Raw genomic sequence first — 56,865 nt, 5'->3', positions numbered from 1 at the left:
GCTTTACATACTTGATAAAATATCTGCAAAAAGGATGCATGTTCTTTATGACTAAGCAATAACGCATTCAAACCTATAATATCGGCTAACAGCGAATCCACTTCATGTGGCTGTTGCAATAGCGAAAGCATCAGTAGTAGCCACGACGACTCCTCCGCATTAAACGCTTTGGTAAACGAATACGACAACAATGTACTCACAAACAGTAGGTCAGCGGAGCGCAACATTTTGAGTTGCGTCAGGCGTCGTAAAAGCTGGCCAAACTCCAGGCGCGAACAGCTGGCGTCATTCGCGTCAATATCGGTTAATAGCGAACCCTCGATAAAATCCAGTACCACCAGTCGACGTTGATAGCCATAACTGGCTATCCAGTCAGAGTAAATCTCCACTTCATGTGATTCACTCTGGATAAATTGCCGATAGCTGGCGCGCAATAAGCCTGGTTTTAACGATAATGTTTTCCCAAAAAGCCGGGCCTTCAACGCACAATTAATCCCTGCCTTGAGGGTCTTCGGATCGGTTTGCTCTTCAACGTGCTTAAGTAACGACTCCAGCTTTTTCCGCACGATCTCTTCCAGGTCTTTACGACGAAGCAATTCGCGTAACACAAGGACTAAATCACTGGGGTCAGGAAATAAGCTACGCGCCTGACGTAAAAAATCTTCTAACGCGCCGCCATGTACGCTAATTAGCTTTAATATTTGCTTCGCCTTCGGTAAAGCCTCATCCTCCAGCACGCGTTCAAAACTGTTAGATAAATTACTGGATTTTTTTTCATAATCGCGACGGTTACGAAATTGCGCCAGCGCCGCTGACATTTCGTCCGTCGACTGGACAAATTTTTGTACTTCCGCCCCTGGAGACGAATCCTCTGCGGCCTGTTGTATTTCCGCCTGTTGCGCATCAGTATGCTGGGTCGCATCCTGATGAGATGTCTGCCGGGACAATATTCTGGAAAATGAAATACCAGAGGTTGAGCCAGGAATCATTTAATTACCTCCTGACCTCTATCCAGATAAACACGAACCCATTTCTGTAACTTATCGTCCCCACTCCAGGCACCGCTTTGCTTCAGAATATTGTTTACCGATTCGCTGGCATCCGGCGTTAACGGGTCGACAATTTCTTTTGGTTCAATCATGAATACACGAACAACATTACTTTTATTCTTACTGGAATAACGGAACAGGCTACCAATAAGCGGTAATTTGCCTAAAAACGGAATACTTTGGACAGTATCGGTATTTGCATCCCGTGTATAACCCCCGACCAGCAAACTTTTTCCGTGCGGCACTCTCGCAATAGTGCTAATTAACGTTCGCCCGACTTCGGGTAACGCATCTACGGAGGTGGTAGTATCGGATTGCGGCGTCTTATCGTTGCCATCTTCAATGTCCAGCGACATTTCTATCTGACCATCTGCGGAAAAACGGGGCAGCACTCGGATCATTGTTCCGTATGTTACATGCTCAAGCGCCACATTACGTTCCCCAATCAGCTTGGTGTAAAACGTTCTGTTGTTATCAAAAATAGCGGGAACATTTTCCTGAGTCAGTAATACCGGGCGTGAAACCACCGTCGCCTGTTTCTTCTCTTCTAACGCATTGACCGCGGCGATGAATCGACTGCCATCGAGGGTACTTATTGAAGACTGGTTTAATGACACGCCAAGTTTGTCCCCAATAGTTATGCTGCCGCTCCATGAAGTGCCCAAACGCTCCAGATCGCTTTTATTAAGATCGACAATCCACAGGGATAATTCTACGTGACGTTTGGCGACATCCAGCGCTTTAACCAGCATTTCGATAAAATGCACCTGCTCAGCCGTTCCCTTTACTAACAAACTGTTGGTATCCGGATAGGCCACGATTTTAATATTGCCCGCCGCGGCATTTTGCTTTAAAGCTTCCTGCAGACTCATGCCACCGGCATAATTTGCTGCTTTACCTTTTTCTCCATTCGCTGAAAACGCTGGCATCGCCGGGGGTTCGCTACTGACAATATTACCTAAGGGTTGCTCTTCTCCCTGCAATAACCTTTCAATGGCCGTAGCAATACCGGGAATAACCATTTTCTGATCGCGCAGATTGTAGGTACGATCGCCCACGAAGGTATTGTTCAGACGCATCACCCCTATTTTCTGGCGTCCCAGCTCAATACCATCGTTTTGCTTGTCCATCATGGTGGCGGCGTTGACCACCATATCAACATAGACGGGTGGCCCTGAAACATAGAATGTTCCTTTACGGTTATCGCCACGTAGCGGGTAATTTTTGTTATATAAACCTGAGCGTTTTAGAAAATTGTTGAACTCATTGAGTGAGACGTTGCGTAAAGAAACCACGGCATTGCGCATTTCACTGGCGTCATAAATATAGATAGCCTGCCCATCGAAATACCAAATCAGCCCCAGTTGTAGGGAAAGCTTCTCCAGTAATGCGTTAGGATCGTGAAACTCAAAGTTGCCCGTAATTTTTTTTCGTGCCGCCATTTTGCTAACAATGACAGGCTCCTTTAGCTGTAGCGCCATGGCATCGAAAAATGTCCGCAGGCTATCGTCTTTCGCAACAAACCCACTTCCCGTTACAGGTATTTTTTCACTAGAATAACCAGGTGTAACCAGAACAAGCGCGGCACATGCCAGCACTCTGGCCAAAAGAATATGTGTCTTCATTTGTCTGCCAATTGAATAATATTTGATAATTTCCGCGGCGAAACGCCGATCAGCTCTTTGATCTCACTAGAAAAATGTGAAGGCGATGAGTAACCATGATTAACGGCTAATTGGGTGATGTTCTCGTGGCCTTCTACACTATTCAGCAGCGATTGCGCCATACGCCAGTTTCGTAATTCACTCTTCGCTTTTCCGCCCAACGCTCTGCTGCACAAACGACGAAAATGGGTATAAGAAACGCCATAGTCTTCTCCCAGCATTCTCATCGTGTTGCCGCTGGTTGACTGAGCGAGTAAATAGCCAACCAACCAGTAACTCTCGCTTTTTCGTAACAGCGCCAGTACCTTATTGAAGGCCGGAGAAGGCGTAATAATTTGCTGCAAAAACCAGTACTCGCAGCGTTTACGATCTTGCCAAATAGCGCGAAACTCAGGACTCAGCAAAACCCATTTATCGGATTCAGCATATGTCGTGTCCACTAATCCTGCGCCATCGATAAATGCCAGTAATTTGCTGAGTACTTCAATTTTTAACGGTCGAAAAACCACGTCTCCTGATACTGGTGCGACAACGGCCTGCTCGCAAAAAAGCAGCGCGCCTTCCTGAATCAGGCAGTTTTCATTGTGTCGGCTTTCAGAAAATGACATATGCAGCTTTTGCGCGGAACACGTCTGTATAAACCATGCTTCCGGGCTGCGGATTTTCCGCTTCTCTCCTTCTTTAAGTACTTCCTGCGTATTTAGCATAGTTGTCAGCACCAGTTAAAAATCATTTTAATATGTAAACAATACCGGGAGCGGGTGGCAAAATCCTGATGCAATCATTATGAAACTGATGCCACCCGCTAATTAAATTAGCCAACTTGCACAGCACCCGCTGATTTAAAATAGAAAATAAGCTCATAGTATATAAATTCTGGCTTATTGTTCTGCAGCAGCAAAAATTCAGATATTGTCATCGGGATGGAGAATTAATTATTTATATCAGGAGTTTTTTTTGCTAGCATTCCTGAAACGCATTCGCCCCTTATCACTATTGTCAGATAACATTCTGACGGTTGTGTAAAAACATTGCGCCTCATTCTTCTGTAGTTGGAGTTAATATGAAAAAATTTTATAGCTGTCTTCCTGTCTTTTTACTGATCGGCTGTGCCCAGGTGCCCCTCCCTTCCTCCGTGAGCAAACCGGTACAGCAACCTGGCGCTCAGAAAGAGCAACTGGCCAACGCAAATAGTATTGATGAGTGTCAGTCTCTTCCGTATGTGCCGTCAGACCTTGCGAAGAATAAATCATTATCAAACCAGAACGCTGATAATTCCGCATCAAAAAATAGCGCAATCAGCTCAAGCATTTTTTGCGAAAAATATAAACAAACCAAAGAGCAGGCGCTCACCTTCTTCCAGGAACATCCACAATACATGCGTTCGAAAGAAGATGAAGAGCAACTCATGACCGAATTTAAAAAAGTTTTGCTTGAACCCGGAAGTAAGAATTTAAGCATATATCAGACGTTACTTGCTGCCCATGAAAGACTGCAAGCCTTATAAGGCCATATCACCGTTGGCTGAACTCATCATGATATAATTAAGACCATATTTTGCATTGCCACTTAATATCAATATAATTATTATAGCTATGGTCACTTTTACGGTTGGCCATTTGTCTCTTACGTTGCATTTATCAATATGCTTTTTGATACAGCAGCACCTCGCTGCTGCTTTTTTTATTTGTGATAAAGAACTGCCTCCCAAACTCGGGAAAATAGCCGAAACTTATACTGACAAACTATCGTCTCGTATATCGCGATAAACTGACATCCCCCTCTTGCCCCACATGTTGGCATTCTTACGATACCCCATCCACTTTTCGCGGATAACGTTCTTTTTACCCATGACAACGTATTGACTACCAGGCTAGTATAGCGGCAGAAACGTCCCGATGCCTGGAATGAATGGCAAACAGTCTATAAGGTGATTGAATGGATACGACAGAAGAACTAAACGGAACCTACTTCTACCACGGACAATTGAACCTGTCAGCAGGTGAGCTATTTGATGTAATTTTCCTTGAGCAATTTTGTGATGAACCTGGGATTGGCATTGAGTCAGGTGCTGCTATCCTCGCCGGGCAACCGTGGTTAAAAACCAGAACGAAACCGGGAGAGGCAATTAAAGGGACAAGTGTTATCTCCAGGTATGGGAGAATGCTTTTACGAAATGCACGAACTCCTTTTGGTATTAGAGTTCCTACACCCGTTGGTATAAGAATGCGAAAAACAAATAATCTTGCCGCAGTCATAGCACGATATGTTCCATGGTTAGGTTGGGTTGGTCTTGTGAATTCAATTTACCAGGTATCAAGGAGAACTCAGGCAAAATACAACCTAATAGCACGCCCTAAAGATCGTATACAATGGACATCCTTTTGATGGACACAATTCAGCAAGAGGTGTTAGCACTCTTCCGTGAAGAGATTCCCGGATATTTAGACAGCAATTGGAAAGAAATCCCTTTAGAACTTGATTCTGATTTATTTGAAGCTCCAGGCGATGACCTGCATGAAGCTTTGGATAAATTTGAAAAAAAATTTAATGTAGATTTATCACAAGTTAAATGGTCGTGTTATTTTCCCTGGGAGAATACTCCACTGCTTACACGATGGTTTAAATTAAAACGGGAAGATGTAGAACGAACTCGTACACCTTTAACAATCAGAATGTTTTCTGAGTCAGCGAAAGCTGGGAAATGGCTTTATGATTAGTGAAAAATATGTCGAATTAATCAGGAGTTAATTACTATGAATTTTGTTAATCGGTTAAAATTAAAAGTAGTAAATTTCATATGCTTTTCAAATTAAAATAATTTGTTGTATCTACCTTTCGACCACCAGTAACTTTGACGCCATCCGTTTAAAATTGACCATTTTGTTCTGGTGTATATCGCGAGTAGACATTTCTGAGTGTGTTTGACTATCCACTCTTTTTTAGCCTGCGTGTATGGCGGCGACAATGCTGTTACATAGGTACCAGTATATTACCAAATTGATTCTGCCAGATATCCCGCCTCACGTAGAGCATTCATAATTTTATTCGCTAATTCATACTGATATTCATACGAGGTATTCTCCATGGAAAATACCGTTAATTCATATTTATAATACAGCCAACCATCATTCTCATTTATCAACTTAGGATTACAGTCATAATTTCTTTCTATTGTAATCATTGTATTTTCGTATCTTAAATATAATAAGTTCACTTTTATTATGTCTGGAATCCCTTGGGATAAAAAATCAATTAACTCATATTTATCCAGATCAGACTCAACAACGATTGTGAATTCAGAGTTAACTTCTTCCATTATGGAACCTCAATATATGGGCCTCTATTAAACGGTGATGATTCTTTCATTACCGATACCTGTATTTTTGTTACATCATCCGGATGAAAGCGTAGGATATACATCCTCCCATATGCCACCTTCATCACCAGGGCCTAATGCACGCCGTTGAGCCTTTGTTGATTTTTAACCATCTGATCTTACCCAGCAATAGTGGACACGCAACTAAGTGAGTAAACGCTCAAGCAAGAGGTGACTCACATGACAAAACCAGCATCAACCACCAATAAGCCACGCAAGCAGCACACGCCTGAAAGCCCTGAAACTGGCGGAACGCATTGGGGTGGCCGCTGCCACCCGCGAGCTTAACCTGTATAAATCACAGATCTACAGCTGGCGAAACTCAGATCTCTTCTTCTGAACGTGAGCAGGAGATGTCCGCCGCTTAGGGTTGTGTCCATACTACGCGGGTAGGATCAATCAAGCAGTTACGGCAAAAAGAGAATCATGAATATATTTAGCAAACTCCCTGATGATACGTAATCAGTGAGATTAAAGTAATGCAATCGCGATAAACCGAAGTTAATCCCCTGTTTAAAGACAGTGAACGACCTTCTTGCCATGCCTGGACTATATCAGCCTCATATGTACGCCTTGAAAGCGTACATATATGTATTATAATTGTACATATTGTTCATAAACAGGAGGATGAAAACCATGCCTCAGATAGCTATAGAATCTAACGAAAGGCTGTCGTTGCGTGTATCGACGGATGCCAAAAAGTTGATAGTCCGCGCTGCGGCAATCCAGCAAACCAACCTGACGGATTTTGTGGTCAGTAACGTACTACCTGTCGCACAGAAGATTGTTGATGCCGCCGAACGGGTATATCTGACGGAGCGCGATACTCAAATGATCATGGAAATTTTAGATAACCCGCCAGCGCCGAATGAAAAGCTTCTTGCCGCTGCTTTCGCCCTGCCGGACATGAAGAAATGATGTTTACAGACTGGCATGAGGCCGCGATAGGGAAAACCCACAATCGAATGAATTTTGATTGTGGGGATGCCGATCTGAACCAATTCCTGCAACGCCATGCACGACAAAATCATGAGAAAGGGACAACGAAAACCTATGTTGCACTTGATAATTCGGATGTTACACGTATCCACGGCTTTTACTCAGTCAGTCCTGCATCACTGATATATGCACAGGTTCCCGGCGCAATCAGCAAAGGATTAGGGAGATACGATGTGCCAGTGTTTCGTCTGGGTCGTTTAGCCGTAGACAAATCTATGCAGGGGCAAGGGCTGGGAGCACAACTTTTGTTATCTGCCGGAAAGCGTTGCATACAGGCGGCTTTGCAGGTCGGTGGCGTAGCCCTGCTTATTGATGCCAAAAATAAACAGGTCTGCGACTGGTACAAAGGATTTGGCGCAGTACCATTAAACGATCAACCCCTTTCCTTGTTGCTGTCGTTTAAAACGCTTTATGCTGCTTTATCTGCATCTGGTAGGTTATGACAACATGAGGCTTTGTTGAATAATTCAGAATCGGCCAACGATAAGGATACAGGACTCCCACCGGAGCACTCGTTATACGAGCCTGACGCTGGTCGGCATTGCCAACAACGTCATCCGGTTCAGAGCTTTGACCATCGCCATCGCTTCACCCACCTGCGCGTCATAGTTCCGCAGGCTCAGATGGCCGCCCAGCAAGGTTTTGATACGGAACATCGCTGTTTCCACTACTGAACGACGGTGATAGCCCACTTTATTTTCCAGACCTCATTGCTGCCGCTCAGATGTTGATTTTAAACTTTTGCTTTGCCATGGGAACCCGATGCTGAAACGACAGTAACGATCAGATCCGCCAATCTCTTTATTCAACAAAGCCCCTTCGGGATAGAGCTTCCGCTGAGCGGGAAAGTATGCCTTTGCAATTAATCAGTAAAGTGTTGCGCGAGAAATAGTGCATCTTTCAAGCACATCGTCTACTTTAATTAACCGATTCATAAAATATATATTACCTGTTCATTTCTAGCTTGTAGATTATTTTAATAACTGTGTATTTTAAAGAATAAAAATTAATATTACTCTACTTTTTTGTTATAATACCAGACTCCAAAATTGTGCTATAGGAACATCATGGAATTAATTCGTTATGCTGACATCAACAGCGATCTCTATCGCCACATTTGGGTCGTTGGTGATATTCATGGATGTTACTCCTTATTGTTAACCAGACTGGCTCAATTAAATTTCTCTCCTGATACCGATCTCTTGATCTCCACTGGAGATAACATTGATCGAGGAAAAGAAAACCTTGAAACACTGAGACTGTTAAATGCCTCATGGTTTATTTCTGTAGTGGGTAATCATGAAGCTATGGCGCTTGACGCTTTTGAAACACAGGATGGCAATTTCTGGTATGTAAACGGTGGTTACTGGTACGACTCGGTCACCGAAAAAGACAGGCAAGAAGCCACTGAGCTATTACTAACTTTTAAGCAGCGTCCTCACATCATAGAGGTTGAAACGTCCTCAAAGAAGTACGTGATTGCCCATGCCGATTATCCAGATGACAGCTACGATTATGGGAAGCAAGTTGATATTGATAGCGTTCTATGGTCACGCGATCGTCTGCTTGGTTCGTTACAGGGGAATATCCATCCAATACGCGGTGCGGATACTTTCATCTTCGGCCATATGATTGTTGACTACACAACAACATTCGCCAATCAAATCTACATTGACACCGGTTCTTTCTGTTCAGGCAATCTGTCTTTTTTTAAAATAAAGTAATCTGGAAATAGAATTATATAATATCAACCCTCCCTGCATTATGGGCAATGATATAGCCTTCAATAAATACCATTGCCCATTCGTAATAGCGTCTAAATTTCGCGTTTTTCTGCCGATTTCATCATTAAGATCGCTGACCAAAAAACGAAGCCGTAATCCGACGCAGGTAGTTACTCGATCGCCTGAGACGAGTAAAGATCGCACATCTCAAGATACCTATCGGAAGAAAGCGCAATAACCGTGGTGGCGAAATGGATCGGCTTGCCTTCATGCAACACAATCTTGATTACAGTCTCGAGTTTGGAAGCATCCGTTTCCCTCTTAATTTTGTTGGGATTTCTCTTTGTTGCGAGCATGGTCTGAACTAATTGCCTGGCTACTTGCCTTGTTTCGTCAATATTTGGAAAATCGAACACATTTCCAACTTTTACTTTCAAGACAGAACTTGGCTTCCTACCCTCACTGACATTACGATCTGACGAGGCTACTCTTCGCTGGATTACGTAGGTTTTTTTCGTCAAACTGGCTTTTACCCCGAAACCAGCAGGAGCTTGTCTGTGGTCATCGAAAACAATGTAGAGTTTTTGAGCTGGGTTAGCTTCGAAAACGATTTTTCCAGAGCGACTGAGTGCAGGCTTAACATTGATACTTAACTTGTTGATAATGAAAGGCTGGCTGAGAGTTGTTTTCAAAGTATCACCCCTGTTGTAGTCCAGGAATGATGAGAATGTAACCTGTCACATTTTAGGCTACAGGTGAGCTACAAATTTATGGGTTTATGTGAGTTTATAAGGGTTTTACCCGGGGCCACATGAGCACTTGAAAGAATAAAAAACGAGTAAAATCAATATGAATGAGTCATTTGATAAGGACTTCTCCAACCACACCCCCATGATGCAGCAGTATCTCAAGCTGAAAGCCCAGCATCCGGAGATCCTGCTCTTTTATCGTATGGGAGACTTTTACGAGCTGTTTTATGACGACGCAAAGCGTGCGTCGCAGTTGCTCGATATTTCGCTGACCAAACGCGGCGCATCGGCTGGCGAACCTATCCCTATGGCGGGTATCCCGCACCACGCCGTAGAAAACTACCTCGCGAAACTGGTCAATCAGGGCGAATCCGTCGCTATTTGCGAACAGATTGGCGATCCGGCCACCAGCAAAGGTCCCGTTGAACGTAAGGTCGTGCGTATCGTTACGCCTGGCACCATCAGCGATGAAGCCCTGTTACAGGAGCGTCAGGATAACCTGCTGGCGGCTATCTGGCAGGATGGTAAAGGCTACGGTTACGCCACGCTGGATATCAGCTCAGGGCGCTTTCGTCTGAGCGAACCCGCCGACCGTGAAACGATGACCGCAGAGCTGCAGCGCACCAATCCCGCCGAACTGTTGTATGCCGAAGATTTTGCTGAAATGGCGTTAATAGAGGGACGCCGGGGTCTGCGCCGTCGCCCGTTGTGGGAGTTTGAGATTGATACCGCCCGCCAGCAGTTAAATCTGCAATTCGGTACGCGGGATCTGGTCGGTTTCGGCGTCGAAAATGCCTCGCGTGGATTATGTGCGGCAGGCTGCCTGTTACAGTACGTAAAAGATACCCAGCGCACCTCCCTGCCGCATATTCGTTCCATTACGATGGAACGCCAGCAGGACAGCATCATTATGGATGCCGCGACCCGCCGCAATCTGGAAATTACCCAAAACCTGGCAGGTGGTGTCGAAAATACCCTCGCCGCGGTGCTTGACTGTACCGTGACGCCAATGGGTAGCCGAATGCTTAAACGCTGGCTGCATATGCCGGTACGAAATACCGACATATTGCGTGAACGCCAGCAGACCATCGGCGCCTTGCAGGACACCGTCAGCGAACTGCAACCGGTGCTGCGTCAGGTCGGCGATTTGGAGCGTATCCTTGCGCGTCTGGCGCTGCGCACCGCGCGTCCGCGCGATCTCGCCCGAATGCGTCACGCCTTCCAGCAGCTGCCGGAATTGCACGCTCAGCTTGAAACCGTTGACTGCGCGCCGGTACAGGCGTTGCGTAAAAAAATGGGCGATTTCGCCGAGCTGCGCGCCCTCCTGGAACGCGCCATTATTGACGCGCCGCCGGTACTGGTCCGCGACGGCGGCGTTATTGCGCCCGGCTACCATGAAGAGCTGGACGAATGGCGCGCGCTGGCGGATGGCGCCACCGATTATCTCGATCGTCTGGAAATTCGCGAACGCGAGCGTACCGGGCTGGATACGCTGAAAGTCGGCTATAACGCGGTACATGGTTATTACATTCAGATTAGCCGTGGTCAAAGCCATCTGGCGCCCATCAATTATGTGCGTCGCCAGACGCTGAAAAATGCCGAACGCTACATTATTCCTGAGCTAAAAGAGTACGAAGATAAAGTTCTGACCTCGAAAGGCAAAGCGCTGGCGCTGGAAAAACAGCTATATGACGAATTGTTTGATCTGCTGTTGCCGCATCTGGCCGATTTACAGCAGAGCGCCAACGCGCTGGCGGAGCTGGATGTGCTGGTTAACCTGGCCGAACGCGCCTGGACGCTGAATTACACCTGCCCGACATTTACCGATAAACCCGGTATCCGTATTACCGAAGGTCGCCACCCGGTGGTTGAACAGGTACTGAATGAGCCGTTTATCGCTAACCCGCTCAATCTGTCGCCGCAGCGCCGGATGTTGATCATTACCGGCCCCAATATGGGCGGTAAAAGTACCTATATGCGGCAAACGGCATTGATCGCCCTGCTGGCCTATATCGGCAGTTACGTTCCGGCGCAAAACGTGGAAATCGGCCCCATCGACCGTATTTTTACCCGCGTCGGCGCAGCGGACGACCTGGCTTCCGGGCGTTCGACCTTTATGGTGGAGATGACCGAAACCGCGAACATTCTGCATAATGCCACGGAAAACAGTCTGGTATTGATGGATGAAATCGGGCGCGGTACCTCCACGTATGACGGGCTGTCGTTGGCCTGGGCCTGCGCGGAGAATCTCGCGAATAAGATTAAAGCGTTAACGCTGTTCGCTACCCACTACTTCGAGCTGACCCAATTACCGGAGAAAATGGAAGGCGTGGCGAACGTCCACCTGGATGCGCTGGAACACGGCGATACTATCGCGTTTATGCACAGCGTGCAGGACGGCGCGGCAAGTAAGAGCTATGGCCTGGCGGTCGCGGCGCTTGCGGGCGTCCCTAAAGAAGTCATCAAACGCGCGCGCCAAAAACTCCGCGAGCTGGAAAGCATCTCGCCCAATGCGGCGGCAACGCAGGTGGACGGCACGCAAATGTCGTTGCTTGCCGCCCCGGAGGAGACATCGCCTGCCGTTGAAGCGCTGGAGAATCTCGATCCGGACTCCCTGACGCCACGCCAGGCGCTGGAGTGGATCTATCGGCTGAAAAGTCTGGTGTAAACGTGTCAGACCCGATAGCGCCGCGCTATCGGGTCTGCGCGCAGGAACAGGCTTTTCAGGCTGTGACTGTTGTTTCGTGTAAATGACGCCAGACTATCCGTCCTCTTTCGCTTTTTAAAATGACCGTCGACCAGCGTACCGTCTCAGCCTGGCCCGGCAGTTGCTGGCGCTCACGATAACGCAGCGCGGCGCCTTCCGGCCACTCCGCCACAAGGTCAATGTGCTCAACCACGATAACCAGCCCCGGGCGACACGCGCGCTGCGCCTGGAAAAAAGCGCCCAGCGCCGGATAATCCAGACAAATACCTCCTGGCGTTATCATCGTAAAATCAACAGCGAAACGCGCTATCAACGCCTCCAGGCTACCCATCCCCTTACTAAGCCAGTTCTCAATCGCCGCATGGGCGTGAATAATTTCTTCTTTATATGGATTCATGATCTTTCCTTTTTCAGGCACAGAAGCGCCTGTCTATTGTTTAGACAGACAGCGTAAATAAGGGGCAGCAGGGTGATACCGGCGGCGGCAATAAAGGTCCAGCGATAAGCAACCTCAAGCGACATAACGCGCTGGAGCGCATTTAACAGCAGCGTCAACAGCGTCGCGCCAAGGAAAAAGCTGATCTGACGATTAAGATTCCATAGCGCGCTGGCGTCAGGCATGTCCCGGCGAGCAATAGTCAGGAAAGCGCCACTCTGCGCGGTACTGCTGCACAAACTGCCGCCAGCGCCCATTAAGGCGAATATCATCATCAGTACACGGTGCGATGTCGCAGGCGTAACGTTAGTTAAAAGCAGTATCCCTGCGGCCTGAAGAAGACAGCCGACGATAATCAGCGGACGCGGCCCAAGCCGATTGAAGTAACGTCCGGTAAGCATAATGGCGACAAATGAAGCGATCGACCAGGGAAGCATCAGCGACCCCGCCGCCGCAGGCGATAGCTGCGCGACGTTCTGTAGATAAAACATCCCGACCACGCTGATACCAATGAACATACCCGGCACACACAGATAGACGATCATGGCAAAACGCAGCAGCCTGTCCGTCAACAACGGCAGATGGAGCAATCTTGCTGACGCCATTGTCGTCGACGCGGCGTTCAGCCAACAATAAGCGAGCAATAAAGTGAGAACGGCCACCGGCAGCGTGGCAAAGAATATCCAGCGCCAGCCGCACGTTTCCACCAGCAGCCCACCAATCGCAGGCGAACATGCCGGCGCCAGTAGCGCCACCATCATGACAACCGATGACACGCCAGCGCGTTCATGCGGTTTAAACTGTTGCCAGGTTAACGCCTGACCAACCGGGATCAATAAGCCACCGCCCGCCCCCTGCACAATACGCCAGAAAACAAGGCTGTGTAATGAATCGGCAAAACCTGCGGCAGCGGCGGCAACGCTAAACAGAATGAGCGAAAATATGATCAGCCGCCGTGCGCCGAGATAACGCGAAAGAAACGCGCTAAACGGAACGATCAGCGTTAATCCTGCGATATAACCGTTACTCACCCATGCCAGCGCCGATATGGACGTATGCAGATCCACGGACATCGCAGGAAAAGCCACGCTGGCAATAAACAGATTAATCAGATCAAGAAAGAAGCCGAGCAGGTAAACCACTGCCACTTTACTGCGATACGTCATTATGCATCCTCCGTCAGAGGCGCTAATGTAGCCGTCCGGAGAAAGCCAGATAAGTCCGCGCTTCAACGATATACTGTCAAAATAATTTTGACAGTAAAGGAGCTCGCCATGCTCAATTTGCAGCGTATGTCGCTGTTTGTCGCCGTGGTAGATAGCGGCAGCTTCACGGCCGCCGCCGCCGCATCGGGCCAAACAAAAGCGGTAGTGAGTTTTAATATTCGGCAGCTTGAAAAAGAGCTTGGCGTAACGTTACTGCTACGTTCCACCCGACGACTGACGCTCACAGACGCCGGCGTCCTCTTTTACCAAAAAGGCGTGAATTTACTCAACGCCGCGAAAAATTTGCAGGATGAAGTGCGTGCCAGCCATAGTGGGCTGGGCGGCGAGTTACGTATTACCACTACGCCCGAGTTTGGCGAACAGGTGGTCATTCCGGTACTGGCGCAGTTTAGTCAGCGCCATCCCAATCTCCGTATTCGGCATATGTCCTCATCACATCATGCCGATTTAATTGCCGAGCGCTTTGATGTGGCGATTCGGCTTGGCTCGCTGGCGGACTCCCGCTATCGCGCCGCGCTGATATCCCGCTTTACCATTCTGCCGGTCGCCGCGCCGCAGTGGCTCGCCCGCCACCCCGTGTCGTCACTGGAGTCGTTGGCCCAGGCGGAATGGATTATTCATGAGCGATTACCTACGCCGCTACGGTGGACAGTAACGAATAATCATGGCCAACACTCACGCCTGGAGATAAGCAAAGCCGGCAAAATTTCTGTCGACAGCGCGCGCTCGCTGATGGCCTTCGCTCTCGCGGGAAGCGGCGTCGCATTACTGCCGCAATGGTTAGTCAACACCGCACTGGAGGATGGAACGTTAATTCACCTGTTACCCGACTATCATTTTCCCCGTCAGGGCATTTATGCCGTTTATCCGGACGCCCGCCATGTATCGACAAAAGTACGCGCATTTATTGATTTTTTACGTTCGCAATGGGATTGCGGGGAGCACGCCCCATCATTGTAGCCAGCCCGGGAGCATTGCGCTCCCGGACGGATAATACCGTCTTAATCCTTAACTACCAGCTTGTCTTTGATCCCCTGCGCCTGCCAACGCACCCACAGCATAATTGCCGCCAGAACGACAATCGGCAGTAACGGATCGAGCCAACTGCCGCCGGAACCGAACAGCAGGTTAATCAGCGCCACGCCGGTGCCGCCAATCGCCCAGGCAATGGTCGTCGGTACAGACCAAACCACCATCTGCTGTTTGACATCAGAGACGCCCATCATGCGGTTAACCACCCAGAACAGGCTATCGTTGAAGTAGCCGAAGAACAGCGACCCCATCGTTGCGGCCTGAGCGGCAAGCAACATATTGATGCCGGGGATCTGCGCCAGGATCGGCGCGGAAATCGAGGCGGCAGTGATCATCGCCACCGTCCCCGATCCCTGAATCAGGCGTACCAACGTCGCCACGATAAACGGGATCAGGATCGGCGAGATCGGCAGGTTGGCAACCTGCTCCGCCAGCTGTTGCCCCGCGCCGCTGTCGCGCAGGATCGCGCCCAACGCGCCGCCAGCGCCCGTGACCAGTAAGATAATCCCGGCGCTTTGCAAGCCCTCTTCCAGACGCTCTGCGGTGGTATGTTTATCCATGCGCGGCACCAGCGTATACACCGCCAGCAGAACGCTGATGGCCAACGCGATCACTGGGCTTCCCACAAAGTTGATTGCCTGTACCACCGGATGCGTCGCCAGGCCGGACCATCCTTCTACAGTGGCGAGGGTGGAACAGATAGCCTTCAGGAAGATCAGCACGATCGGCACCACAATAGGCAGCAGAGAGAGCGTCAGGCTCGGCAGATCCTTTTGCTCTTTCTCTTTATTGTACTGCTCCAGCGCGGCATTGACTTCATCGGCGTTCAGCGTACGCGGCACGAAATCAGGGTAGCGTTTATCCAGCCACTGCGCATAGAACACAATGCCGATCACACAGGGCACCGCCAGCGCCATCCCGGTCAATAACATTGCGCCGATGTCGACGTTAAAAATCCCGGCTACCCCCAGCGGGCCTGGAGTCGGAGGTACCGTATGGTGAGTGACCACCAGCCCGCCCGCCAGCGCGACGCCCAGCGTCAGTAGCGAACGCTTACCGCTTTTCGCCAGCGCTTTCGCCACCGGATAAAGAATGACAAAAGCGGAATCGACGAAAATGGGGATGCTGACAATATAACCCGTGATCGCCAGCGCCCACTCTTCACGGCGTTTCCCCAGCCATTTGATAAAGCTCCAGGCGATACGCTCCGCCGCGCCGGAAACCTCCAGCAAGCGCCCCATCATTACGCCGAGACCAATCACCAGGCCAATGCTGCCCAGCGTCGTACCGAATCCGCTGGTGATGACAGAGAGCGTTTTATCAATGCCCATTCCCCCCAACAGACCGGCGATACAGGCCGCCGCCAGCATCGCGATCAGCGCATGAACACGGGTGCGTAACACCAGCCATACCAGCACGAAAACGGCAACGATCAGGCCGATAATTGGGGTCGGTAAACTTGTCATGACCTCCCCTCCATATCATCTTGTCGAAAGCGTTCAATAATGTCATCGAAGCGTTTATCGGCGACAAAACCTAACGCCAGCGCACGCTGGTTATCGATACGTCCCGGCCAGGAGGCGACAATTTTCTCGACGCCTTCGTCGCGCTGATGCGTAACCCGATCGCGCGCCGCCTGACCGCCCGCCTGACGCAACGTTTCCAGCATCTCGCCCACGGTTACGCTGATCCCGGGTAAGTTGATGCTGCTCGCCTCGCCAGGCGCGGGTAACGTTGCGGCCAGCGACAGGTTATGGATCACCGTCGCCGGGCTGGAAATCCACAGCCGCAAACTTTCCGACACCGGGCAGACGGTCGTCTCGCCCTGCAACGGTTCACAAATAATCGCGCTGACAAAAGAAGAGGCGGCGCGGTTTGGTTTACCCGGGCGAACACAGATCGTCGGCAAACGCAGCGCCAGCCCATCCACATAGCCTTTGCGGGTATAGTCGTTGACCAACAGTTCACAGGCGGCCTTCTGCGCGCCATAAGACGAGCGCGGCGTGAGCGCGGTGGTATCGGTGACGCATTCCGGCAGCGTACCGCCATAAACGGCAAGCGAGCTGGAGAAGACAAAACGAATTTTCTGCGGTTGCCGACGACACGCCTCAAGTAACTGGCGGGTAAGATCCAGGTTAACTTTCCATCCCAGATCGAAATCGTCTTCCGCATGGCTGCTGACAATCGCAGCGAGATGATAAACAACAGAGGTATTAGCGGTAATCACATTCTCCAGCACGCCCGGCTGGGTTAAGTCAGCCTCCAGACAGCGTAAACGAGGGGAATCTGATAACCGTGCAGGCATTTTTAAATCAACAAGAAGCAGTTCGTTAAACGCCAGCGATGAGTTTAATAAGGCGCTTGCGAGTTTCTGGCCTAAAAAGCCGCCCCCGCCGGTAATGATAATCTGCATCCGGATGTCCTCTTTATTGTTGTGTAGGGTAGTTCAGGGTTAGCGCCAGGCGTTAAACCAGCCAAGCCCGTCCTGAGTGGTATTCCGTGGTTGGTATTCGCAGCCTATCCAGCCGCGATAACCTACGTCATCGAACAGCCGGAACAGCCACGGGTAGTTGATCTCGCCATCATCCGGTTCATGTCTGTCCGGTAGCGAGGCGATTTGTACATGGGCATAGCGGCCCGCGTACTCGCGAATCAGGTGACTCAAATTGCCATCCACTTTTTGCGCGTGGAAAGTGTCGAGCTGGATGAATACATTCGGGCGGTCAACCTCTTCTGCGATGCCCAGCGCCTGATATTGGCTGGAAAAGAGGTAGCCGGGTTTAACGCCGGGACTCAGCGCTTCGATCAAAATACGTTTATCGTGGGCGGCAAACCGGTCGGCGGCATAACGCAAATTATCGATAAACGTGGCGCGATAACGTGCGCCATCAGCGCCATCCGGCACGACGCCCGCCATGATGTGAACCTGCTCGCATTCCAGCGCCAGAGCGTATTCCAGAGCCAGATCGATATCGGCGCGCGCGTCGTGTTCGCGCCCCGGTAGCGCGGCACGTCCCCACTCGCCCGCCGCGGTATCGCCCGCCGAAGTATTAAACAGCGCCAGCGTCAGATCATGACGCGATAGCTGGGCTTTAATCTCGCTGGCGGCAAAGCCGTAGGGGAACAGAAACTCAACGGCCTGAAAACCGGCTTCGGCAGCAGCGGCAAAACGCTCGATAAACGGCACTTCGGTAAACATCATCGACAAATTGGCGGCAAAACGCGGCATCGGGTTATCTCCTTAACTGCGCAATTTCTTCGGTGGTTAAATAACGAATCGGGCGTTCGCCAAGGATAAAAATCAGCTTTGCCGTCTCCTCCAGCTCCTCGGTATTATTAGCGGCTTCCTGCAAATTCTCCCCGCACACGACCGGCCCATGATTAGCCAGTAAAAAGGCCTGATGCCGGGCCGCCAGCGCAGCCAAATCGCGAGCAATTCGGTCATCCCCCGGGCGATAGTAGGGAACCAGCGGAATGTCTCCCATCCGCATCACCACATAGGGGGTAAACGGGCGAATCACATTTTGCGGGTCCAGCCCTTCGAGACAGGAAAGCGCCGTTGACCAGGTGCTGTGCAGATGTACCACGGCCTTGCAGCAAGGGTTATTGCGATACAACGCCAGATGAAAACGCACCTCTTTAGACGGTTTATCGCCGCTGAGCCATTCGCCTTGCGGGTCCACTTTGGATAGCCGCTGCGGGTCGAGATTACCCAGACACGAACCGGTGGGCGTCGCCAGAATATTGCCGTCCGGCAGTAACAGCGAGAGGTTGCCTGCCGAGCCGGTGGCATAGCCGCGCTGGAAAAACGAGGCGGCTATCCTGACCATCTCTTCTCGCAAAGCGTGCTCTTCTTTTGCCAGTATCGTCATACCTGAAACTCCCTTTGAGCGCGGATGAAAAAGGATTCATCGCCAAAATTACCTGACTTTAGCGCCAGCGAGACCGGCGCATGGAGCGCGTTGACCCACGGAACGCCGGGTGAAATGCACGGTCCGATGTGAAAACCGGTAATACCGAGGCTTTGCGTCACCACGCCCGAGGTTTCGCCGCCCGCCACGATAAACCGGGTGATACCGCCTTCCGCTAAGCGAGCGGCCAGCAGGGAAAAGAGCGCCTCTACCGCATGGCTGGCTTCGGTAGCGCCATATTGCTGCTGGATGGCGGCCAGCGCCTGCGTGGAGGCGGTGGCGCTAATCATTGGCGCCAGTTCGCTGTCCTGACTGAGCACCCACTGCGCCAGCGCTTCAGCGTAGGCCTCGCGCGTCTCGGATGACAGGCAGCGCGCCACATCAACGTCGCGTGTGGGAGCATGTTGTCGATAGAAGGCCACCTGCTGATTCGTCATTTGCGAACAGGAACCGGAAAGCACCACCGCGCGACCGCTCAGCGGATAGCCTGCGGAACGGGCCTGAGAAACGCCGTGCTTCGCCCACTGACGCGCCAGCCCCATTGCCATCCCGGAACCGCCGGTCACCAGCAGGGCATCACGCAAAACCTCGCCCTGAATTTCCAGGTGCCGCTCATTGAGCGCGTCAAGTACCGCGTAGCGATATCCTTCCTGCTGTAAACGCGACAGCGCCGCACGGGTCGCGGCAACGCCTTCATCAAGCGTCTGAGCCGGAATAACGCCGCAGCGCCCTTGCGCCTGCGCTTCCATCAGACGCGGCAGGTAGCTGTCGGTCATCGGATTGATAGGGTGGTGGCGCATACCGGACTCCGCCAGCAAGTGGTTCATGACAAACAGATAGCCCTGATAAACCGTGCGTCCGTTAACCGGCAGCGCGGGAGAAATCACGGTAAATGAGGTATCCAGCGCCACCATCAGCGCATCGGTGACCGGGCCGATATTGCCTTCGGCGGTACTATCGAAAGTCGAGCAATATTTGAAATAGACTTGCTGGCAGCCCTGTTTTTTCAGCCATACCAGCGCCGCCAGCGATTGTTTTATCGCTTCTTGCGCCGGGCATGAGCGGGTTTTCAGGCTGATAACCACCGCGTCGCACCCTTCCGGTTGCGTCCCGGTTGGGACATCATTGATCTGCACTGTCGGCATCCCGTTTTCGACCAGAAAACTGGCGATGTCGGTCGCGCCGGTAAAATCATCGGCAATGACGCCAATTTTTAACATGACGGCTCCTCAGGCATGACGCCAGGCAGAGTAATCCCTGAGAAAATTTTGATCACAGCGCTGTCATCCTCTTTGCCATAACCGGCGTTACTGGCGCTGGTGAACATATTTAACGCCGTAGAGGCCAGCGGTAAGGGGAAGCGCAGCGCTTTCGCCGTGTCGGCAACGAGCCCCAAATCTTTGACAAAAATGTCGACGGCCGAACGCGGGGTATAGTCGCCGTCAACGACATGCTGCATACGGTTTTCGAACATCCAGGAGTTTCCGGCGGCATGGGTCACGACGTCATACATCACGTCCAGAGGAATACCGGCCCGCGCGGCCAGCGCCATCGCTTCGGCCGCCGCCGCAATATGCACTCCAGCCAGCAGTTGATGAATGATTTTGACGGTTGAGCCTGCGCCCGGCGTATCGCTGATGCGATAAACGTTGCTGGCAACGGCGTCCAGCACAGGCTTCAGGCGGGTAAACGCCGCCTCGCTCCCGGAGGCCATCACCGTCATTTCGCCCTGCGCCGCTTTTACCGCGCCGCCGGAAACCGGCGCATCCAGCATGTTAAGATTCAATGCCGTCAACGCCGCGGCGATCTCTTGCGCGTCGGCGCTTGAGATCGTGGACGAAACCATCACCGCGCTTCCGGGTTTCATCAGATGGGCGACGCCATCCTCACCGAATAACACCTGTCTGACCTGGGCGGCATTGACGACCAGAATGACTAACGCATCCACGACGCCGGCGAACTCCCTGGCGCTGGCGGCAGCCCCACAAGCCCCTTCAGCGAGAAGATTCGCGCACGCTTGCGGGTTAAGATCGGCCCCCCATGTGGAAAGCCCGGCGCGCAGGCATGAACGCGCAGCGCCCATTCCCATTGAGCCAAGCCCCACAATGCCGACATGAAAATCAGTTCCTGTTGTCATTATCACTCCATGTTAATTTACGTGATATTATGTTTTGTTATGTGAATATAGGCGTTTTTGTAAACAATTGCGGTGAGTTGTTTCACAAAAAATAACAAAATGTGTTATTTTTTGTGAAGGCAATCCTCATAGAACTTCACACGCTGTGACGAGAAATCGCGTAAAATCGCGACAGGACTAAAGAAAGGAGCAGACGTTGATACCTACTGAGCGTCGACAAATCATTCTTGATATGGTGGCGGAGAAAGGCATCGTCAGTATCGCTGAACTGACCGAGCGCATGCATGTATCCCACATGACTATCCGCCGTGATTTACAAAAACTGGAGCAGCAAGGCGCGGTAATCCAGGTCTCTGGCGGCGTGCAATCATCGACTCGCGTGGCGCACGAACCCTCGCATCAGATCAAAACCGAACTGGCGACGCCGCAGAAAGCGGCAATTGGCAAACTGGCCGCCAGCCTGGTACAGCCAGAAAGCTGTATCTACCTTGATGCAGGTACTACCACGCTGGCGATCGCCAGGCAGCTGGTTACGATGAATAAACTTACGGTGGTGACGAATGATTTCGTTATCGCCGATTACCTGATGGACAATAGCGATTGCACAATTATTCACACTGGCGGGGCGGTATGCCGGGAAAACCGGTCGTGCGTCGGTGAAGCCGCGGCGACGCTTTTGCGCGGGCTGATGATTGACCAGGCCTTTATTTCCGCCTCGTCCTGGAGCGTGCGCGGTATTTCAACGCCGGCAGAAGATAAAGTCACGGTGAAACGGGCCGTCGCCAGCGCCAGCCGCCAAAAAATTCTGGTGTGCGACGCGACCAAATACGGCCAGGTCGCGACGTGGCTGGCGTTACCGCTGGCGGAATTCAACCAAATCGTCACCGATGACGGCCTGCCGGAAAGCGCAATTCGGGCGCTGGCCAAAGTGGATATCTCACTGCTGATGGCCAAACAATAGCGAAGCGGCGCAAGCCGCTTACGTCATCATCTTGCGTACCAGTTGCGTAAACTGTTCGCGTTCTTCAGCGCTCAGTCGCCCCAAAAACTCATCGTCAACGCGATCCCCCAGTGGTATCGCGGCGGCGAGCAACGTTTGGCCCTGAACGGTGAGATAGACAAAACGCCGACGTTTATCCAGCGGATCGTTTTCTCGCTTTACCAGCCCACGATTTTCCATCCGGCTTAACATCTCCGCCAGCGTCGCTTTAGTGCTGACCGCCGCTTCGGTCAGATCGACCTGTTCAATACCCGGATGTTCAGCAATAACGCGCATCACCGCATATTGAGGTTTGGTGAGCTCCGGTAGTTCATGCTGCCAGCGTGCGGTATGTTGCTGAAAAAGTTGGCGTAACAGATGAAACGCGGTGTTTCGTAACTCCATGAGCGCTCCGGATAAATTAACTTTTTCTATCATAACGACTTATGCACGGTTTTTTAATGACGAATGCTTTAGCTAAACGTGCGCAGGCGTCGGGAGCGATCTTGTCGCAAAGGCCGTGTGGGCGTATTTTGATCAAAATGTTCGTATACGAACGATATTTGAGGTAAGAAATGAGATTGATTGTGGGGATGACCGGTGCGACCGGCGCGCCGCTTGGCGTCGAGCTACTCCAGGCATTGCGGGCGATACCTGATGTTGAAACGCATCTGGTAATGTCAAAGTGGGCGAAAACCACTATTGAACTGGAGACGCCCTACACGCCCGCTGAGGTAGCCGCCCTGGCAGATTATTGTCATAGCCCGGCCGATCAGGCGGCGACCATTTCCTCCGGCTCATTTCGTACCGACGGCATGATTATTATCCCCTGCAGTATGAAAACACTGGCGGGGGTTCGCGCCGGCTATGCCGAGGGGCTGGTGGGACGCGCTGCCGATGTCGTGTTGAAAGAGGGTCGCAAGCTGGTGCTTGTGCCGCGGGAAATGCCGCTCAGCACGATTCATCTGGAAAACATGCTTGCGCTTTCTCGTATGGGGGTGGCGATAGTGCCGCCCATGCCCGCGTTCTATAACCTGCCGCAAACCGTTGACGATATTATCCAGCACATCGTGGCGCGCGTTCTCGACCAGTTTGGTCTGGAGCATACGCGCGCGCGCCGCTGGCAAGGACTGCGACAGGCAGCAAATTTTTCACAGGAGAATGGATAATGGCATTTGATGATTTGCGCAGTTTTTTACATGCGCTGGATCAGCAGGGACAACTGCTGAAAATCAGCGAGGAAGTGAATGCGGAGCCGGATCTCGCTGCCGCTGCCAACGCAACGGGACGAATCGGCGATGGCGCGCCCGCGCTGTGGTTTGACAATATTCGTGGTTTTACCGACGCCCGCGTGGCGATGAATACCATCGGTTCCTGGCAGAACCATGCCATCTCACTGGGTTTGCCGCCTAACACGCCGGTTAAAAAACAGATCGATGAATTTATTCGCCGCTGGGACAATTTTCCGGTAGCGCCGGAACGACGGGCGAATCCGGGCTGGGCGGAAAATACCGTCGACGGCGACGCGATCAACCTGTTTGATATCCTGCCGCTGTTTCGTCTGAACGACGGCGACGGCGGATTCTATCTGGATAAAGCCTGTGTGGTATCACGCGATCCGCTCGATCCCGATAACTTCGGCAAGCAGAATGTCGGCATCTACCGTATGGAAGTTAAAGGCAAGCGTAAGCTGGGTCTGCAACCAGTGCCGATGCATGATATCGCATTGCACCTGCACAAAGCTGAAGAGCGCGGGGAAGATCTGCCGATTGCGATCACGCTGGGTAACGATCCGATCATTACCCTGATGGGCGCAACGCCGCTGAAATACGATCAGTCAGAGTATGAAATGGCAGGCGCGCTGCGTGAAAGCCCCTATCCTATCGCCACCGCGCCGCTGACCGGTTTTGATGTGCCGTGGGGATCTGAAGTCATTCTTGAAGGGGTCATCGAAAGCCGTAAACGTGAAATTGAAGGACCGTTCGGCGAATTTACCGGCCACTATTCCGGCGGTCGCAACATGACCGTGGTGCGTATCGATAAGGTCTCTTACCGCAGCAAACCCATTTTTGAATCGCTCTATTTGGGGATGCCGTGGACGGAAATCGACTACCTGATGGGGCCGGCGACCTGCGTGCCACTGTATCAACAGCTGAAAGCCGAATTTCCGGAAGTGCAGGCGGTAAACGCCATGTACACCCACGGCCTGCTGGCCATCATCTCAACCAAAAAACGCTACGGCGGCTTTGCCCGCGCGGTGGGCCTGCGAGCGATGACAACGCCGCACGGTCTGGGATATGTGAAGATGGTGATCATGGTCGATGAAGATGTCGATCCATTCAATCTGCCACAGGTGATGTGGGCATTGTCGTCGAAAGTGAATCCGGCAGGCGATCTGGTACAGCTACCGAATATGTCCGTCCTGGAACTGGATCCGGGCTCAAGCCCGGCGGGGATTACCGACAAGCTGATCATTGACGCCACCACGCCGGTTGCGCCAGATAACCGTGGTCACTATAGCCAGCCGGTTGTTGATTTACCGGAAACTAAAGCCTGGGCTGAAAAGCTGACCGCCATGCTGGCCAACCGTAAATAAGGAGTAACCGATGATTTGTCCACGCTGTGCCGATGCACATATTGAACTCATGGCGACTTCGCCGGTAAAAGGAGTCTGGACGGTATATCAGTGTCAGCATTGTCTGTATACCTGGCGCGATACCGAACCGTTACGCCGTACCAGCCGCGAACACTATCCACAAGCGTTTCGCATGACGCAAAAAGATATTGATGACGCGCCAATGGTGCCGAGTATCCCGCCGTTGCTGGCAGAAGACAAACGGTAAAAAAAAGGCCAGTCTGTCGACTGGCCTTTTTTTGACAAGGGTACTTACTCGCGGAACAGCGCTTCGATATTCAGCCCCTGCGTCTGCAGAATTTCGCGCAGACGGCGCAGGCCTTCAACCTGAATCTGACGAACACGTTCATGCGTAAGACCGATTTCACGGCCTACATCTTCCAGTGTCGCAGCTTCATATCCCAGCAGACCGAAACGGCGCGCCAGCACTTCACGCTGTTTGGCGTTCAGTTCGAACAACCATTTGACGATGCTCTGTTTCATATCGTCATCTTGCGTGGTGTCTTCCGGACCGTTCTCTTTTTCATCGGCCAGGATGTCCAGCAACGCTTTTTCGGAATCACCGCCCAGCGGGGTGTCTACCGAGGTAATGCGCTCGTTGAGACGAAGCATACGGCTGACGTCATCAACCGGTTTATCCAGTTGCTCTGCAATTTCTTCCGCACTCGGTTCGTGGTCCAGTTTATGCGACAACTCACGTGCGGTGCGCAGGTATACGTTCAGCTCTTTAACAATGTGAATCGGCAAGCGAATCGTACGGGTTTGGTTCATAATCGCCCGTTCGATTGTCTGGCGAATCCACCAGGTTGCGTATGTTGAGAAGCGGAACCCGCGTTCCGGGTCAAACTTCTCGACTGCACGGATAAGCCCCAGGTTGCCCTCTTCAATCAGGTCCAGCAACGCCAGTCCACGATTGCCATAACGGCGGGCAATTTTTACCACCAGACGCAGGTTACTCTCAATCATGCGACGGCGAGAAGCGACATCTCCACGCAGTGCGCGACGCGCAAAATAGACTTCTTCTTCGGCTGTTAACAGTGGTGAATACCCAATCTCACCAAGGTAAAGCTGAGTCGCGTCCAACACACGCTGTGTGGCCCCTTGCGATAACAGCTCTTCTTCAGCCAGGTCGTTATCACTGGGTTCCTCTTCACTCAAGGCTTTTTCGTCAAAAGCCTCTACTCCGTTCTCATCAAATTCCGCGTCTTCATTTAAATCATGAACTTTCAGCGTATTCTGACTCATAAGGTGGCTCCTACCCGTGATCCCTTGACGGAACTAGCAAGTCAAAGCCTGGTTCCGCCGCTTTATCGCTGCGGTAAATAACGCAGCGGGTTTACGGATTTCCCCTTGTAACGAATTTCAAAATGCAAGCGTGTAGAGCTGGTGCCGGTGCTACCCATAGTAGCGATTTTTTGCCCCGCCTTAACTTCCTGTTGTTCCCGGACCAGCATCGTATCATTATGGGCGTAGGCACTCAGGTAATCATCGTTATGTTTGATGATAATAAGATTACCGTAACCACGCAGTGCGTTACCGGCATATACGACGCGCCCATCAGCGGTTGCGACGATAGCCTGTCCCTTACTGCCTGCAATGTCGATCCCTTTATTGCCCCCTTCGGAAGCGCCAAAGTTTTCGATCACTTTGCCATCCGTCGGCCAGCGCCATGCGGAAATCGGCGCGCTGGTTGACGTACTGCTTGCATTTGGTTCGGTCGTGCTTACCGTTGGTGCCGTTACAGGCGCTGTGACAACCGTCCCAGCAGGCTTGTTGTTTGGCAACATTTTGTTAGCACTTTGTTCACCTGAGCCCTCAGAATACGTAATTGTTGGTTGAGACGCAACTGCAACGGTGGAATTTTGTGCAGACCTTGTCACAACTCCTTGCTGTGCTGCATCCGCCTGGGTGATCGCATTTCCGCCAGTAATTGGCGTGCCGGATGCGTTACCAACTTGCAAAGTTTGCCCTACATTCAGGCTATACGGGGCAGAAATACTGTTTCTCTGGGCCAGATCGCGGAAATCGTTCCCGGTAATCCAGGCGATGTAAAAAAGCGTATCACCCTTTTTCACGGTGTAAGTACTGCCACCCGTATAGCTACCTTTCGGAATATTCCCATACTGGCGATTGTATACGATTCGCCCATTTTCCATCTGCACGGGTTGTTCCGTGACCGGTTGAGTTTGCATGGGCTGCGTTACAGGACGCTGAACGGGTTGAATTTGCGGCGCTTGTTGCGGCGTTTGTTGCGTCGTCGCGCCCATTTTTGGCGGCGGTGTGATCAACATCCCGGAATTGGTATTTGATGACGAACCACTGTCCACAGACGTGACCGGCGCCGGAGGGTTTGACGAACTGGTACAACCTGCCAGCCATAGTGAAACCAGTGATAGTGCCGCAATGCGACTAACGGTGAATTTTGGGCTTCCCGCGCTCATTTATCCCCCAGGAAAAAATTTGGTTAACAACCAGTGACGTAAGAACCGTGCAACGCATTAAGTGAACACGGGAAAATGTGTTCACGATACGCTTAACCCACCGGGAATAACCAGGAAAACTCCAGGTATTCGTTTCGGCTTCATCAGGCGTAATAGTGGCTGTTTGCAGGGCAAACTAGGCCAGCTCTCCCTTGACTAACGGGACGAAGCGAACGGCCTCCACGGTATCGATAATAAATTCGCCGCCCCGGCGACGCACGCGTTTCAAAAACTGCTGCTCATCGCCCACGGGCAGAACAAGAATGCCGCCTTCATCCAACTGTGCCATGAGCGCGGTAGGAATTTCCGGCGGCGCAGCCGTCACAATGATAGCGTCAAACGGCGCACGCGCCTGCCAGCCTTGCCAGCCATCGCCATGACGGGTAGAAACATTATGTAAATCGAGCTGCTTCAGGCGGCGGCGCGCCTGCCATTGCAGCCCCTTAATCCGCTCAACGGAGCAAACGTGATGTACCAGATGCGCCAGAATCGCCGTCTGATAGCCGGAACCGGTGCCAATTTCCAACACCCTGGATTGCGGCGTCAGTTCGAGCAGTTCCGTCATTCGCGCCACCATATAGGGCTGCGAAATCGTCTGACCCTGGCCTATCGGCAAAGCGATATTTTCCCAGGCCTTATGTTCAAACGCTTCATCAATAAATTTCTCGCGCGGCACTGCGGCAAGCGCATTAAGCACCTGCTCATCTCTGATACCCTGCGCGCGCAATTGTTCAAGAAGAGCCTGTACACGTCCACTTACCATTGCGTGCCAACTCCCACGCTGTCTAACCAGTCTGAAACCACATCATGCGCGCTGTGCGCGGTTAAATCCACATGCAACGGCGTGACGGAGACGTAGCCTTCATCCACCGCCGCGAAATCGGTATCCGGCCCGGCATCGTATTTATCACCCGGCGGGCCAATCCAGTACAATGTATTACCGCGTGGATCTTCCTGCGGGATCACTTTATCCGCTGGATGGCGGCTACCGCAGCGAGTCACGCGGATGCCTTTAATCTGCGCTAACGGTAGATCCGGGACATTCACGTTGAGAATACGCCCGGTACGCAACGGCTCCCGGCTTAACCCTCGCAAAAGCGCGCAAGTCACGGCCGCAGCCGTATCATAATGCTGATAGCCGTTAAGGGAGACCGCTAATGCCGGAAAGCCGAGATGGCGACCTTCCATCGCCGCGGCGACAGTACCGGAATAGATCACATCATCGCCCAGATTCGGACCCGCGTTAATACCGGAAACGACAATATCCGGACGCGGACGCATTAAGGCATTAACGCCCAGATAGACGCAATCGGTCGGCGTCCCCATCTGTACGGCGATATCGCCATTATCAAAGGTAAAAGTACGAAGCGAAGATTCCAGCGTGAGGGAATTAGACGCGCCGCTGCGGTTACGATCCGGGGCTACGACCTGTACATCAGCAAACTCACGCAGCGCTTTCGCCAGCGTTTGTATACCGGGCGCGTGAACCCCGTCATCGTTACTCAGCAATATGCGCATAATCACCCATTGTGTTGATCAGTTCCCTTACTACGCTGGTGGCAAAACTGCCTGCGGGCAGCCAGAAACGTAACTCGACGGTAACGTCATCCCACCAGTTCCAGCTTAATTGTTGCGGATAAAGCAGCATCGCTCTGCGCGACGCCTCTACTTTTTCGCGCAGCAACAGCGATTGCAACACCGTTTCCTGGGCAATGGCATCTTGCTCAAACGCCAGCGCCGCACGCTGTGTTCCCCACTCTCCGCTGCCCGGCAACGACGCTGTAATCATCAGCTCTTTTTCGTCTACCCGGCGCTGCAATTCAGGCAGTTCTTCAGATGTCGCGACGAACCAGCTTCCACGCCCCGCTAATTGTAGCGCATCGCCGTCAACAACTTGATTAAAGTCTGGTTTCTTCAGCCGCTGGTGAACAATTTGATTAAACAACGCGCTACGTGCCGCCGACAACCAAAAACTGCGTTTATTGCGATCGCGCACCGGCGCGTTACTTTGCGCCCAGCGCAGCGCGCCCTGCAAGTTGCTGCCGCCAATGCCGAATCGCTGTGCGCCGAAATAGTTCGGCACGCCGCCATCGCGAATCGCCTGCAATCGTGTTTCGACATCGCGGCGATCGCTTATTTCACGCAACACCAGCGTAAAGGCATTGCCTTTCAGCGCGCCTAAACGCAGCTTACGCTTGTGACGCGCGTATTCCAGCACTTTACAACCTTCCAGCTGAAAGGCGCTGAAATCGGGCATCTCTTTCCCCGGCACGCGCGCGCACAGCCACTGCTCGGTAACGGCGTGTTTATCTTTTTGCCCGGCAAAGCTCACTTCGCGAGCGTGAATTTTCAGGAATTTCGCCAGCGCGTCAGCGACAAAACGGGTATTGCAACCGTTTTTCAAAATACGCAGCAGAATGTGCTCGCCTTCACCATCCGGCCTAAAGCCTAAATCTTCAACCACCACAAAATCTTCCGGATTCGCTTTCAGCAATCCGCTACCTTGTGGTTTTCCGTGCAGCCAGGTGAGATTGTCAAACTCTGTCATTTCGCCGCCTTCATCAGCAGCGCGACCGCTTCGCAGGCAATGCCTTCTCCGCGTCCGGTAAATCCGAGCTTTTCCGTCGTCGTCGCCTTCACGTTAACCTCATCCATATGGCAGCCGAGATCTTCGGCGATAAAGACGCGCATTTGCGGAATATGCGGCAACATTTTCGGCGCCTGCGCAATAATAGTGACATCTACGTTACCGAGGGTGTATCCCTTCGCCTGAATACGACGCCAGGCTTCACGCAGTAGTTCGCGGCTATCCGCTCCCTTAAATGCCGGATCGGTATCCGGGAAGAGCTTGCCGATATCGCCAAGCGCCGCTGCGCCCAGCAGCGCATCGGTCAGCGCATGTAACGCCACATCGCCATCGGAATGCGCCAATAGCCCTTTTTCATAAGGGATACGCACGCCGCCAATAATAATCGGCCCTTCTCCGCCAAACGCGTGTACGTCAAAACCGTGTCCAATTCGCATTATGCTTTCTCCTGGTGGATGGTTCGGGTCAGATAAAATTCCGCCAGCGCCAGATCTTCCGGACGGGTGACCTTGATGTTATCCGCGCGACCTTCTACCAGCGCCGGATGAAAACCACAATACTCCAGCGCTGACGCTTCGTCGGTGATGGTCGCGCCTTCATTCAGCGCACGCGTCAGACAATCGTGCAAGAGCTCGCGGGGGAAAAACTGCGGGGTGAGCGCGTGCCATAAATCGGCGCGCTCTACGGTATGGGCAATAGCGTTTTTCCCTGGTTCGCCGCGTTTCATGGTGTCGCGCACCGGACTGGCGAGGATACCGCCGACCCGGCTGTTTTCGCTGATGGTCAGCAACCGCGCAAGGTCATCCTGATGCAAACAGGGTCTTGCCGCGTCGTGCACCAGCACCCACTGCGCCTTTGCAACGGCCTGTAACCCGGCCAAAACGGAATCAGCGCGTTCGTTGCCGCCATCCACAACGGTGATTTGCGGATGATTCGCCAGCGGAAGTTGGGCAAAGCGATGATCGCCAGGGCTGATAGCAATAACAACGCGTGTCACCCGAGGATGCGCCAGCAGCGCATGAACTGAGTGCTCCAGAATGGTTTTATTACCGATTGAGAGATACTGCTTAGGACATTCTGTTTGCATTCGGCGGCCAAATCCGGCCGCCGGCACCACGGCGCAAACGTCCAATAAAGTGGCTGCCATGTTAAATCCCTGGATGGTTTATCGATGAGTTTGCCCCGCCGTTGCCGCGCGTTTTGAGGCGTCAGGCACCAGACGATAGAAGGTTTCGCCCGGTTTGGTCATGCTAAGTTCGTTGCGCGCGCGCTCCTCAATCGCTTCCTGGCCGCCATTGAGATCGTCAATTTCGGCAAAAAGCTGATCGTTACGCGCTTTAAGTTTGGCGTTTGTCGCCTGCTGCGCGACCACATCATCGTTGACGCGGCTATAGTCATGTATGCCGTTCTTACCGAACCACAGCGAGTACTGTAGCCAGACCAGTAAAGCCAGCAACAGCAGCGTTAGTTTACCCATCCTGCCCCCTGAAAAACGGCATCATCATCCCATAACGTCCTCTGTGACTCCACATTCAGGACGGGATTGCCGCGACAACGCCGGCAAATGTACCACATTTGCCGGATGTTACGTATACCCGAGTAAGGAGAACATAATCTCATTGTTGGTTACGGTTTGAATTATGACCGGAGGCGCAGTGATAACCCGTCTACCCTAATAGCCATATGAATAACGCGCCGAACAGCGCGCCTACGGCCAGTAGAGTAAACATGATGCTAAAAAGTATTTTGCCCTTTACCAACAGATGCAACGCAATGCCGATAATCACCGATACCGGCATTAACGCGAGGAAAAAGGGCCAGGTATAGAGGAAAAAAAACAGCGTGTTAGGGCCATAAAGCAGAAAAGGGATCCCCAACGCCAGCAGCCATGACACAAAGCCGACCACCGCCCCCGGAAATGCACTGGTGGCGTCATCGTCGACCATGAAGGCGTCTGACCTTGTGAAAGTAATGTTATGGCTATTACGCATATTAAATCCTGTAACCTTGACCATACCGGGCATACAAGCCCGGTGGTGTCTCAGGATCTGATAATATCGCGCCGTCTCAGCAGGTCTAATAATTGGGAAACCAAATTTGTTACTAATTGTTCACCATTAAGATGAACCTGGGGCGAGTCAGGCGCTTCGTAAATGGCGTCGATGCCGGTAAAGTTACGCAACTCGCCCGCACGCGCTTTTTTATACAACCCTTTAGGATCGCGCTGTTCACAGATAGCCAGCGGCGTATTGACATAAATCTCGATAAAACGATCGTGGCCGACGCGCTCTTTTACCAGTTGCCGCTCGGCGCGGTGCGGAGAAATAAATGCCGTCAAAACAATCAGGCCAGCGTCCGCCATCAGACTGGCCACTTCGCCTACCCGCCGGATATTCTCCTGGCGATCGGCATCGCTAAAGCCTAAATCACGGCACAAACCGTGGCGCACATTATCGCCATCCAACAGGTAGGTACTGACGCCACGCTGATGTAACGCCTCTTCCAGCGCGCCGGCCACCGTTGATTTTCCCGAACCGGAGAGCCCGGTAAACCACAGCACCACACCACGGTGGCCGTGGAGCTGTTCACGGGCGGCGACAGTAACGGGATGAGAGTGCCAGACCACGTTCTCATCATGCAGCGCCATGTTTATCTCCCAGCAAATCGCGGGCGTCCCAGTGCGGAAAATGACGGCGTACCAGCGCATTCAGCTCCAGCTCAAACGCACTGTATTCCACGGGCGGCGTCGCTCCGCGTTCGTCCAGTTCCCGCACCATGCCAGCGCCCACGGTAACGTTAGAAAGCCGGTCGATAAAAATCAGTCCGCCCGTCACCGGATTTTGCTGATAAATATCCAGCGCGAGCGGCTCATCGAATGTCATCTCTACCAGACCAATACCGTTTAACGGCAGGCTCTCGACGTCTCGTTGGGTCAGATTGTTGATATCAATCTGATAGCGAATAGCCTCGATACGCGCGCGGGTTTTCTTACCCGCGAGTTTAACGTCGTAGCTTTGGCCCGGCGCCAGCGGCTGTTCCGCCATCCATACCACATCGATCGCGGCGTGCCGCGCAGGTGCCAGCGTCTCGTTTGCCGCCAGCAGCAGATCGCCGCGGCTAATATCAATGTCGTCGTTGAGTACCAGGGTAATGGCTTCGCCCGCACAGGCTTCTTCTTTGTCGCCATCAAAAGTGACGATACGCGCCACGCTGGATTCCACGCCGGACGGCAGCACTTTAATGCGCTCTCCGACTTTGACGCTACCAGACGCCAGAGTGCCGGCATACCCCCGAAAATCAAGATTCGGGCGATTGACGTATTGTACCGGAAAGCGCATCGGCTGACGGTCTACCGCACGCTGTATGTCTACCGTTTCCAGGACTTCCAGCAGCGTCGGACCGCTGTACCAGCGCATATTCGCGCTCTGCGCGGCGACATTATCCCCTTCCAGCGCCGAAAGCGGGACAAAGCGAATATCCAGATCGCCCGGCAACTGTTCAGCAAAGGTCAGATAATCTTCACGAATACGGGCGAAGGTCTCTTCGCGGTAGTCAACGAGATCCATTTTGTTGATTGCCACCACCAGGTGTTTGATCCCCAACAGAGTGGAGATAAAGCTATGGCGACGCGTCTGATCCAGCACGCCTTTACGCGCGTCGATCAGTAGGATCGCCAGATCGCAGGTGGACGCTCCGGTCGCCATATTCCGGGTATATTGTTCATGGCCCGGCGTGTCGGCGATAATAAATTTTCGTTTTTCCGTGGAGAAATAGCGGTACGCGACGTCAATAGTAATGCCCTGCTCACGCTCGGCCTGCAGCCCATCTACCAGTAGCGCCAGATCGAGTTTTTCTCCCTGCGTGCCATGACGTTTACTGTCATTATGCAGAGAAGAGAGCTGATCTTCATAAATTTGCAGGGTATCGTGCAGCAAACGACCTATCAGCGTACTTTTACCGTCATCAACGCTGCCACAGGTTAAAAAACGCAGCAGGCTTTTGTGTTGTTGGGCAATCATCCAGGCTTCGACGCCGCCTTCATTGGCGATTTGTTGTGCAAGTATGGTGTTCATGGCGGCTCCTTAGAAATACCCCTGACGTTTTTTAAGCTCCATCGACCCCGCCTGATCGCGGTCAATCATCCTCCCCTGCCGCTCGCTGGTGGTAGAAACCAGCATCTCTTCGATAATTTCCGGCAGCGTTTGCGCGTGGGATTCCACCGCCCCGGTGAGCGGCCAACAGCCAAGTGTACGGAAGCGCACCATCCTTTTTTTGATGACTTCGCCAGGCTGGAGATCGATACGATCGTCATCCACCATCATCAACATGCCGTCACGTTCCAGAACCGGGCGTTCAGCAGCCAGGTACAGCGGCACGATGTCGATGTTTTCCAGCCAGATGTATTGCCAGATATCCTGCTCTGTCCAGTTGGAGAGCGGGAAGACGCGTATACTTTCACCTTTATTAATCTGACCGTTATAGTTACGCCACAACTCTGGACGCTGATTTTTCGGGTCCCAGCGATGGAAACGGTCACGAAAGGAGTAAATACGTTCTTTCGCACGGGATTTTTCCTCATCGCGCCGTGCGCCGCCGAACGCGGCATCAAAACCGTACTTATTCAGCGCCTGCTTTAACCCTTCGGTTTTCATAATGTCGGTGTGTTTAGCGCTACCGTGAACGAACGGATTGATGCCCATCGCCACGCCTTCCGGATTTTTATGTACCAGCAACTCGCAGCCATATGCGTTGGCGGTACGATCGCGAAAGGCGTACATCTCACGGAATTTCCAACCGGTATCAACGTGCAATAGCGGGAACGGCAACGTACCCGGATAAAACGCCTTACGCGCCAGATGCAGCATGACGCTGGAGTCTTTACCAATGGAGTACAGCATGACCGGATTAGCGAATTCCGCTGCCACTTCACGGATAATGTGGATACTTTCCGCCTCCAGTTGCCGCAGGTGGGTGAGTCGTTTTTGATCCATAACCGTTCCTTTGCAATACCGTTTTTTGCTAAACATTTCGATTACACGACTATAGGGAGCGCAGGAGAGTGAATGAAATGACGAATTGGAATGAGTAGTTCCTCAAAGGAATAACGCGGCCCAAAAACCAATATCAAAAAATGCTTAACGTACCGGATTGCCAGCATTTAGGAGCAAATGAAATTGTATTAACACGATCGCGGTTTCATACTAGCCACGTAAAATTTTGTTCTGTATTTAAGGACTCATTATGTTTTCCGCAACGCGCCGCTTTGCCGTCATTCTGGCGCTCGGCGTAGGCTTTATCCTTCCTGCACAAGCAGCATCACCAGGGCCTGGTGAAATAGCGAATACTCAGGCACGACATATCGCCACCTTTTTTCCCGGGAGAATGACGGGCTCCCCCGCCGAGATGTTATCTGCCGATTATTTACGCCAACAATTTACCCAGATGGGATACCAAAGCGATATTCGAATATTTAATAGCCGATTTATTTATACCACGAAGGATAATCGCAAAAACTGGCATAACGTGACGGGCAGCACGGTCATCGCCGCCCATGAAGGGCGCGTGCCGCAGCAGATCATCATTATGGCGCATCTGGATACCTACGCTCCGCAGAGCGACGCTGATGTCGATGCCAATCTGGGCGGTTTAACGTTACAGGGAATGGATGATAATGCCGCGGGATTAGGCGTTATGCTGGAACTGGCGGCGCGTCTGAAAGATATACCGACCCATTACGGGATTCGTTTTATCGCCACCAGCGGGGAAGAAGAGGGAAAGCTAGGCGCGGAAAATTTACTCAAACGAATGAGTGACGCTGAGAAGAAAAATACGCTGCTGGTGATTAATCTCGATAACCTGATTGTTGGCGACAAGCTCTATTTTAATAGCGGGAAAAATACGCCGGAAGCGGTGCGTACACTGACCCGCGATCGGGCATTAGCGATTGCGCGCCGTTATGGTATCGCCGCCAACACCAATCCGGGACGCAATCCATCCTACCCCAAAGGAACGGGTTGCTGTAATGACGCGGAGGTTTTCGATAAAGCGGGAATATCTGTGCTTTCTGTTGAGGCGACGAACTGGAATCTGGGTAAAAAAGACGGATACCAGCAACGCGTGAAAAATGCATCCTTCCCGAACGGCAATAGCTGGCACGACGTACGGCTTGATAATCAACAGCATATTGACAAGGCGCTGCCAGGGCGAATTGAGCGCCGTAGCCGCGATGTAGTGCGGATAATGCTGCCGTTGGTAAAAGAGCTGGCGAAGGCGGAAAAAACGTCCTGATAAGCTGGTGAAACGTGTTTATCCCCGCTGACGCGGGGAACATTTTTCAGCCCTTGCCGACTGCGGAACGCCCCTCGGTTTATCCCCGCTGGCGCGGGGAACACGCGAAATAGTGGGGAAAAACCCCTGGTTAACCCGGTTTATCCCCGCTGGCACGGGGAACACATATTGATACTGTTCTCAAGCGCCGTTTTAGCCGGTTTATCCCCGCTGGCGCGGGGAACACTGGTCATCATCGTTTCCTGGGGGCAAAGGCCGCGGTTTATCCCCGCTGGCGCGGGGAACACCGCACCAATAAATATGAACACCGTTTTATCCACGGTTTATCCCCGCTGGCGCGGGGAACACAGGCAGTGCGAATCTTTTCCGCAAGCTGCTGGCGGTTTATCCCCGCTGGCGCGGGGAACACGTCCAGTGAAGGGGCGCTCAGGTGCAACCTCCCGGTTTATCCCCGCTGGCGCGGGGAACACAGTTCAACGCTAAGAATTGCCTCACGCTATCTCGGTTTATCCCCGCTGGCGCGGGGAACACCCGCCGGCTGAGGATGTCCGCTGGACACCCAGCGGTTTATCCCCGCTGGCGCGGGGAACACAACAGTTAATGCGGCCAGTTCTCCGCCTGAGTCGGTTTATCCCCGCTGGCGCGGGGAACACCATTGCGGGCAGTTGTCCAGATCATCTAATTTCGGTTTATCCCCGCTGGCGCGGGGAACACGCTCCCTCCCTGTTTAGTCGTAGCAACAATTCCGGTTTATCCCCGCTGGCGCGGGGAACACCTTACCACTTGTGTTAGCCCGGTAGTAATTCGCGGTTTATCCCCGCTGGCGCGGGGAACACCACCGCTGCCGGGTTGTTGTCGTAAATCTGCCCGGTTTATCCCCGCTGGCGCGGGGAACACTGGTCATCATCGTTTCCTGGGGGCAAAGGCCGCGGTTTATCCCCGCTGGCGCGGGGAACACCGCACCAATAAATATGAACACCGTTTTATCCACGGTTTATCCCCGCTGGCGCGGGGAACACGGCTTTTGGTCAATCCGCACAATCAAACATGGCGGTTTATCCCCGCTGGCGCGGGGAACACACCGACATTACGGAAAAAATCAGAAAGGGGCTCGGTTTATCCCCGCTGGCGCGGGGAACACAGAACATGCTCCGCGAACCTCATCACGCACACCGGTTTATCCCCGCTGGCGCGGGGAACACTGTCGGTATTCCCTCTTTCGTGGTCTCGCTGCCGGTTTATCCCCGCTGGCGCGGGGAACACTTTCTGTTATTAATTGCCATTGGCCACCACACCGGTTTATCCCCGCTGGCGCGGGGAACACAAATTCGGTACTGGCAGTATTCCTCGCGAACGCGGTTTATCCCCGCTGGCGCGGGGAACACCTACGCGTGTTGAATTCGACGGCATACCAATGCGGTTTATCCCCGCTGGCGCGGGGAACACTGGTGGCGGCGCTGGCAATTCATGACCGGGGCCGGTTTATCCCCGCTGGCGCGGGGAACACACCACCGGGCGTTAAAGCGCCGTCTGTCACGGCGGTTTATCCCCGCTGGCGCGGGGAACACTCGTGAAAGCCCTCGGAGGTAACTTCACCCGCCGGTTTATCCCCGCTGGCGCGGGGAACACTTTCATACGCCATATAAGAGGGGGCTATATGGCGGTTTATCCCCGCTGGCGCGGGGAACACCCATGAGCGGTCGCGGCGACCAGTATCTTAAACGGTTTATCCCCGCTGGCGCGGGGAACACCGCAGCGAACTCCTGATAAACGGAATCATCCACGGTTTATCCCCGCTGGCGCGGGGAACACCGCTGTCATGAGTTGCGACGCGGCGGAAAACACGGTTTATCCCCGCTGGCGCGGGGAACACCCTTTTGTGACCAGTAGACGAGTTGTCGCATTCGGTTTATCCCCGCTGGCGCGGGGAACACAATATGAGGGTCTAGCAATGTCAGCTCTTTGGCGGTTTATCCCCGCTGGCGCGGGGAACACATCGTCGTATGTTGTGGGTTTGAGGGCTGCGCCGGTTTATCCCCGCTGGCGCGGGGAACACAGGTTACAAAGTCGATCACCGAGAAATGCGGGCGGTTTATCCCCGCTGGCGCGGGGAACATTTACGACCGAACCACACCGATAAGAAAAACGACGGTTTATCCCCGCTGGCGCGGGGAACACAACCCTGCCGCCACCAGCCCCAGCGGCGCTTCCGGTTTATCCCCGCTGGCGCGGGGAACACTCACTGAAAAAATCGCTGACAGCTTTTGCCGCCGGTTTATCCCCGCTGGCGCGGGGAACACTGCCACAAACGCTGGGCGACGCACGAAAAGAACGGTTTATCCCCGCTGGCGCGGGGAACACGTTTTTTTTCCGGCGCGGAGTAGGGGAGGGGGCGGTTTATCCCCGCTGGCGCGGGGAACACCAGAGGATAAAAAATGAAAAATTTTCGTACCGCGGTTTATCCCCGCTGGCGCGGGGAACACACTAAAACTATATATTTGTTCTAAAAGCCCTTTTTTATTACCTAACAAACTACCAACGGTAAGATAACAATTCCTTATTATTAAAGAACATTCAACTTATTGATTTTCAACAGGAAGAAAAGAAACTAATCTAAGTCCATCCAAATCTACCGGAATACGTCTGTTTTCACCCCAGGTCTGGAACTCAAAACCAGACTCAGTATTTGTTGCCCAGGCCATTACTACGTTTCCGACTCCGCCAAGCTGTGTGATCTGTTGCCAAATCATTTCCCGAATACGCTTCGAGGTATCGCCAACATAAACACCTGCACGAACCTCAAGTAACCAGACGGCAAGACGTCCCCGCAGACGCGGCGGTACGTTTTCCGTGACCACAACCACCATACTCATCAACCATGCCCCCGATGGCCGCTATCACCCAGTGATTCAGGTTCCGGTATTGCTGGCGGCAGCATATCCGGCGCAGGCTGAGGTGGTTCAATTTCACCGGCAGCGAGCACCTCTTCGATCAGCGGGATCAATTTTCCGGTCAGCTTCGAACTGCGAAAAATATCACGGCAGGCCAGGCGCACTTCTTTATCAGGTTCCGCCGGGTGACGAGCGGCGATCTCAAATGCCTTTGGCACGACAGATTCAAATTTAATAATGTCGGCAATGTCATAAACAAAAGAAAGCGGCTTACCGCTATGGATAAAACCGATAGCCGGCGCATATCCCGCCGCCAGGATAGCCGCTTCTGAAATCCCGTACAGGCACGATGTCGCCGCGCTAATACATCGATTGACGACATCCCCCTTCTCCCAGTCTTTCGGATCATAGTTACGACCATGCCATTTCACGCCATACTGCTTCGCCAGTAATGCATAGGTCGCCCGCACACGGGATCCTTCAATACCGCGCAGTTGCTCAACGGAACGACGGGCGGGAGGCGGCTCACGAAAACGCAGTTCATACATTTTGCGCACCACCTTCAGCCGCAGGTCATCATCTAACGCCAGCTTTGCCTGATAAAGCAACTTATCGGCTCGTGCGCCGCCGGGTTGTCCGGAGGAATAGACCCGCACTCCCGCCTCGCCCACCCACACCAACAGCGTTCCCACCGTCGATGCCAGACGCACAGCCGCATGGGAAACCCGCGTTCCCGGTTCCAGCATGATACAAGCGACCGAACCGACGGGAATATGCGTGCGTATTCCTGTTTTATCGATCAGCACGAATGCCCCATCCAGCACGTCAATCTGACCGTACTGGAGGAAGATCATCGAGGTTCGATCTTTTAACGGGATCGGGTTGAGCGGTACGAACGTCACGCGTCGTCTCCGGGTTTGATCATCATCATTCCGCAGCCAAACGCCCGGCTTTTACCGTACCCCTGCGCCAGACGTTGCAGGAAAAGCGCGGGATCGTTAAGCACCAGCACGCCGGTATAGTCCACGCTGCTAAACTGAATCATCTGCCGATCTTTCCCGCGACGTATCTGCTGCTGCCGGTAAGCATCAACGCTCGTCTCGCGCAGGGTGAAGCCATTTTGTTCCCCCTGGCGCGCCAACCACGTCAGCGCCGCCTGCTGCTGATAAGACCAAATATCCTGGCTATCACCCTGCGTTTTACGCTGGCGTTTCGCCTCCATCAGCAAATCGTGACGCTTACCGTTTTTGTAAACCGTCGGATTGGCGCGCAGGTTAAACCGCAGCGTCTGCCCCGCGCTCAGCATTGGCGCAAACAGGCGAGTCTGCACGTCAAAAATCGCGCTGGCGGCAGGCTGTTCCTGCGAGAGGACAAAAAAACGAAACGCGCCCTGTAACTCTTCGCGGCGATAAAGGAACTGCCGTTCCTTGCCGCCGGGAAAGAGATCCCATAACCACTGGTGCATCACGTACTCGCCGCGCTCCACCAGATGCAAGAGCTGTGCCGGCGAAAGCTCGCTGGTGTGCAGCGTTATTCTTGAGAGATACACGCGTCCTCCTTGCGGAGCCACGGCCCCTGATTCACGCTACGTTCACCGAACAACCATTGCTGGCGGCTCAACGGCATGTCGCGACGACGTAAAATTTTGTTCGCCGTTAAGCCATCGTGTTCACCTTCCCACCAGCATTCGTTCTGTAATCTGGGGAGAGGCAGTTTCAGCGCATTGAATTGATCCTGATACCAACGATATGCTTCACGCAGGACATCCGCCGCACTCCCTTCCAGCAGTTGCGGTGCAAGCGGCAACGCCAGAGGGTGACTTTTGCGCCCCAGATACAGCGGGAACACAGGATGTTGTAACGACGCCTGAAGCTGCGCCAACGTGTAAGGCGCGTCCGGCGTCGCGCTGACAGCGATCATCCACCAGGCGTCGGTGTAGTAGTCGCGTCGGGAAATCAGCGCGCTCAGTAACTCAGGATCCTGCAACTCTTCACGGCGGCTGAAATAACGTGCCTTACGTACCTCTTTCGGCATCTGCACCGTGTGATAATCCCGCGCCCAGCGCGGGTTGCCGCTGGCGCACAGCAAAAATTGGTAATGACGATTGAAGGCGTTTAGCCGTTCCTCCTCATCGCGGCGAATACCCAGCGCCGCAGCTAATAACCCCAACAGCGCAGAACGCGAAGGAAGTTCATGGCTGTGGCGCACTTCGCCTGGCGCATCCACGCCCCAGGAGGCCATCGGCCCATGAAGCTGAAAAACCAGATATTGGCTCATAAGCCGCCCCTTACGCGCAGATGAAGTCAAGCACGTCTTTCATGCTTCCCTGCTGATTCATCACGTCGAAACTGGCGGTATCAGTCTGCTGGCCATAAACCTTATTCATATTCTTATGCAGCGATGTAATACGCTTAACAGCAACGTTCAATTGGTCTGTACCGTTGATCGGTTCATAAAACGCGGCCGCCAGTGAACGTGGTTGATCGGTGCCTTTTTCCGCCAGCGCCCACGAGGCATAGGCACGGCTGGCAAAGCTGTTCTGTTTGCCGGTCGGCGACACTTTCAGCGCCGCTTCAGTAAAGGCGCGCAGCGTTTTGTTTGCCAGTTCTTTATTGCCGTTCAGGTTTTTCACCAGCAGATCTTTGTCGATACAGATATAGGTGTAAAACAGCGCGGAGCCAAAGCCGGTTTCGCCGAGATGGCCTGCGCCTGCATCTTCTGCCGATGCCTGGCGTAGGTCATCCACAGCGGTAAAGAAATCGTCTTCGACGATCGTTTCGCTGACGCCGAAGGCGTGGGCGACCTGACAGGCAGCTTCCACGTTAAAATCGGGCTTATTCGCCAGCATACGGCCAAACATCGCAATATCGACAGCCATGCGATCTTTACGTAGCAGTGCAAGCTCTTCCTCTTTTGGCGCGCGTTTTTCTTCCGCCAGACGGTGCGCTAGCGCTTTTACGCCCTCAAATTCAGCTGGGCTGATATGCACCAGTTGCTCGGTTTCAGCATTCGTCAGTTCATCTTTTGGTTTCTTTTCCGCCTTTACCTTGCCAAAACAGTTGGCAATTTTTTCCACATACTCAACCGCTTTTTTGGCATCGATGCCGCTTTCAATCAGGATTTGCGCCGCTTCGCGCGCAATACGCCCGCTACGAATACCGATATTCCCGGCAAGCGCCTGCTCAAACAGTTCCGAAGTGCGCCAGGCGCGTTTCAGGCTCTGAGAGGAGATACGCAGACGCGTTGCGCCGCCAAGCACCACGGTTTTTGGCGCGCCGGTATCATCACGGTTCAGGTTAGCGGCGGGGTAAGCGGTCAGTAAGTGGAGCTGAATAAACGTTGTCATAAAGATATCCCTGTTAATCTTGTTCGTTATCGGTATCGCCAGCCTGGTAGTATTCCAGCGCCCAGCGGATACGGAGAAATTCGGTTGGCCGCTGCTGGCGGCGATGGTGGCTCAGCAAGTCGTCTTGTTCCCGGCACCAGCAAAAAATATCCTCTGCCAGTGAAAACAGATTGACCGCGCCATTTGACAGTTTCACCGCGCGGCGCAGTTGGCGCAGCAGTTCATCCGGCGTCTTTACTGCGCAAAGCCGGGTAAAACGCAGTTCCGACATCACGCCGTTGAGCTGTGCGGCGAATTTTTGCCGCTCATCAATCGCTTTCACATTCGCCGCCAGCGCCGCCGTTAGCGCCAGCGCGGTTACGCGCCACTCCTGCCCGTCAATTTTCCACAGCGTATGCGTCTGCATCAGCAGGGAGCGAAATCCTTCTGACAGACAGGCATCGTTCACCGTCGTGCTGCGCCGCAAGCTGGCTCGTGCGCCCCGCTTCTCCTGCAAATCCTCATGCCATTTGCGCAGAGTGGCCTTGTGATCCTCTTGCACAATACTCATTCAGCAGCCTCCTGCTTCTTTGCTTTGGCGGCTTTCGCGCTTTGCTTTTCCGCCGATGAAGTAAAATATTTCTTGCGTGTGGTCATGATGCGCTTCAGATCGCTGCTCTCGTAGGGGTTGGTAAAGACGTGATCATCGAAGTAACGACGGGCAAACAGCCAAAGTTCTCTTTGCCATTTATTCAGCCTTTCGTCCGGGTTCTGGCCGTTTTCCAGATCGTGAATCAGGTTGAGAAAACGTCCCTGCGTCAGGTTCCAGAAATCAATATCGATAAAACTGAAATCACCGCGGGCATCCTTCGCATTGGCGAACCACGCTTCTTTTAGCGCACTGCGTAGCAGACTGAGGAGTCGGGTAGCAGTTTGTGTTGCTTTACGTAAATCAGGGATCAGACCTTCCGTCATCAGCAACGGGAAGTGATGCTCATACCAGCAGCGGATTTTCATATTGTCGAAATCCGCGCCAAAGCCCCAGATCCCCGCTTTAACGTCAGTCAGCGAGCGGGCGTTAAACACCTTGACTACCTGCGCGGGAGATTCGTAATTCGCTTCCGTCTGGTTGTTCTGACTTAATCCCAGCCAGTCGCGCCAGATAAGGCCGCCGGGCTGCGGTTTAACGGAAAAGAAGGCGTTTTGATCTTTTACCGGGGCGCGATAAGGCGTCAGCGGGTGCCGCCAGCCATCGTAGTTAACGCCGTAGTTCTTGACGGTCATAAAGCCAAGAAGCTCATCGCTTTCAGCGCCGCAAATATCGCAGCAACCTGACTGTAAGGTGGCAAAATCCAGGCGGATACGACGCGGCATCCCCCAGTACGCCTGGAGTTTATTGACCTGCTCCGGCGTGGTAACGGCATTCGCCTGCTCGCTGGTCCGCGTCGCGGCAAGCCACGGGAAAACGGTCGCATCACACTGGTCTGGTAAAGGCAGATCCGCAGTATCCTGCGGCATCACGTTGAGCCACAGCTTGCGCCAGAGCGGCGTTTGCCGCTCGCCCTGATATTCCTGCAATTCAACCAGCGTGGTCAGTGGCCCGCCGCCGCGCAGCCCGGTACGATAGCCTTTGCCGCCCGCAGGCGCGTTAAGCTGCAACGAGAACAGCGCCAGCGCCGCGCAGTGCGGACAAAAACGTTCCGTTACGCCGCGTTTGACAAAATGATCTTTATTGAACTTCGTGGTTTGCGCGCCAGGTATTTCCGGCAACAATGAGGCGATCGACACTTTTTCGCCGGTTAACGGCTCAAAGTCCTGCATAAACGAGGGGGATTCCGCGCCAAACTGAAAAGCGTGTTCTAACGGTGCTAATGCCTTATGGAGCGCATCGGCATGCAATCCATCAAACCAGATATCCTCCCAGCGGGCGCTGTTTTTCGGCGCGATGCTGCATTGCAGCAATCCCAACAAAAACTGCCAGGCCGCTCCCTGCAAATCTGCTCGCGTTGCGGCGATATCCACCACGTTTTCATCTGCCAGATTGACAGGAGCCAGTTTGCCCGTGGAACCGTCTTTGAAACGGACGGGGAGCCAGGGCGTTGTTAAAAGCGAACCCATATTGCAAATCCTCTCGCAAAGATAGCCATCCGTGGCCAGTCGTCCATTACGTTACCTATAAATGTATATGGATCAGAAAAACAATCCGCTCAAAGAATACATTCAAATTAATTAATAAAAACAACGAATTAAACATGAGTTTTGACCGTCCCCCCTTTCGTTCCAGGTAAAACTACTCCTGGGCAGAAAATATTTTATTGATCTGTGTCATGAAATATCATGATTATTACTTATCGCAAGATTGCTATTAACTCTTAATAGAAAAAGAAATTCACTCTTTTGTTTGTTTGGTTTCAACGTCCTTTGGTAGAGTAGCGCGGTTCCCTAAACGGGATAAACCGAGTTAGTAGCAAACTTGCGGTGATGTGTGTTCCCCGCGCCAGCGGGGATAAGCCCCGGCGCCCTCCGGCGCCGGGCAATCTACCCCATTTTCCCGGTCAGACCTTCTGTCGCTGAGTAACCGCATGCTGCTGAGTCCGTTACCACGATCACGATGGCAAAATCCTTATTCTGGTGTTGTTCAACGCACCACTGTTGAAACGATTCGCCTTTTAACCGTTCAAACTCACCGTTATGCTTTTCCCACCAGCTCTGACGTACTCGCAGCACGCTCATCTCCCAGGCGTGTTCACCGCTGGCATAAGGGGTTACGACGCTATCCACGATTTTCGCCAGCCACAGCGTGACAGACTCTTCCGCCAACCGCGTTGACATTTTCTCCGGTAAAGAATCGCTAATTTCAGCACAGTAGCCCGGCGCAAAGTTAAGCAGCATCTGGCTGGCAAATGCCCGGTCGCAATAAAATTTGCCTTCCTGCAATTGCTCGGTTTTTGCAAATCCAACCGGCATGTTGACATCCTCGCCGTAAACCGACTCAATTAACAATCGGGCAGATTGCGGCATCCGAATCGTCCCCTGCTCACGTAATATGCGCTGTGTCAGCCACATGCGCCCATGATCGGGATAGACATAGGCGCTGTTACGCATGGCGCTGGATAACCAGTTCTCTCGCGGCGCGTCATCCCACTCCGGAGCAAGAATGCGCAGCACTGGCGTCTCTCGCTCATCCTGCCCACTCTTTTTCACCAGACCGTTACGATCGCGAATATGACGCTGTAGTCGACCGGCCCGCTGAATTAATAAATCCACCGGCGCTAAATCAGAGATCATCTCATCGCAGTCAATATCCAGACTTTGTTCGATTACCTGCGTGGCGATAATGACCTTACCGGCACGTTGCGCGCCGCTCTGTTTGCCAAAGAGATTCAGCGTCTGCGACTCAATCCGCTGACGATCGTGAAAAGCAAAGCGACTATGGAAGAGTAAAAGGTTTTCCGTGGCGACGACCTTACTCAGTTGAAGCTGGCGATAGATACGAATCGCATCATCAACGGAGTTACGTATCCAGGCGATACAGTTTCCTTTTTCCACTGCTTCACCTATACGTTCAAGACACGACTCTTCACTATGTAGCCAGCCAATATCTACGCTACGCTCAACCTCTTTGCGTGTATCAACCCGCTGAGAAATCAGCTCTGTTTGTGTGACCTGAGTCAGCCAGGGATAATCGTCATGGCCTAGCAACGGCGCCTGCACACTACGCCTCACCCCACGGGAAAATGCCGCCACCAGCTTATCTCGCTGCTGCTGCGATAGCGTCGCAGATAACAGAATAGTGGCGTTGCCATTACTGGCCTGCCGTTCGATCAAACCTTCAAGTATTCGGGACATCCATGCATCACAGGCATGGATCTCATCAGCCAGTAAAATCTTGTTGCTAAGACCCAGTAACCGCAGGTTGTTATGTTTAAATGGCATTACCGCCATCATCGCCTGATCCAACGTGCCTACGCCAACCTCCGCCAACAACGCTTTTTTATTGCTGTCGGCAAACCAGGCGGCGCATCCCTGACTATAAGGCTGCGCTTCATCGGGTTCTTCCGTACCAGAAAGAGTGACCGACCATATTGACTGATTGAAACGATCCATTAAGCGACGCGCGCTATGCGCCAGAATAAGGCTGGGACGGGAGTCCGGCTGATACAGCGCCAGCCAGGTGTTCGCCATACGTTCAAACATCGCGTTGGCTGTCGCCATTGTCGGCAGTCCAAAATAGAGTCCCTGCGCTTTACCTGCCGCCATCAGTCGATGAGCTAATATGAGCGCCGCCTCTGTTTTTCCGGCCCCGGTGACATCTTCAAGAATAAAGAGTTGGGCGCCATCCACGTTGATATCCAGCTCAAGCGCCTTTTGTTGTAACGGTGTGGGATGCTGAATAAAAGGGAAAAGCGTTTCTATGCCCGTAAAGGCAGACACATTCGCCGCTGAGGGAAATAGCGTGATGGCAGTTTGTGCTTTAGCGAGAGCTTGCTGCCAGTAGGTATCAACAGGCATTTTTTCCGCAGTACGCGGAAAATAACGGCTGGCAGAACCAGTCCAGTCAGCCAGTACAACCGCAGCGGAAATAAACCAGGAAAGTTGCTGAAATTGGTCGATACCCTCATCTTCATCCCAGGCTTCAGGCAAAGTAATTAAAGGAAAGAGCGCTTTTATTCTCAGAAGAAAATCTCTTGCCGCATCTTTATCCTGCTGGCGAAAATGGTCCAGCTCCTGGATTGCCTCTGGAGGGCGTCCATGATGACCTGTAGTGACTGGCATCCAAAGCGCCATAACGCGCTTACTTTTACGAACTGAAAGCGAAGAAGGAGGAAACAATTCAGGGCATTCACTTAGCCAGGAGTTCCACAACACGTATCCCAGCGTGGTATGCGCGATTTTTTCATAATGCCGTGTAGGCTCATTAAAGATGTTTAAAGCCTCATGACGGTATAGTTGCTGGAAGGAATGAGCAAATTTTCCAATATCATGCCAACATAAAATCCAGGCAAAAAATTGCGCCGCCTGCTCCTTATCCTGGATGCCTAATTTTTTTAGATAGTGGTCAATAAAATAAATATTATTTATCACCATCCAGTAACCCACAGCCGCAACATCTAAAGAATGCCAGCAAAGCAAATGGTAATCATCACCGCCGTCAGTTTCTCCTCGTCGAGACTTTCCCCAATAGTGATATATCGACACGTAAACTCCAGCATGTGGATAATAAAAGCACTCTACGCCTTTTTAATGGTCTTTTTTGTTGATATATCTCACAAAAATTGCACTTCCTGAGATTATATTTAAATATGCCCGCTCAACTTTATATATTCTTCAGAAATATTTACCCCACGAATAATTATTATAAATTTTTCCGCCCTTTTCTTCTGGAAGAGGCGCTCAAAGAGGCTTCCTCCAATGCCTTCTGCATAAACCAAAATTTAAAAAAACGACCATTTGCGGCGAATCATCCACCTTTTGTCTGAATTATCGTCACCACAAAGGATTACCAACCATAAATGTGCTGTATTAATAATGTCGTTCAAATTCTCTCCTGTAGTAAACTTTATCTGTTTAATAAAAAAGAGAGAATTGAAAGATATATTTTACTCCGGATATTGAATAATATAAATTTGAAGGAAAATATTATGCCAGTCACTTTAAGCTTCGGTAATCATCAAAATTATACGCTTAACGAAAGTCGGCTTGCTCATCTGTTAAGCGCAGATAAAGAAAAAGCAATCCATATGGGGGGCTGGGATAAAGTCCAGGATCATTTTAGAGCGGAAAAAAAGGACTATGCGCTGGAAGTATTACACTCCATCATTCACGGGCAGGGCCGTGGTGAACCTGGAGAGATGGAAGTTAACGTAGAGGATATAAATAAAATTTACGCCTTTAAACGGCTACAACATCTGGCCTGCCCGGCTCATCAGGATCTGTTTACTATCAAGATGGACGCCTCTCAGACACAATTTTTACTTATGGTCGGCGACACGGTGATTAGCCAAAGCAGTATTAAGGACATCCTTAATATCTCAGATGATACAGTGATAGAATCTATGAGCAGAGAGGAGAGACAATTATTTTTACAAATATGTGAGGTGATTGGTTCGAAGATGACCTGGCACCCGGAATTACTTCAGGAGTCGATTTCAACTCTACGAAAAGAAGTGACGGGCAATGCACAAATCAAAGCGACGGTTTATGAGATGATGCGTCCCGCAGAGGCTCCAGACCACCCGCTTGTAGAATGGCAGGACTCACTTACTGCAGATGAAAAATCGATGCTGGCCTGTATTAATGCCGGTAACTTTGAGCCTACAACTCAGTTTTGCAAAATAGGTTATCAGGAGGTACAAGGTGAAGTCGCTTTTAGCATGATGCATCCATGCATCTCCTATTTACTACATAGCTATTCGCCGTTTTCAGAGTTTAAACCAACAAATTCCGGTTTTTTAAAAAAACTTAATCAGGATTATAACGACTATCATGCAAAAAAAATGTTTATTGATGTAATTCTTGAAAAGCTATATCTAACCCATGAACGTTCTTTGCACATTGGTAAAGATGGGTGCAGTCGTAATATATTACTGACATAAAGATAGTCAGTAATATAACCAATTTAAAATCCGGCTGCCTGCCGGATTTTTCATAACAGCAAGTATAATCATACCGCGTAAGGACAATCACCCTTCATGCAGCCCGCACTCGCGCTTCAGCCCGAAGAAGCGTGTCTCTTCTTCCGCCATACCCGGCTCCCATTTGCGGGTGGTGTGCGTATCGCCCACCGACAGATAGCCCTGATCCCACAGCGGATGGTATTTCAGACCGTGCTTTTGCAGATACTGGTAAACCGTGCGGTTATCCCAGTCGATAATCGGCAGCACTTTAAACACGCCGCGCTGGATAGCGAGAACGGGTAAATACGCGCGGCTACCGGACTGCTCACGACGCAGACCGGCAAACCACGTCTGCGCTTTCAGCTCTTTTAGCGCCCGGTTCATCGGCTCGACTTTGTTGATGTCATTGTATTTCTCAATACCTTCTACGCCCTGCTCCCACAGTTTGCCGTAACGCGCCTCCTGCCAGGCCGGACTTTCGCCCGCGCGGTAAACTTTCAGGTTGAGTTTGAGTTTGTCCGTTAGCTCATCAATAAACTGATAGGTTTCCGGGAACAAATAGCCGGTATCGGTGAGGATCACCGGGATATCCGGGCGAATCTGGTTCACCAGGTGCAGGCTCACCGCCGCCTGGATGCCAAAGCTTGAAGAAAGCACATATTCGCCGGGCAGATTTTCCAGCGCCCAGACCACGCGTTCTTCGGCAGTCAGCGTTTCCAGTTGGGCGTTGGTTTCCGCCAACGCCAGTACGCGATCGACTTTTGGCAGTTCATTCAATGCGTTGAGATCGAGTTGGGACATAAGTTCCTCACTGTTTGCCTTGCCTGATGGCGCTGCGCTTATCAGGCCTACGCAGACGCCATCCAGCAATTCAGGTTATTCCCAGAAATCACGCGCGGGATCGAGCACCGGGCGAATGATGCCCGCACGCACCGTAAAGTCGCCAAAGCCTTCACCCGCTTCGCGCTCTTTCGCCCAGCGCCCAATCAGTTCATCCAGCGAGGCCAGAATATCCGGCTCGGTGATATTTTCTTTATACATCCGTGGGATACGTGTCCCAATACGGTTGCCGCCAAGATGCAGGTTGTAGCGACCCGGCGCTTTCCCTACTAAGCCAATTTCCGCCAGCATCGCGCGGCCACAGCCGTTCGGGCAACCGGTCACGCGCATCACGATATGCTCATCAGGAATGCCGTGTTTTTCCAGAATCGCTTCCACTTTGTCCGTGAACGACGGCAGGAAACGCTCGGCTTCCGCCATTGCCAGCGGGCAGGTCGGGAACGATACACAGGCCATTGAGTTTTCACGCTGCGCGCTCACCGCATTCATCAGCCCATGATCGCGCGCCAGCGTCTCGATTTTCACTTTCTGGCTTTCCGGCACGCTGGCAATAATCAGGTTCTGGTTAGCGGTGATACGGAACTCGCCCTGATGAATCTTCGCGATCTCCAGCAGGCCGGTTTTCAACGGACGTCCTGGGTAATCCAGGATACGACCGTTTTCGATAAACAGCGTCAGGTGCCAGTTGTTGTCGATCCCTTTCACCCAACCGATACGATCGCCGCGACCGGTAAACTCATACGGGCGGATCGGCTCAAATTTGATCCCCGCGCGACGCTCGACTTCCGCTTTAAACGTCTCCAGTCCCACGCGCTCAAGGGTATATTTGGTTTTGGCGTTTTTACGATCGGTACGGTTACCCCAGTCACGCTGGGTCGTCACCACCGCTTCGGCTACCGCCAGGGTATGCTCCAGCGGCAGGAAGCCGAACTCGCTGGCTGTACGCGCGTAGGTTTTCTTATTACCGTGCTCAATAGACAGACCGCCGCCAACCAGCAGGTTAAAGCCCACCAGCTTGCCGTTTTCAGCAATCGCCACGAAGTTCATGTCGTTGGCGTGCAGATCGATATCGTTTTGCGGCGGGATCACCACCGTGGTTTTAAATTTACGCGGCAGATAGGTCTGACCGAGGATCGGCTCTTCATCGGTGGTCGCCACCTTCTCCTGATCGAGCCAGATCTCCGCATAGGCGCGAGTGCGCGGCAGCAGATGTTCAGAGATCTTCTTCGCCCATTCGTAGGCTTCAGCATGCAGCTGAGACTCGTACGGGTTAGAGGTACACAGCACGTTACGGTTCATATCGTTGGCGGTCGCCAGCGCGTCCAGCCCGACCGAATGCAGCATCTGGTGCACCGGCTTGACGTTCTTCTTCAGAATACCGTGAAACTGGAAGGTCTGGCGGTTGGTCAGACGGATACTGCCATAAATCGTGTTATCCGCCGCGAATTTGTCGATCGCTTGCCATTGCGTCGTAGTAATCACCCCGCCCGGCAGGCGGCAGCGCAGCAGCATGGCGTGGCGCGGCTCCAGCTTCTGCGCCGCACGCTCGGCGCGAATATCGCGGTCATCCTGCTGATACATGCCATGAAAGCGTATTAGCAGGAAGTTGTCGCCTTTAAAACCGCCGGTGAGACCGTCGTTCAGATCTTCCACAATGGTACCGCGCAGATAGCTGCTTTCCAGCTTCATGCGCTCGGCATCGGACAGTTTACCTTCGACCACCAGTGGGCCTGGATGTTTTTCGCTCATTAGTAGACATCTCGCTGATAACGGCGCTCTACGCGCAGCTCACTTAAATATTCATCTGCCGATTCGAGGTCCATACCGCCGAATTCAGCGATCACTTCCAGCAATGCTTTTTCGACATCTGCGGCCATACGCCTGGCGTCGCCGCAGACATAAATATGCGCGCCATCATTGATCCAGCGCCACAGCTCGGCGCCCTGTTCATGCAGCTTGTCTTGTACGTAAATTTTTTCTTTTTGATCGCGTGACCAGGCGAGATCGATACGGCTTAACAGTCCCTCTTTCACGTAGCGCTGCCACTCCACCTGATAGAGGAAATCTTCGGTAAAGTGCGGGTTGCCGAAGAACAGCCAGTTCTTGCCTTCCGCCCCTTCCGCCGCGCGTTGCTGCATAAAGGCGCGGAACGGCGCGATACCCGTACCTGGGCCAATCATAATCACCGGCGTCTGCGGATTCGCTGGCAGGCGGAAATTATCGTTGTGTTCAATAAACACGCGCACTTCGCCCTCTTCTTCCACGCGGTCGGCGAGGAAGCTGGAAGCACCACCCGTGCGGGCGCGGCCTTCAATATCGTAGCGCACGACGCCGACGGTTACGTGTACTTCGCTTTCGACTTCCGCCTGCGCGGAGGCGATGGAGTACAGACGCGGCGTCAGCGGGCGCAACAGGTCGATTAATGCTTCAGCGTCGAGCTGCGCCGGAGAGAAACGCACCATATCAACAATGGGCGTGGTCGCGGCGTAGTGCTGGAGCTGCGCTTTGTCGCCCACTAATGGCAACAGCGACTCACTGCGCGTCAGGGTCGCGTAGCTCTCAACAATGTTGGCGGTATTCACTGTCAGCTCGAAGTGCCACTCCAGCGCTTCGGCGAGCGGCAGGGTTTTACCGTCAACCGTCACCGGCTCATCGCCCTTCAGCCACAGCAACTCAACCAGCTCCTTCACCAGAGCCGGATCGTTCTGATACCAGACGCCCAGCGCATCGCCCGGCTGATAGCGCAGGCCGGAGTCGCCTAAATCAATCTCAATATGACGCACATCTTTTTCCGAGTTGCGACCGGTGATTTTCTGATTCACGGAGAGGGTCGCGATCAGCGGCGCGTCTTTAGTATAGGGGCTGGTGTGGATGTCGTTTACCGCGCCAGTAGCGACGGATTGCGAAGGTGCCGCGACAGGTGCGCGAGACTTCAGAACATCAACCACGCGGGCGCGCCATTCGCTGGCAGCTGCCTGATATTCAACGTCAGCATCGACACGGTCGAGCAGACGTTCACCGCCCAGTTCCGCCAGTTTGCTGTCGAAATCTTTTCCGGACTGGCAGAAAAATTCATAAGAGGTGTCGCCGAGGCTAAACACGGCAAAAGCGGTGTTTTCCAGTTTCGGCGCTTTTTTGGAGAACAGGAATTTATGCAGCGCGACGGCCTCTTCCGGCGGCTCGCCTTCTCCCTGGGTGGACGTCACTATCACCAACAGTTTTTCACTGGCAATCTGTTTGAATTTATAGTCGCCGGCGTTCACCAGTGTCACATTAAGGTTGGCCGCCAGCAGATCATCACGCAGCGCTTCCGCCACACGACGCGCGTTGCCGGTTTGCGAAGCGGAGATAAGCGTAACCCCCGGCATCTTCCCCTCAGGAGCAGGCGTGACGGCAACAGCGCCTGAGCGCGGGTTCAGTACGCCCCAAAAATAGCCGGAGACCCAGGCAAGCTGTTCGGGAGTAAGGTCGGTTGTCGCGGCCTGAAGGCGCGCCAGTTGCTCCGGATTAAGCGGAAGCAACCCAGTCAGTGGAGCCGGTGTCGTCATGCGTCGTTATGTTCCAGTAAGCAAAGCGGATCTATACACAAAATCATTCAAGTTCGCCGTAAGCTGAGCGCGCCCCAGGAGCGTACATAAATACGTGACTGGGGTGAGTAAACGCAGTCAACACAGATGCGGCTTGAAAGATGAAATGTATAAGCGATAAATCCCAAACTGAGGATAAGGTTAACGGTGAGAGGAATAACAATTAAAGAAGGGTTGGAAATAACAAATAACCAAATGAACTAACCTGTTTTAGTTATCGTGATTAACGCCAAAATCGATTTTATAATTGATTGATAATTATTAAATTTTCTGGAAATTCTTAAATTAATTGCCCGTCACAAGGCGGAGAATGGTTTTAGTTAATGATAAAAAATGCGCTTTCCGGTACCCTACGGCGGTTTTTTTATTGCCTGAGAGTTCATCATGTCCACCACGTTGTATAAAGATTTCACCTTTGAAGCCGCTCACCGCCTGCCACACGTGCCTGAAGGGCATAAGTGCGGCCGCCTGCACGGACACTCGTTTATGGTGCGTCTCGAAATTACCGGTGAAGTCGATCCGCATACCGGTTGGATTATGGATTTCGCGGATCTCAAAGCGGCGTTTAAACCGACTTACGATCGTCTTGATCACTACTATCTGAATGATATTCCAGGGCTGTCCAATCCCACCAGCGAAGTGCTGGCAAAATGGATTTGGGATCAGGTTAAGCCCGTCGTGCCGCTACTGAGCGCAGTGATGGTGAAAGAGACCTGTACAGCCGGCTGCGTCTATCGCGGCGAATAAGGTTTATTAACGCGTGGGCTGGATGGCAAATTGATTCCAGCCTATCCACACGACGTTTTATCAGTGAAAACATTGTCCAGCGCGGTGTTAAAAGCGCAGCACATCACCGGTTGCAGGTGCGGTTATTTCCGGTAGCCACAACCGCCCCCAGGCCCCTGTACAGTGACAACCGCATAGTTTTTCAGGTTTTTGTTCTTGCAGAAAGCGCCTGACTCGCCACAGCGTGAACGGTGATGCGCAGCGGAGATGAAATCCGCCGACAAGCGCGTAAATCCGCTTTATACCGGTAATGTTCTGACAGTGCCGGACAATATTTGCGATCCCCCGATGCCCGCATCCCGTAATGATGACTAATCCTTTTGTCGATTGGTAAATCAGTACGCCCTCATCCAAAATAGAGTCCGGCTCCGCATCGTGGCCGCCAAAAATGCCGTAGGCTTCAGGCGCAACCACTGGTATTTCCCCTGACCAGATAAAGTTTTCGCCAATCGGCAGAGGGTCACGCGTGTACATCATTCGGTAGCGTGAATAGTCCACCTCACGCGACAATTTTTTTATTTTCCGGGTAATACCGAGAAAAGTCATTGCCGCATAACGTTCGCGCGCAATATCGGGATGGCAGATGATTCGACTGTTGTCAGGAAGCCATGGCACGCCGCCGCAATGATCGTAATGACCATGCGAAAGCACCACAGCAGACACATCGGACAGGTCGATCCCCATCGCCGACGCGTTTTGCATAAAACTGCCATCAGGGCCGGTATCGAACAAGATCGACGTAGACTCATCCTCAACCAACAGGCTTAACCCTGGCCGGGCCTTCAACGATTTATCCGCTCCAGCTCCCTTATGATTTTCGAGCAATACCCTGATCCTTAACGCCATGGCCTTCTCCTGTCTAAAAGCCTCCCCGGGAAAACGCGGCCTTTTTACTTTACAGGTTTGTAGCAGCCATTACTGGTACACAGATTATGATTATGCAACGGCTATCCTTGTTGGCGCGGGGAACACGTGCCAGGGGGTTATATCGGTGAGTCTGGAGACGGTTTATCCCCGCTGGCGCGGGGAACACTCGGCCCGGAGGTTAATCCCCTCGCGTACCGGCGGTTTATCCCCGCTGGCGCGGGGAACACCTCAGCGTGTTAACGGTGAAATTTGCCAGGCGCGGTTTATCCCCGCTGGCGCGGGGAACACCTCACCCAGGCGGTAACGCAATTTTTCACGCGCGGTTTATCCCCGCTGGCGCGGGGAACACCAAAATTTTCGGCAGCGCATCACGCCAAGTAGCGGTTTATCCCCGCTGGCGCGGGGAACACGAATTGATTATTGCGCATAACCGGCTTTTTACCGGTTTATCCCCGCTGGCGCGGGGAACACATCCCAGCGGGCAATGTCCATGCGCACGCGGTCGGTTTATCCCCGCTGGCGCGGGGAACACGCTGCGACGACCGCAGCCGGGTCAGTGTTAACCCAGTTTATCCCCGCTGGCGCGGGGAACACGCTCGGTGAAAACCAGTCGCCCCAGCGCGTCGCGGTTTATCCCCGCTGGCGCGGGGAACACGACGCGTTCCCAAGCCTCACGCAATTGAGCCTCGGTTTATCCCCGCTGGCGCGGGGAACACTCATTGGGCGGACTCCTCAAAAAAAACCTCACCGGTTTATCCCCGCTGGCGCGGGGAACACATTTCAACCTCAGCCTCAGCACTCGCGATCACCGGTTTATCCCCGCTGGCGCGGGGAACACGCTGGTGTTTGCGCGTGGGAACGTGGCTAAAGCCGGTTTATCCCCGCTGGCGCGGGGAACACGATCCCGCCAAACCCAGCCTGCTGGTTAAGATCGGTTTATCCCCGCTGGCGCGGGGAACACCCGGCTTCATCCATGACCCTGAATTTCTCCGGCGGTTTATCCCCGCTGGCGCGGGGAACACATCAAATTTGGATTGGGGCGATCGCTACTCAGCGGTTTATCCCCGCTGGCGCGGGGAACACTGTTGTGGTCATATCATGTACCGACATCGCGTCGGTTTATCCCCGCTGGCGCGGGGAACACTCATCTTCTAAGGCCATGTGTGTTCCTTTTTTCGGTTTATCCCCGCTGGCGCGGGGAACACTGTTGTGGTCATATCATGTACCGACATCGCGTCGGTTTATCCCCGCTGGCGCGGGGAACACCAGTAGTTATACGGTTTGAATGATGTTGTGGTCGGTTTATCCCCGCTGGCGCGGGGAACACACCTCCGTCATTGCCGCCGCCTTTTATATAATCGGTTTATCCCCGCTGGCGCGGGGAACACCTGATATTGAAATCCCGGAACTCAACATAACTCGGTTTATCCCCGCTGGCGCGGGGAACACAACCAGTTGCCCGCTATCGTTGTTCCAGTTGCCGGTTTATCCCCGCTGGCGCGGGGAACACGCCAGCAGCACAGCCACAAGGAAGGATTTTTTCGGTTTATCCCCGCTGGCGCGGGGAACACATCGCGCTCGTAACGCAACGCCTGGAAAACGCCGGTTTATCCCCGCTGGCGCGGGGAACACGTATTTACTGCCGCCCGCAGAATATGTCAGGTCGGTTTATCCCCGCTGGCGCGGGGAACACGCGCCGGCCTCCCACCCCGGAATAGCAGCCGCCGGTTTATCCCCGCTGGCGCGGGGAACACATCGGCGCGCTGACGTAAGTCGTGGCCCCGGTCGGTTTATCCCCGCTGGCGCGGGGAACACTGTACCTGCAATATGGTAAATGATTATTTAATCGGTTTATCCCCGCTGGCGCGGGGAACACGAGGACCGGGACTGGACGATCAACGCCCTGACCGGTTTATCCCCGCTGGCGCGGGGAACACCCAAAAGTCACCACGTATTATGTCGTCTCCTGC

Annotated in this window: 54 protein-coding genes, 2 pseudogenes and 2 CRISPR repeat arrays (2 of these 58 cut by a window edge); of the genes and pseudogenes, 17 read left to right on the top strand and 39 right to left on the bottom strand. The window is 52.7% G+C overall.

What is annotated here, in order from left to right; translation table 11 throughout:
- The 3 genes in view from invE to invF are tightly spaced (each overlapping or abutting the next) and all read right to left on the bottom strand, a layout consistent with a single transcriptional unit that may run on beyond the window.
- On the bottom strand, positions 1-989 hold the 5' portion of the coding sequence (gene invE, locus ACLJR2_RS02880) for a type III secretion system gatekeeper InvE (RefSeq protein WP_000612171.1). It extends 130 nt beyond the left edge of the window; the window shows 989 of its 1,119 coding nt (coding positions 1-989); the start codon lies at positions 987-989; its stop codon lies beyond the left edge, outside the window.
- Positions 986-2,674 (bottom strand): type III secretion system outer membrane ring protein InvG, encoded by a 1,689-nt coding sequence (invG, locus tag ACLJR2_RS02875; RefSeq protein ID WP_000848114.1) that lies wholly within the window; start codon positions 2,672-2,674, stop codon positions 986-988. Before invG ends, invE begins: the two co-directional genes overlap by 4 nt.
- A complete protein-coding gene (invF, locus tag ACLJR2_RS02870) occupies positions 2,671-3,321 on the bottom strand; it encodes a type III secretion system transcriptional activator InvF (RefSeq protein ID WP_023166786.1) in 651 nt (216 codons plus the stop codon). The genes invG and invF overlap by 4 nt, the downstream gene beginning before the upstream one ends.
- A 455-nt stretch (positions 3,322-3,776) precedes the next feature.
- Between invF and invH the strand changes: the two genes are divergently transcribed.
- The 3 genes from invH (at position 3,777) to ACLJR2_RS02855 (ending at position 5,433) form a co-directional block, all read left to right on the top strand.
- The gene (invH, locus tag ACLJR2_RS02865) at positions 3,777-4,220 is read left to right on the top strand and encodes an SPI-1 type III secretion system invasion lipoprotein InvH (RefSeq protein WP_000715096.1); all 444 of its coding nucleotides are present in this window, start codon (positions 3,777-3,779) and stop codon (positions 4,218-4,220) included.
- A 431-nt stretch (positions 4,221-4,651) separates the two neighbouring features.
- Entirely contained in the window at positions 4,652-5,101 is a 450-nt protein-coding gene (locus ACLJR2_RS02860) for an STM2901 family protein (protein WP_000381608.1), read from the top strand.
- On the top strand, positions 5,086-5,433 hold the full coding sequence (locus ACLJR2_RS02855) for a DUF1493 family protein (RefSeq protein ID WP_001555786.1): 348 nt from the start codon (positions 5,086-5,088) through the stop codon (positions 5,431-5,433). The genes ACLJR2_RS02860 and ACLJR2_RS02855 overlap by 16 nt, the downstream gene beginning before the upstream one ends.
- A gap of 272 nt (positions 5,434-5,705) precedes the next feature.
- Here ACLJR2_RS02855 and ACLJR2_RS02850 read toward each other — a convergent pair whose 3' ends face one another.
- Entirely contained in the window at positions 5,706-6,032 is a 327-nt protein-coding gene (locus ACLJR2_RS02850) for a hypothetical protein (RefSeq protein WP_000393302.1), read from the bottom strand.
- Positions 6,033-6,272: 240 nt separating this feature from the next.
- Between ACLJR2_RS02850 and ACLJR2_RS02845 the strand changes: the two are divergent.
- The 3 genes and pseudogenes from ACLJR2_RS02845 to ACLJR2_RS02835 all read left to right on the top strand — a co-directional run.
- Positions 6,273-6,451: pseudogene (locus ACLJR2_RS02845) on the top strand (IS3 family transposase); the annotation flags it as partial.
- 268 nt (positions 6,452-6,719) lie between these two features.
- On the top strand, positions 6,720-7,010 hold the full coding sequence (locus ACLJR2_RS02840; protein WP_000855694.1) for a DUF1778 domain-containing protein: 291 nt from the start codon (positions 6,720-6,722) through the stop codon (positions 7,008-7,010).
- Complete coding sequence (locus ACLJR2_RS02835; RefSeq protein ID WP_000971655.1) at positions 7,007-7,534, top strand: GNAT family N-acetyltransferase; 528 nt, start codon at positions 7,007-7,009, stop codon at positions 7,532-7,534. Before ACLJR2_RS02840 ends, ACLJR2_RS02835 begins: the two co-directional genes overlap by 4 nt.
- Before the next feature lie 72 nt (positions 7,535-7,606).
- Here the strand turns inward: ACLJR2_RS02835 and ACLJR2_RS02830 are convergent.
- A pseudogene (locus ACLJR2_RS02830) lies at positions 7,607-7,821 on the bottom strand (IS5/IS1182 family transposase); the annotation flags it as partial.
- Positions 7,822-8,158: 337 nt separating this feature from the next.
- Between ACLJR2_RS02830 and pphB the strand changes: the two are divergent.
- Positions 8,159-8,815 carry a protein-serine/threonine phosphatase gene (pphB, locus tag ACLJR2_RS02825; protein WP_000420451.1) on the top strand — a complete coding sequence of 219 codons (657 nt, stop codon included), beginning with the start codon at positions 8,159-8,161 and terminating at the stop codon, positions 8,813-8,815.
- A gap of 170 nt (positions 8,816-8,985) precedes the next feature.
- Here the strand turns inward: pphB and ACLJR2_RS02820 are convergent, their stop codons facing one another.
- A complete protein-coding gene (locus ACLJR2_RS02820) occupies positions 8,986-9,507 on the bottom strand; it encodes a hypothetical protein (protein ID WP_015633084.1) in 522 nt (173 codons plus the stop codon).
- Positions 9,508-9,664: 157 nt separating this feature from the next.
- Here ACLJR2_RS02820 and mutS point away from each other — a divergent pair, with 157 nt between their 5' ends.
- Entirely contained in the window at positions 9,665-12,232 is a 2,568-nt protein-coding gene (gene mutS / locus ACLJR2_RS02815) for a DNA mismatch repair protein MutS (protein WP_001005816.1), read from the top strand.
- A gap of 55 nt (positions 12,233-12,287) precedes the next feature.
- Here mutS and ACLJR2_RS02810 read toward each other — a convergent pair whose 3' ends face one another.
- A complete protein-coding gene (locus ACLJR2_RS02810) occupies positions 12,288-12,668 on the bottom strand; it encodes a DUF4440 domain-containing protein (RefSeq protein ID WP_001070475.1) in 381 nt (126 codons plus the stop codon).
- Entirely contained in the window at positions 12,665-13,873 is a 1,209-nt protein-coding gene (locus ACLJR2_RS02805; RefSeq protein ID WP_000222399.1) for an MFS transporter, read from the bottom strand. The genes ACLJR2_RS02810 and ACLJR2_RS02805 overlap by 4 nt, the downstream gene beginning before the upstream one ends.
- Before the next feature lie 87 nt (positions 13,874-13,960).
- On the opposite strand from ACLJR2_RS02805, the gene ACLJR2_RS02800 reads away from it, so the two are divergent.
- Entirely contained in the window at positions 13,961-14,893 is a 933-nt protein-coding gene (locus tag ACLJR2_RS02800; protein ID WP_000216322.1) for a LysR family transcriptional regulator, read from the top strand.
- Positions 14,894-14,934: 41 nt separating this feature from the next.
- On the opposite strand, the gene ACLJR2_RS02795 is transcribed toward ACLJR2_RS02800, so the two are convergent.
- From ACLJR2_RS02795 to ltnD, 6 genes are read right to left on the bottom strand one after another with little or no spacing between them, the layout of a single operon-like run.
- Positions 14,935-16,431: a GntP family permease gene (locus tag ACLJR2_RS02795; RefSeq protein WP_000202725.1), complete on the bottom strand. Its 1,497-nt coding sequence runs from the start codon at positions 16,429-16,431 to the stop codon at positions 14,935-14,937.
- On the bottom strand, positions 16,428-17,378 hold the full coding sequence (gene denD / locus ACLJR2_RS02790) for a D-erythronate dehydrogenase (RefSeq protein ID WP_001165725.1): 951 nt from the start codon (positions 17,376-17,378) through the stop codon (positions 16,428-16,430). The genes ACLJR2_RS02795 and denD overlap by 4 nt, the downstream gene beginning before the upstream one ends.
- Positions 17,379-17,417: 39 nt before the next feature.
- Positions 17,418-18,194: an HPr family phosphocarrier protein gene (locus ACLJR2_RS02785; protein ID WP_001136899.1), complete on the bottom strand. Its 777-nt coding sequence runs from the start codon at positions 18,192-18,194 to the stop codon at positions 17,418-17,420.
- 4 nt (positions 18,195-18,198) lie between these two features.
- Entirely contained in the window at positions 18,199-18,837 is a 639-nt protein-coding gene (locus ACLJR2_RS02780) for an aldolase (protein ID WP_000153636.1), read from the bottom strand.
- Positions 18,834-20,096, bottom strand: a complete 1,263-nt coding sequence (gene otnK / locus ACLJR2_RS02775; protein ID WP_001534269.1) for a 3-oxo-tetronate kinase — start codon at positions 20,094-20,096, stop codon at positions 18,834-18,836. The genes ACLJR2_RS02780 and otnK overlap by 4 nt, the downstream gene beginning before the upstream one ends.
- Positions 20,090-21,013 (bottom strand): L-threonate dehydrogenase, encoded by a 924-nt coding sequence (gene ltnD, locus ACLJR2_RS02770; protein ID WP_000206957.1) that lies wholly within the window; start codon positions 21,011-21,013, stop codon positions 20,090-20,092. The genes otnK and ltnD overlap by 7 nt, the downstream gene beginning before the upstream one ends.
- Positions 21,014-21,209: 196 nt before the next feature.
- On the opposite strand from ltnD, the gene ygbI reads away from it, so the two are divergent.
- Positions 21,210-21,974: a DNA-binding transcriptional repressor YgbI gene (gene ygbI / locus ACLJR2_RS02765; RefSeq protein ID WP_000613179.1), complete on the top strand. Its 765-nt coding sequence runs from the start codon at positions 21,210-21,212 to the stop codon at positions 21,972-21,974.
- A gap of 18 nt (positions 21,975-21,992) precedes the next feature.
- Here ygbI and ACLJR2_RS02760 read toward each other — a convergent pair whose 3' ends face one another.
- Positions 21,993-22,397, bottom strand: a complete 405-nt coding sequence (locus tag ACLJR2_RS02760) for a MarR family winged helix-turn-helix transcriptional regulator (RefSeq protein WP_000423338.1) — start codon at positions 22,395-22,397, stop codon at positions 21,993-21,995.
- A gap of 170 nt (positions 22,398-22,567) precedes the next feature.
- On the opposite strand from ACLJR2_RS02760, the gene ACLJR2_RS02755 reads away from it, so the two are divergent.
- Genes ACLJR2_RS02755 through ACLJR2_RS02745 form a run of 3 tightly spaced genes read left to right on the top strand, consistent with a single transcriptional unit; the run spans position 22,568 to position 24,835 of the window.
- The gene (locus ACLJR2_RS02755; RefSeq protein WP_001237180.1) at positions 22,568-23,161 is read left to right on the top strand and encodes a non-oxidative hydroxyarylic acid decarboxylases subunit B; all 594 of its coding nucleotides are present in this window, start codon (positions 22,568-22,570) and stop codon (positions 23,159-23,161) included.
- On the top strand, positions 23,161-24,588 hold the full coding sequence (locus tag ACLJR2_RS02750; protein ID WP_000863168.1) for a non-oxidative hydroxyarylic acid decarboxylases subunit C: 1,428 nt from the start codon (positions 23,161-23,163) through the stop codon (positions 24,586-24,588). Before ACLJR2_RS02755 ends, ACLJR2_RS02750 begins: the two co-directional genes overlap by 1 nt.
- 10 nt (positions 24,589-24,598) lie before the next feature.
- The gene (locus ACLJR2_RS02745; protein WP_000562964.1) at positions 24,599-24,835 is read left to right on the top strand and encodes a non-oxidative hydroxyarylic acid decarboxylases subunit D; all 237 of its coding nucleotides are present in this window, start codon (positions 24,599-24,601) and stop codon (positions 24,833-24,835) included.
- A 44-nt stretch (positions 24,836-24,879) separates the two neighbouring features.
- Here ACLJR2_RS02745 and rpoS read toward each other — a convergent pair whose 3' ends face one another.
- Positions 24,880-25,872, bottom strand: coding sequence for an RNA polymerase sigma factor RpoS (rpoS, locus tag ACLJR2_RS02740; RefSeq protein WP_050189869.1), 993 nt, complete (start codon positions 25,870-25,872; stop codon positions 24,880-24,882).
- Positions 25,873-25,934: 62 nt separating this feature from the next.
- Positions 25,935-27,017, bottom strand: coding sequence for a murein hydrolase activator NlpD (gene nlpD / locus ACLJR2_RS02735; protein ID WP_223149274.1), 1,083 nt, complete (start codon positions 27,015-27,017; stop codon positions 25,935-25,937).
- Here nlpD and ACLJR2_RS02730 point away from each other — a divergent pair.
- On the top strand, positions 26,947-27,105 hold the full coding sequence (locus ACLJR2_RS02730; RefSeq protein WP_223148970.1) for a peptidase: 159 nt from the start codon (positions 26,947-26,949) through the stop codon (positions 27,103-27,105). The two genes, nlpD and ACLJR2_RS02730, sit on opposite strands and share 71 nt — an antisense overlap.
- Before the next feature lie 138 nt (positions 27,106-27,243).
- Here the strand turns inward: ACLJR2_RS02730 and ACLJR2_RS02725 are convergent, their stop codons facing one another.
- The 10 genes from ACLJR2_RS02725 to cysD form a co-directional block, all read right to left on the bottom strand.
- A complete protein-coding gene (locus ACLJR2_RS02725) occupies positions 27,244-27,870 on the bottom strand; it encodes a protein-L-isoaspartate(D-aspartate) O-methyltransferase (protein ID WP_000253545.1) in 627 nt (208 codons plus the stop codon).
- Positions 27,864-28,625 carry a 5'/3'-nucleotidase SurE gene (surE, locus tag ACLJR2_RS02720; protein WP_001221537.1) on the bottom strand — a complete coding sequence of 254 codons (762 nt, stop codon included), beginning with the start codon at positions 28,623-28,625 and terminating at the stop codon, positions 27,864-27,866. Before surE ends, ACLJR2_RS02725 begins: the two co-directional genes overlap by 7 nt.
- Complete coding sequence (gene truD, locus ACLJR2_RS02715; protein WP_000134241.1) at positions 28,606-29,655, bottom strand: tRNA pseudouridine(13) synthase TruD; 1,050 nt, start codon at positions 29,653-29,655, stop codon at positions 28,606-28,608. Before truD ends, surE begins: the two co-directional genes overlap by 20 nt.
- A complete protein-coding gene (ispF, locus tag ACLJR2_RS02710) occupies positions 29,652-30,131 on the bottom strand; it encodes a 2-C-methyl-D-erythritol 2,4-cyclodiphosphate synthase (protein ID WP_001219245.1) in 480 nt (159 codons plus the stop codon). Before ispF ends, truD begins: the two co-directional genes overlap by 4 nt.
- Positions 30,131-30,841 (bottom strand): 2-C-methyl-D-erythritol 4-phosphate cytidylyltransferase, encoded by a 711-nt coding sequence (ispD, locus tag ACLJR2_RS02705; protein WP_000741653.1) that lies wholly within the window; start codon positions 30,839-30,841, stop codon positions 30,131-30,133. Before ispD ends, ispF begins: the two co-directional genes overlap by 1 nt.
- Before the next feature lie 18 nt (positions 30,842-30,859).
- The gene (ftsB, locus tag ACLJR2_RS02700) at positions 30,860-31,171 is read right to left on the bottom strand and encodes a cell division protein FtsB (protein WP_000517480.1); all 312 of its coding nucleotides are present in this window, start codon (positions 31,169-31,171) and stop codon (positions 30,860-30,862) included.
- Between the two features lie 190 nt (positions 31,172-31,361).
- Entirely contained in the window at positions 31,362-31,685 is a 324-nt protein-coding gene (locus ACLJR2_RS02695; protein WP_001537530.1) for a DUF3561 family protein, read from the bottom strand.
- 50 nt (positions 31,686-31,735) lie between these two features.
- Positions 31,736-32,341 (bottom strand): adenylyl-sulfate kinase, encoded by a 606-nt coding sequence (gene cysC / locus ACLJR2_RS02690; protein WP_001173663.1) that lies wholly within the window; start codon positions 32,339-32,341, stop codon positions 31,736-31,738.
- Positions 32,328-33,767 (bottom strand): sulfate adenylyltransferase subunit CysN, encoded by a 1,440-nt coding sequence (cysN, locus tag ACLJR2_RS02685; RefSeq protein ID WP_001092256.1) that lies wholly within the window; start codon positions 33,765-33,767, stop codon positions 32,328-32,330. Before cysN ends, cysC begins: the two co-directional genes overlap by 14 nt.
- A 9-nt stretch (positions 33,768-33,776) precedes the next feature.
- Entirely contained in the window at positions 33,777-34,685 is a 909-nt protein-coding gene (cysD, locus tag ACLJR2_RS02680; RefSeq protein WP_000372384.1) for a sulfate adenylyltransferase subunit CysD, read from the bottom strand.
- A 250-nt stretch (positions 34,686-34,935) separates the two neighbouring features.
- Here cysD and ACLJR2_RS02675 point away from each other — a divergent pair, with 250 nt between their 5' ends.
- On the top strand, positions 34,936-35,982 hold the full coding sequence (locus ACLJR2_RS02675; RefSeq protein ID WP_000490478.1) for an aminopeptidase: 1,047 nt from the start codon (positions 34,936-34,938) through the stop codon (positions 35,980-35,982).
- A gap of 14 nt (positions 35,983-35,996) precedes the next feature.
- Positions 35,997-38,465: a CRISPR direct-repeat array (repeat unit 29 nt; unit sequence CGGTTTATCCCCGCTGGCGCGGGGAACAC).
- Positions 38,466-38,561: 96 nt separating this feature from the next.
- Here ACLJR2_RS02675 and cas2e read toward each other — a convergent pair.
- From cas2e to ACLJR2_RS02635, 8 genes are all read right to left on the bottom strand, one after another.
- Positions 38,562-38,855: a type I-E CRISPR-associated endoribonuclease Cas2e gene (cas2e, locus tag ACLJR2_RS02670; protein ID WP_001518648.1), complete on the bottom strand. Its 294-nt coding sequence runs from the start codon at positions 38,853-38,855 to the stop codon at positions 38,562-38,564.
- The gene (gene cas1e, locus ACLJR2_RS02665) at positions 38,855-39,775 is read right to left on the bottom strand and encodes a type I-E CRISPR-associated endonuclease Cas1e (RefSeq protein ID WP_000144832.1); all 921 of its coding nucleotides are present in this window, start codon (positions 39,773-39,775) and stop codon (positions 38,855-38,857) included. Before cas1e ends, cas2e begins: the two co-directional genes overlap by 1 nt.
- Positions 39,772-40,422, bottom strand: coding sequence for a type I-E CRISPR-associated protein Cas6/Cse3/CasE (gene cas6e, locus ACLJR2_RS02660; RefSeq protein WP_000281477.1), 651 nt, complete (start codon positions 40,420-40,422; stop codon positions 39,772-39,774). Before cas6e ends, cas1e begins: the two co-directional genes overlap by 4 nt.
- Complete coding sequence (cas5e, locus tag ACLJR2_RS02655; protein ID WP_000085111.1) at positions 40,404-41,150, bottom strand: type I-E CRISPR-associated protein Cas5/CasD; 747 nt, start codon at positions 41,148-41,150, stop codon at positions 40,404-40,406. Before cas5e ends, cas6e begins: the two co-directional genes overlap by 19 nt.
- 10 nt (positions 41,151-41,160) lie before the next feature.
- Complete coding sequence (gene cas7e / locus ACLJR2_RS02650; protein WP_000206420.1) at positions 41,161-42,219, bottom strand: type I-E CRISPR-associated protein Cas7/Cse4/CasC; 1,059 nt, start codon at positions 42,217-42,219, stop codon at positions 41,161-41,163.
- Between the two features lie 13 nt (positions 42,220-42,232).
- Positions 42,233-42,769, bottom strand: coding sequence for a type I-E CRISPR-associated protein Cse2/CasB (casB, locus tag ACLJR2_RS02645; protein WP_000029528.1), 537 nt, complete (start codon positions 42,767-42,769; stop codon positions 42,233-42,235).
- The gene (gene casA, locus ACLJR2_RS02640) at positions 42,766-44,316 is read right to left on the bottom strand and encodes a type I-E CRISPR-associated protein Cse1/CasA (RefSeq protein ID WP_000535130.1); all 1,551 of its coding nucleotides are present in this window, start codon (positions 44,314-44,316) and stop codon (positions 42,766-42,768) included. The genes casB and casA overlap by 4 nt, the downstream gene beginning before the upstream one ends.
- A 420-nt stretch (positions 44,317-44,736) precedes the next feature.
- Positions 44,737-47,397, bottom strand: coding sequence for a CRISPR-associated helicase/endonuclease Cas3 (locus ACLJR2_RS02635; RefSeq protein WP_000029742.1), 2,661 nt, complete (start codon positions 47,395-47,397; stop codon positions 44,737-44,739).
- Positions 47,398-47,840: 443 nt separating this feature from the next.
- On the opposite strand from ACLJR2_RS02635, the gene sopD reads away from it, so the two are divergent.
- Positions 47,841-48,794, top strand: coding sequence for an SPI-1 type III secretion system effector SopD (gene sopD / locus ACLJR2_RS02630; protein ID WP_001145547.1), 954 nt, complete (start codon positions 47,841-47,843; stop codon positions 48,792-48,794).
- Positions 48,795-48,881: 87 nt separating this feature from the next.
- Here sopD and cysH read toward each other — a convergent pair whose 3' ends face one another.
- The 3 genes from cysH to cysJ form a co-directional block, all read right to left on the bottom strand.
- Entirely contained in the window at positions 48,882-49,616 is a 735-nt protein-coding gene (gene cysH, locus ACLJR2_RS02625) for a phosphoadenosine phosphosulfate reductase (RefSeq protein WP_000080396.1), read from the bottom strand.
- 75 nt (positions 49,617-49,691) lie between these two features.
- Positions 49,692-51,404, bottom strand: coding sequence for an assimilatory sulfite reductase (NADPH) hemoprotein subunit (gene cysI / locus ACLJR2_RS02620; RefSeq protein ID WP_001290674.1), 1,713 nt, complete (start codon positions 51,402-51,404; stop codon positions 49,692-49,694).
- On the bottom strand, positions 51,404-53,203 hold the full coding sequence (cysJ, locus tag ACLJR2_RS02615) for an NADPH-dependent assimilatory sulfite reductase flavoprotein subunit (RefSeq protein WP_000210906.1): 1,800 nt from the start codon (positions 53,201-53,203) through the stop codon (positions 51,404-51,406). The genes cysI and cysJ overlap by 1 nt, the downstream gene beginning before the upstream one ends.
- A 423-nt stretch (positions 53,204-53,626) precedes the next feature.
- On the opposite strand from cysJ, the gene queD reads away from it, so the two are divergent.
- Entirely contained in the window at positions 53,627-53,989 is a 363-nt protein-coding gene (queD, locus tag ACLJR2_RS02610; RefSeq protein ID WP_000108313.1) for a 6-carboxytetrahydropterin synthase QueD, read from the top strand.
- Between the two features lie 87 nt (positions 53,990-54,076).
- On the opposite strand, the gene ACLJR2_RS02605 is transcribed toward queD, so the two are convergent.
- Positions 54,077-54,874: an MBL fold metallo-hydrolase gene (locus tag ACLJR2_RS02605; protein ID WP_001208009.1), complete on the bottom strand. Its 798-nt coding sequence runs from the start codon at positions 54,872-54,874 to the stop codon at positions 54,077-54,079.
- Positions 54,875-55,032: 158 nt separating this feature from the next.
- A CRISPR array of direct repeats spans positions 55,033-56,865; the repeat unit is 29 nt; unit sequence CGGTTTATCCCCGCTGGCGCGGGGAACAC; it runs 211 nt beyond the window's last position.

It is taken from the genome of Salmonella sp. SAL03688 (assembly GCF_046551895.1).
Lineage (GTDB): Bacteria > Pseudomonadota > Gammaproteobacteria > Enterobacterales > Enterobacteriaceae > Salmonella > Salmonella enterica.
The sequence above is the reverse complement of the archived record's forward strand: the minus strand, read 5'-3'. Positions and strand labels throughout refer to the sequence as shown.

Excerpts from the sequence above, each read along its gene's own strand:
- cas7e (WP_000206420.1), bottom strand. The coding sequence starts at position 42,219 with ATGACAACGTTTATTCAGCTCCACTTACTGACCGCTTACCCCGCCGCT.
- invG (WP_000848114.1), bottom strand. The coding sequence starts at position 2,674 with ATGAAGACACATATTCTTTTGGCCAGAGTGCTGGCATGTGCCGCGCTT.
- cysN (WP_001092256.1), bottom strand. The coding sequence starts at position 33,767 with ATGAACACCATACTTGCACAACAAATCGCCAATGAAGGCGGCGTCGAA.
- ACLJR2_RS02840 (WP_000855694.1), top strand. The coding sequence starts at position 6,720 with ATGAAAACCATGCCTCAGATAGCTATAGAATCTAACGAAAGGCTGTCG.
- ACLJR2_RS02795 (WP_000202725.1), bottom strand. The coding sequence starts at position 16,431 with ATGACAAGTTTACCGACCCCAATTATCGGCCTGATCGTTGCCGTTTTC.
- ACLJR2_RS02805 (WP_000222399.1), bottom strand. The coding sequence starts at position 13,873 with ATGACGTATCGCAGTAAAGTGGCAGTGGTTTACCTGCTCGGCTTCTTT.
- ACLJR2_RS02750 (WP_000863168.1), top strand. The coding sequence starts at position 23,161 with ATGGCATTTGATGATTTGCGCAGTTTTTTACATGCGCTGGATCAGCAG.
- cysJ (WP_000210906.1), bottom strand. The coding sequence starts at position 53,203 with ATGACGACACCGGCTCCACTGACTGGGTTGCTTCCGCTTAATCCGGAG.
- otnK (WP_001534269.1), bottom strand. The coding sequence starts at position 20,096 with ATGTTAAAAATTGGCGTCATTGCCGATGATTTTACCGGCGCGACCGAC.
- ACLJR2_RS02860 (WP_000381608.1), top strand. The coding sequence starts at position 4,652 with ATGGATACGACAGAAGAACTAAACGGAACCTACTTCTACCACGGACAA.
- denD (WP_001165725.1), bottom strand. The coding sequence starts at position 17,378 with ATGCAGATTATCATTACCGGCGGGGGCGGCTTTTTAGGCCAGAAACTC.
- rpoS (WP_050189869.1), bottom strand. The coding sequence starts at position 25,872 with ATGAGTCAGAATACGCTGAAAGTTCATGATTTAAATGAAGACGCGGAA.
- ACLJR2_RS02835 (WP_000971655.1), top strand. The coding sequence starts at position 7,007 with ATGATGTTTACAGACTGGCATGAGGCCGCGATAGGGAAAACCCACAAT.
- ispD (WP_000741653.1), bottom strand. The coding sequence starts at position 30,841 with ATGGCAGCCACTTTATTGGACGTTTGCGCCGTGGTGCCGGCGGCCGGA.
- ACLJR2_RS02760 (WP_000423338.1), bottom strand. The coding sequence starts at position 22,397 with ATGGAGTTACGAAACACCGCGTTTCATCTGTTACGCCAACTTTTTCAG.
- casB (WP_000029528.1), bottom strand. The coding sequence starts at position 42,769 with ATGAGTATTGTGCAAGAGGATCACAAGGCCACTCTGCGCAAATGGCAT.
- cysH (WP_000080396.1), bottom strand. The coding sequence starts at position 49,616 with ATGTCCCAACTCGATCTCAACGCATTGAATGAACTGCCAAAAGTCGAT.
- ACLJR2_RS02605 (WP_001208009.1), bottom strand. The coding sequence starts at position 54,874 with ATGGCGTTAAGGATCAGGGTATTGCTCGAAAATCATAAGGGAGCTGGA.
- cysI (WP_001290674.1), bottom strand. The coding sequence starts at position 51,404 with ATGAGCGAAAAACATCCAGGCCCACTGGTGGTCGAAGGTAAACTGTCC.
- surE (WP_001221537.1), bottom strand. The coding sequence starts at position 28,625 with ATGCGCATATTGCTGAGTAACGATGACGGGGTTCACGCGCCCGGTATA.
- ACLJR2_RS02725 (WP_000253545.1), bottom strand. The coding sequence starts at position 27,870 with ATGGTAAGTGGACGTGTACAGGCTCTTCTTGAACAATTGCGCGCGCAG.
- cas5e (WP_000085111.1), bottom strand. The coding sequence starts at position 41,150 with ATGAGCCAATATCTGGTTTTTCAGCTTCATGGGCCGATGGCCTCCTGG.
- pphB (WP_000420451.1), top strand. The coding sequence starts at position 8,159 with ATGGAATTAATTCGTTATGCTGACATCAACAGCGATCTCTATCGCCAC.
- ACLJR2_RS02675 (WP_000490478.1), top strand. The coding sequence starts at position 34,936 with ATGTTTTCCGCAACGCGCCGCTTTGCCGTCATTCTGGCGCTCGGCGTA.
- cysC (WP_001173663.1), bottom strand. The coding sequence starts at position 32,341 with ATGGCGCTGCATGATGAGAACGTGGTCTGGCACTCTCATCCCGTTACT.
- ltnD (WP_000206957.1), bottom strand. The coding sequence starts at position 21,013 with ATGACAACAGGAACTGATTTTCATGTCGGCATTGTGGGGCTTGGCTCA.
- ACLJR2_RS02810 (WP_001070475.1), bottom strand. The coding sequence starts at position 12,668 with ATGAATCCATATAAAGAAGAAATTATTCACGCCCATGCGGCGATTGAG.
- ispF (WP_001219245.1), bottom strand. The coding sequence starts at position 30,131 with ATGCGAATTGGACACGGTTTTGACGTACACGCGTTTGGCGGAGAAGGG.
- ACLJR2_RS02745 (WP_000562964.1), top strand. The coding sequence starts at position 24,599 with ATGATTTGTCCACGCTGTGCCGATGCACATATTGAACTCATGGCGACT.
- ACLJR2_RS02695 (WP_001537530.1), bottom strand. The coding sequence starts at position 31,685 with ATGCGTAATAGCCATAACATTACTTTCACAAGGTCAGACGCCTTCATG.
- queD (WP_000108313.1), top strand. The coding sequence starts at position 53,627 with ATGTCCACCACGTTGTATAAAGATTTCACCTTTGAAGCCGCTCACCGC.
- cysD (WP_000372384.1), bottom strand. The coding sequence starts at position 34,685 with ATGGATCAAAAACGACTCACCCACCTGCGGCAACTGGAGGCGGAAAGT.
- ACLJR2_RS02785 (WP_001136899.1), bottom strand. The coding sequence starts at position 18,194 with ATGCCGCGTTTTGCCGCCAATTTGTCGATGATGTTTACCGAAGTGCCG.
- cas2e (WP_001518648.1), bottom strand. The coding sequence starts at position 38,855 with ATGAGTATGGTGGTTGTGGTCACGGAAAACGTACCGCCGCGTCTGCGG.
- ACLJR2_RS02755 (WP_001237180.1), top strand. The coding sequence starts at position 22,568 with ATGAGATTGATTGTGGGGATGACCGGTGCGACCGGCGCGCCGCTTGGC.
- ACLJR2_RS02780 (WP_000153636.1), bottom strand. The coding sequence starts at position 18,837 with ATGACGATACTGGCAAAAGAAGAGCACGCTTTGCGAGAAGAGATGGTC.
- ACLJR2_RS02855 (WP_001555786.1), top strand. The coding sequence starts at position 5,086 with ATGGACATCCTTTTGATGGACACAATTCAGCAAGAGGTGTTAGCACTC.
- truD (WP_000134241.1), bottom strand. The coding sequence starts at position 29,655 with ATGACAGAGTTTGACAATCTCACCTGGCTGCACGGAAAACCACAAGGT.
- invH (WP_000715096.1), top strand. The coding sequence starts at position 3,777 with ATGAAAAAATTTTATAGCTGTCTTCCTGTCTTTTTACTGATCGGCTGT.
- ftsB (WP_000517480.1), bottom strand. The coding sequence starts at position 31,171 with ATGGGTAAACTAACGCTGCTGTTGCTGGCTTTACTGGTCTGGCTACAG.
- sopD (WP_001145547.1), top strand. The coding sequence starts at position 47,841 with ATGCCAGTCACTTTAAGCTTCGGTAATCATCAAAATTATACGCTTAAC.
- mutS (WP_001005816.1), top strand. The coding sequence starts at position 9,665 with ATGAATGAGTCATTTGATAAGGACTTCTCCAACCACACCCCCATGATG.
- invF (WP_023166786.1), bottom strand. The coding sequence starts at position 3,321 with ATGTCATTTTCTGAAAGCCGACACAATGAAAACTGCCTGATTCAGGAA.
- ACLJR2_RS02850 (WP_000393302.1), bottom strand. The coding sequence starts at position 6,032 with ATGGAAGAAGTTAACTCTGAATTCACAATCGTTGTTGAGTCTGATCTG.
- casA (WP_000535130.1), bottom strand. The coding sequence starts at position 44,316 with ATGGGTTCGCTTTTAACAACGCCCTGGCTCCCCGTCCGTTTCAAAGAC.